Here is a 53,933-nt window from a genome sequence, read left to right as displayed (position 1 = left end):
GACCAGGCGCCAGTACCGGGCCACGAGAGGGTCGTGCCCCACCGCGAGCTGCCGGGCCATCCATTCCCGCAGGTCACCGTCGTCGGACCGGTCGAGTGTGGCGGCGAAGCGCGCCACGACGGCGTCGACCACAGCGACGGCCACGTCACTCTCCGGTTCGGTTCCCGCGTCCACCGAGGCGGTGGCCGCCTGTCGGGCGAAGCGTAGGAGGTCCGCCGCTTCCTCCGGCGCGATACCCGCAAGGGCGGCCTCGTCGGCGGGCGGGAGCGTAGCCTCGGCCAGGAGCGCGCGGAAGGTGTCGTCCGCGATCAGCTCGGTGATCTCCGCCCACGCGTCGAGCTGCGCGTCGGACGGATCGTCGGGAAGGTGGGGCACGGCAGTGCGCAGGGCGGCGACCGCACTCTGGGCGGCGGGTGTGTCGGCCTGGAGGCCGCTCAGGAAGTCGGCCACCAGGCGGCGTCGTTCGTCGGAGGCGAGACGGGTCAGGCGGTGCATTCGAGTGATCTCCTCGGGAGCGGAACCGCGTCCGGCTATGGAACGCAGGAGACCCAGCCGCGTGCGCAGGGCCCGGATCTGGAGTTCGACGGCGCTTGCGTGCGCGGTGGCGACCTCAGTGAGGGGGAGATCGCCGTCGAGAACGCGGCGGATGGTGGGCAGGCCGATGTCCAGCTCCCGCAGCACACTGATCGTCCGCAGCCGGTCGAGGGCCGCGTCGTCGTAGCGGCGGTATCCGGCGCGGGTTCGCCGGGTCGGGGGCGGCAGCCCGGTGTCCGAGTAGAACCGGATCGTGCGGACCGGGATGCCGGTACGGGTCGAGAGGTCGCCGATCGAGTGCGGGGGCGTCATGCCGTTCATGACGGCAACTCTCCGGTCTCCAGCCACTGGAGAGTCAAGCCGCCGGGTCCGGTCCACCTCTGCCGAAACGGCTGAGCCGGGCGGCGGGACGAAGCTGTTCCCGCGCGGCAGTGGACCTGAGCGCTGGAGTTGCCTCCGAGCCGAGATCGTTCACGACGCGTGTGCCGGAACCACTTCACGCGAACGAAGCCGCACGGGGGAGCGCCCTGACGGGCGGAGGACGCCTCGAACTCCGATGGCCAGCGCCCAGAGGAGGAGAGGAAGAGCGGCGACCCGTTCCATACCTCCCATGCCGAGACCGACGTAGCGGTGGGACAGGAACAGTACGAAGGCCGTGACCGCCGTGACTCCCAGCAGGCTGGTGGACCACCTCAAGGGGGTCGGTACGTGTTCCGCCAGGCCGAGCCCCGCCAGAACGAGACCGACGTTGCCCGCTGCCATGATGAGGAGGGCACCCAAGACATGCTGGTTCTCGTTGACGTCCGCGGGCGCCGACCCGGCCAGGACGAATCCCGCGCCGGCACCGGCGAGCAGCAGGCGGGCCATGGCAGCGGCGCGGCCTCTGCGCCACAGGAAGCCACCGGTCAGCGCAGAGCCGAGAACGAGCAGCACTCCCAGAACGACGAACGAACCATTCATCAGGCCGTGCTCGGGGGAACAGACGTACCGGAGCTCAGGCTCTGGCTGCAGGGCGCAGTGAGCGTTGCCCAAGTCGCTGATGTTGTTCCGCACCCAGCTGTACGGTCTGGCCCACGCCGACTCGACGATCCCGTGGAGAACGAAGAACTGCACCACGCCCACGATCCATGCCGAGTACCCGATCCGGACTCTCACCTGTCCACCTTCCGTCACGTGAATCCCGTGCGGACAGCCGATCACGCGGTGCCGGACCGAGGCACTCCGACGAGCCCCCTGGAACGGGGTGGGGCAGACCCCACCGTGGCGGGGGCACGACCCAGGTGACTTGTCGCCTCGCACCTTCCCGCAGGCTGCGGTCCCGCCGTGGACGGCACACCCGACGTCTTCGAACCGCTTCGCTGACAGCACTCTGGACTCGGGGAACCCGATTCCACAGCGGAGCCCTCCGCCCAGGCCACAGCCCGGGCCTGCGGACGGAACCTTCGCCACACCCTTCGATTGCCAGACCCTGTGACGGCCCCTCCGCTCTCCTGGCGGTGGGCCGTCAAACCCTGTTCCAGGGGACATCCGGCGTGAGCATTTCGTGGATGCAGCGGTGCAGTCCGCGGTGGCGGTCGACCGGCCCGAGCCATGGCACCCGCTGGAGCAGGTCGGCCTGCCGGTCGGTGCCGGGATCGACAAGGAGGCTGCGGAGCTCGCCAGGGACGGGGTCGTCGACCAGGCACAGCCAGGCGAGGCCGGCGCCGACGCGGATCTCGGGCGATCGGCCGGAATCCGACCACAGGTTCCGGGCCCAAGAGGGGGCGTGTTCGTCCTGGTGTTCGCGGGCGAGCTGGGCGATCGCCAGGATCAAGCTCACCCGGGCCACCGGATCGTCCTCCACCGCCAGCCTGCGATGCAGGGCCGAGGAGATGTACGGGATCTCGCCGGTCGCCACCGCCAGGACGAAGGCGGCCGCGGATCGGACCTCGGCATCGGGGTCGGAGAGAAGCGGGAACAGGAGGTGCAGGTCGTCCGTGATGGCGTCGCGGGCGGCCTGGATCGTCCAGTTCACCGGGCACATCGTGGTGCCCTCGGTCAGCGACGGCTCCTCGGTGACTTCGAGAAGGCCTTCACGTGACCCGTCCCCGAGGTGCTGGCTTCGTGCGATCTCGGCAACCAGACGAAGGGTGTCCGCACGGAGCCCGGGAAACCCGGAAGCCGCGATCCGGAGCAGGAACGGCACTGCCAGTGCTCCCACCGCGATCGTGCTGCCCTGGTGGTGCAGGTGGTCCCACAGCTGCCGGAGAGCCCGGCCGGCCGCTTCGGCGTCTTCGGAGGCGAGCATCGCCAGGCGGACGGAGACCTCCTCACCCGGGCCGTGGAAGTGCGCAAACCGCTGCCAGGGGATCTCGTCGTACCTGAACCCGTCCTTCACCTCCCGCGGGATCGCCCCCACGACCGTCCGCATGTCAGATTCCGTGCCCACCCACGGCTCCGGCCACCGGTCCCAGGCGTCGTCGTCCATGGTCTGGCCTTCCCGTCCCCCGACACCATCCGAGCCCCGGGAGTCTAGCGGCCGGTGATCAAGAGCGCGGTCCGCTTCGGCCGCACTCCGGTGGCACCGCACCACGGTGACGTCATGTCTCGGGTCCCTGCTCGCTTTCCGAGGAGCGGTCACACACGGTTGCCACGAACGCCCCGATCACACGGATCAATTGGACGCCTCGGCTGTCTGTCTTCAGCAACCGATTGGCGACAGATGACGCCTGCCCTGGAGGCCAAGGCGAGACAGAGCAAATATCCGCCGGTGGTGAACACCCGTCCGAGCGGACTTGCCGGTCGCTACAGTCCAGTCGCATGACTACGGTCACCACGCGTACGGTCGAATACCCGGCCGACAACATGACGATGACCGGGCACCTCGCGCTCCCGGCCGGGGCCGGTCGTCGGCCCGCAGTCCTCATCGGGCCCGAGGGCATGGGGCTCAGCGACGTCGAGCGCCGCCGGGCCGAGGCCCTGGCCGAGCTGGGGTACGTGGCGCTGGCCTTCGACCTGCATGGCGGACGCTATGTGAGCGATCCCGAGGAGATGCTGGCCCGTTGCCTGCCGCTGCTCGCCGACCCCGACCGGATGCGGCGCATCGGCCACGCGGCGCTCGACGTGTTGCGTGCCGAACCGCGGGTCGACCGCGACCGCATTGCGGCTGTCGGCTACGGCACCGGGGGCGCCATCGCGCTGGAACTCGGACGCGACGGCGTCGACCTGCGCGCGATCGGGACGGTCAACGCACTGACCACGGGCCGACCGGACGAGGCGGCACGCATTCGCTGCCCGGTGTGGACCGGAGTCGGTTCGCAAGACCCGATCATGCCGCCGGTGCAACGGGATGCGTTCACAGCCGAGATGCAGGCCGCAGGCGTCGACTGGCGCCTCACGGTCTACGGCGGGGCGCTGCATGCCTTCCACCACCCACCGGTCGACCACCCGGTGCCCCCCGGCGTCGGCTATCACCCGCGGCACGCCCAGCGAGCTTGGCGCGACATCGTCGACCTGCTCGCCGAGTGCCTGCCCCTATCGGACTGATCCGGTCGGCTCCCGACACCCACTCCTGCCCGCCTCCTGATGGCTGGACGAGCCCGCCGCCGTCAGTGCGGACGGCCCTGTGGACACGCGGTTCGGATGCTCAGGACCGGCCTGCCGGGAGGGAGGTGGGAATGGACGGGAGTTCCGGGCCTGGTTTGACCTTGAAGGAGAGCAGGGGGCGGCCGATCACGCTCATGCCGACGCCCAGCGGGGTGGCGTCGGCGGGTGCTCCGCGTAGATGTAGATCGGGTTGGTGTTGGCGTTGTGGACGGACAGGAAGGTGCTTCCCGCGGGGGCGTCGGGGAAGACCTCCTTGACGGTGTAGCAGTGGTCCTCCACGGGGTTCTCGATGACCTTTCGAGGTGCGGTCAGCGCGGACCCGCCTTCGGGTGTGCCGAGCACTACCTGGAGTCTGCCGGCGGCGGCCGACGCCGGACCGGTTACGGTCGTGGCCAGTGCGACGGCGGCCGCAGCTGCCAGGCAGAGTCCGGCTCGGCGGGCGATCGGCGTTCGCATGCGACCTCCAAGACGCAGCAGGAGCATGTGTGCCTTGCCTCTCCAGTGCCGTGCGGTCCGTCCGACCCCGCACCGCCTGGAGTACACGTACGTCGCCCACCTGCGGCTTTCGGTCGGTGGTGCAGGCGCCGGGACCGAGCCGCCCCTGCCTCGCCTGACCAGCGGGTCCCGATCCCGGTGCGGGCCGCCACCATGCGACGACGGCGGATCCCATCCGCCCGGGATCCAGGTGTCCGACGCCGATCACCCGCACCTGTACGGCTGCCCGGCGTTCCCGGGCACGGGCACGGGCCACCCGCACACCGACCTCGTGCGGTGAGCCGTCCGCGGGTTTGGGCCCGGGTGCCGGTCGGGCTCCGGCCACGGTCATGGCCGAGCGCCGGATTCGGGCGCGGCGGATCATCGGCCGGTTGATGGGCGATCACCCGGTCCAGGGCTGCCAGGCCAGGGTGAGGGGTGTCCTTGCAGTTGAGGACTCCTCGTGCTGCCTAGCCGCTCGGTGCGTCGGTGACGATGTCCTCGCACGGCGGCTGTGGGGTGGCTTTCGCGACGGCCCGGGTCCACGCGTCGGGGGTGGTGCGGGTGTTGTCGGCGGAGTCGGCGGCGATCACGTAGCCGCCGCCGTACTCGGGGGCGAGTGATCCGGCGATCACGTACCGGCGGCCCGGTACCAGCACGGCCTGATGCTCGGCGGCCGGGCCGGAGTAGTAGGCGCCGTCGGCGTTCACACCGATGGGCTGCCCGACGGCGAACGAGGCCGGGACGGCCGCCTCGTCGCCCTTCAGCCGGTCTTCGACGGTGAGGGTGGACAGCAGGACGCCGCCGGAGTCGCCGGGCGTCTGGTCGAGGTAGCGGCCGCGTTCGGCGACCTTCGCGACGACCACCCACGCCGCGTGGTGGGTCACGTACTCGCGGCGGCTGGTGTCGAGCGCGCACACCGCCTCGACCGTCACGTCATCGTGGCCCCACATCGTCCACGCCCCGCCGACGGCCCCGGCCGCCACGAGCACCCCGGCCACGCCGACGGCGAGTGTCCTGCGCTTCATCAGCCCCACCGCTTCCGGTAGTTCGCGATGTCCACGTCGGTCGGCTCCGTGACCCACAGCGTCGATCTGGGGGAGGCCCACAGGATCGACGCCACGTCTCGGCTCTTGTGGCAGAGGCCGAGGGCGTGGCCGAGCTCGTGGCCGAGGACGTTCAGCCGGCCGCTGGTGTCCGACTCGACCGCGGGCGGGTCGAGCTTCGACGCGTTCAGGTAGATGTAGTCCGTGGCCCCTGCGTTGCCGTGCCGCTCCCAGTAGGCGGCCCGGTGGTCGGCTTTGGAGTAGTCGCGCCATTCGAGATCGTTCACGGTGGTGGCGGTGTCGGCCATGATCTTCACCTTGCCGAGCGCGTTCCACGACTTCGTGACGGCCGCCCGGGCGGTGTCGTACTTCGTGGACTCCGTCCAGGCGATCTCAGGTCCGTCCAGGTCGACGGAGGAGAACCCCCTCGTCTCCGTCGCGGTGCCCTCACACGGGGCGGCGGGGTCCGCCGCCGCGGCCGCCGCGGTGTACGGGGCCCACACGGCGGCGAGTGCGAACGCGGTGGCGACGGCGAGCGCGGTTCCTGCCCGGTCCGGCATCGTGCCCCTCCTCGGCCGACGGCGTGAAGCCTCGGAGCGTAACGGCGCCGTCCGGGGCGGCGGCCGCGGTGGGCCGGTCCGCCACCCGCCCGGGCGAACACACTGGCCGGGACCGTGCGTGATGGCCGTAACCACTCGCTCCCTCACTCCGCCCTGACGGCCGCCACGCGCAGGCTGCCCGCCGCCCGCCGCCCGCCGCCCGCTGCCCGCTGCCCGCCGCCCGCCGCACGACTGAGCGGGACGCCCGGGACTCCAGCGCACCGGGCGTCGTCACCGCCACGCACGCGGTGGGTGTCCTCCCGTCAGAACACCGGGGGACGTCCCAGCCGCGCCATCCGCCAGGCCGTCCGCCACCGCATGGGCCGCCTGGGCGGGCACGGCACGCGCACCCCTTCGAAGAAGCCGGCCCACCAGGCGGCCAGCCCCGACAGCGGTGGCCGCTGCACCAGGGTGTACGCGGCCCACGTCGCCAGGTAGACCGGCACCAGGACGCCGGGCAGGTGCCGCTTGGCCAGCCAGACCCGGTTCCGGCCGGTGTTGCGGTAGTACACCTTGTGCCGGGAGGCCGCGGTCCGCGGGTGCTGCAGCACCATGTCAGCCCGGTAGTCGATCTCCCATCCGGCATCCAGTGCCCGCCAGGCGAAGTCGGTTTCCTCGTGGGCGTAGAAGAACGGGGCGGGGAAGTCGCCCACCTGGTCGATCACGCTCATGCGGATGGCGTGGCCGCCGCCTAGGAACGTCGTCACCGGCCCGGACACCAGCGGGTTCCTGCCGCCCAGGCGCGGGACGTGTCGGCGCTGGCTCGCCCCGGTCTCGTCCGCGATCCGGAAACCGGCGACGCCCAGACGCGGGTTGGCGGCGAACGCCTCCCGGACCAGCCGGAAGGTGTCCGTACGCGGCAGCAATCCGTCGTCGTCCAGGACCACCACGACGTCGACGTCACCGCCGCCGCGCTCGCGCAGCCGGCGCACACCGGCGTTCCGGCCGCCGGGGATGCCCAGGTTCTCGGGCAGCTCCACCCCGTCCACCCCGTCCGGGAGCGGGGGCAGGGCAACGCCCTGGGCCAGGACCACGACCGTTGCCGGACCGCCTTCCTGGGCGGCAACCGAGTCCAGCAGAGCTCGCAGCTCCGCGGGCCGGTCGCCCATCGTCAGGATCACCACACCGATGTTCGCCATTCCGCCATCTGTTCCTTTCACTCGTTGTGCTGTTCGGCCGCCGGGTGGTCCTTCAGCACGGTCAGGGTCTTGACCATGTGCGACGCGACCGCGGCCGCCACCGGGCCCGGGGCGGCGGCGTAGGCGGGGACCGGGTCAAGCGTGTCCGTCACCGCGTCCTCGGCGGTGAACGCGGCGCCGAGGAAGTCGTGGCGACGTTGCATGACGGATCTCCCCAGATCGGCGATGGCGGCCGGCGGATCGGCTTCCAGGGCCCCACCGATGACGGCGGAGCCTAGACCGATCCCGGCGACGGCCACCTTCCGCTTCGTCCTTCCGGCCCGGTGAGCGGCGCGGCGTACCGGGCCGGCGACCGTCCGTGTGCACGTACTCGGACCAGCGAGTAGCTTTGGTCGTGTGCGTTCCGCCCGCACCGCCGCGGCGGCGCCCAGCGGGGCAGCCGTCGAGCGGCAGAGGATCTCCCATGGCAGAGCACGGCTTCCGTAACAGGGCGGCACCTGCCGGGGCCCTCCTGGCCCTCCTGGCCCTCCTGGCCCTCCTGGCAGCACTCGGCCCGACACCGGCGGGCGCCGCACCGCCGAATGCCGGTACCACCGGTACCACCGGTACCACCGCTACCACCGGCCCCGGCAAGGACGCCGCGTCACGTTTCGTGCCGGGTCCCTGCCCCAGTACGCCTGAGCCGATCGAAGCGCTGGCCACTGCCCGGTGCGGATTCCTGGAGGTCCCGGAGAACCGCGCCCGTGCCGGCGGCCGGAAGATCCGGCTGGCCGTGGCGGTCATCCCGGCCATTTCGGCGAAGCCCGCCGGGGACCCCGTGGTGTTCATGTCGGGCGGCCCCGGTGGCGAGACCTTCGACGACATCCCCTTCCTGGTCTCCTCCGGCCTGAACCGGGACCGCGAACTGATCGTCATGGCCCAGCGCGGCAATCTCTACGACAAACCCGACCTCGCCTGCCCGGAGCTGGACCGCTTCTACGCCAGGTCCGTGGGGCTCCCCTCCTACGCACCGCAGACGCAGAGACTCATGCTCGATGCGGTGGAGCGGTGCCGGGACCGCCTGACGTCCGACGGAACCGACCTGAGTGCCTACAACAGCACGGAGAACGCCGCCGACTTCGCCGACCTGCGCACGGCGCTCGGCATCAGGCAATGGAACGTGTACGGCCATTCCTACGGCAGCAACCTGGCCATGACCTACCTGCGCCTGCACCCCCAGGGGATCCGCGCGGTGGCGCTCGACTCCATCGCCCCTCCGCAGTACGTCTCCCTGCCCTTCGCCTGGGCCGGAGCCCGGGAGGGCCTCGACAACCTCTACAAGGCCTGCGCCGCGGAGCCCCGCTGCAAGAGCCGCTACCCGGACCTCGCACGCACCCTGAACGAGCAGGTGCGCAAGCTGCAGGCCCACCCGCTGACGCTGAACGTCCGGCCGCCGCAGGGCGGAGAGCCGGTCAAGGTCGTCCTCGACGGCGGCGCGCTGGTCAACCTGCTCATAGCCAAGGCGATCCCGCTCAAGGACGTGCCGGCGGCGATCGACGAACTCGGCCGCGGGAATCCGGAGCGCTTCGCCCGCGCCCGCGCCGCCGGCTCGGTCCAGGCCGTCGGCCAGACCGCCCACGGACTGACGAACTCGGTGGTGTGCGGCGAATGGGTGCCGGACCACTCGGCGTCCGATGTGCTGAAGGCGGGCCGCGAGGCATTCCCCGACTGGCCGGACCCGGTCCTGGCCCAGGCGCCCCAACTGGCGTTCCAGGAACAGGTGTGCCGTGTCTGGAACGTGCCGGACCGTACGGCCGCGATGCGGGTGGCCCCCGTCAGCACGGTCCCGACGCTCTTCCTCAACGGGACGTTCGACATGAAGACCGGGGCGAGCTGGGCTGAGAAGACCGCCCGTACGCTGCCCCGCTCGACCACCGTGCGGATCCCCGGGATCGGACACTGGGTGGTCCCGCAGTCGCCCTGTGCCCAGAAGGTCCTGGCGTCCTTCCTGGCCCGTCCGGCCGCGCCCGACACCGGCTGCGTGGCGGGCCTCGGGTGGGAACCGTTCACGATCACCCCGAAGTGACCACCCGAAGTGACCACCGAGCACTGCGCGCTCGTCGGCGTTCAGCGGGCGAGGGCCGATGGAAAGAGGAGCCATCCACCCATTCCGAGGTGGCGGGAACCCCGTCTACCAGGGCAGTGGTTCACCATCCCGGAAGAAGCCCCCGGTGGGGCCGGAGTCGGGCAGGGTGGCGGCCCAGACGACGCCGGCGGCGCCCTGTTCGACGGGTCCGCCGCCCGAGCCGCCCATGTCGGTGGCGATCCAGCCTGGACAGACGGCGTTGACCAGGATCCGCTCGGCGCGTAGTTCGTCAGCGAGCTTGCAGGTGAGGGCGTTGAGAGCGGCCTTCGAGACGCCGTAGGCGGGGGTTCCGCCGGACATGTGTTCCAGGGATCCGGACTCGCTGGAGACGTTCACCAGGCGCGGGTGGGCTGAGCGGCGCAGCAACGGCAGGAACGCCTGCGCGGTCCGCCAGGCGCCGAAGAGGTTGGTCTCCAGGGTGTCGCGGACGTCGTCGAGGTCGGCGGAGACGGCGCGCCGGGTGGTGTCGTAGTTGATGGCGGCGTTGTTGACGAGAACGTCGAGGCGCCCGAACTCCGCCTCCACGCTGCGAGCGAGGGCACGCACACCATCGGCGTCGGTCACGTCCAATGGGTACGGCACGAGCGTGCCGGGTACTCCGGGGGCCAGGTCGGCGACGGCCCTTTCGGCGTCCTGCGGTCGGCGTGCGCAGACCAGGACGGTGTGGCCGAGCGCGGCGAGCTGACGCGCGGTTTCCCGGCCGATTCCGCGGTTGGCGCCCGTGACCAGCGAAATCGGCGTGGCGGTGCTCATGTGCTCTCCTCGGCGCGGACGATCTGGACCCGAGCCCCACGCTATGCCGCCGTCCTGCGTACACGGATCAGGCCCGAGCCGCAGGCGGCCCGAGGCTTCGGACGTAGTCCTCACGGACCATCGCGCCCGGCGACCACCCGGCACCCCGAGAACCCGCTCCATATGTGAGCAGAGCAGGTTGAGCAGGCCTCTCGGAGGCGGACTCCCCACCCCGTCGGCTCTGCGCCCGCATTCGGCATGCTCGTGGATGGCTGCCCCGGCACCACGCCGGAGGCGCTGACCGCCTTCCGGCGAAATACCTGGCCTTCCCCCATTTCCTTGCCGGGAAAAGGAGGGACCACCGCCTAATTTGTGAGCGGACCAGAGGTCGTCGACCATCGGAGCTCACCTGTGAAAGAAGCCGGCAAGCCGAACGACATGCCTCGGCGTCAATTCGTGGTGCTCTCGGGCGCCCTGGGCGCGGGAGCGCTGCTGACCGGTGCGGGGGGCAGCGCGTCCGCGGCGACAAGTCGGGGCTCCGCCGCCGGAGAGCCGTCGTGTTGCCCCTGTCCCACGGACCCGAATCCACCTGGAGCCGGACAGAGTCCCTGCCCTCCGGCCCAGATGCAACCAGTCTGCGGCAGCCCCGCCGATACCGACCCTCTGTGGCAGGACGTGCAGTACTGCACGCAGGGGATCGTCCCGCCGTCGGGGAAGCCGGAATGCCTGAAGACCACGCCCAACTACGTGGTGCTGCACGGCAAACCCGAGACGCAGCACAATTACCTCCTCCTGCCGAGTTGCCGGATCACGGGCATCGAATGCCCGTTCCTCTTGACGGCCAATGTCGCGAACTACTGGCACGAGGCATGGGAGAACGCCCGCCAAGGAGGAGACGTCCCCGTCCAGTACCCCAACATCGGGCTGGGCATCAATTCACAGTCCGCCCGACGCTACAACCAGCTGCACATCCACATGGCGGGCGTCCGGGAGAGCACGCAACGGCGGCTGCAGGCCCTTGAGGCATCGGGGCGTATCGCCCCTCAGCCGTCGCAGTGGGGGGGACGCCCAGTACCAGGCGGCCGTGACCGGAGCGGATGGATCGGGTGACCGCACGTACCGGATCCTCCGGCTCAACGTGCTCACGCAGAACCTCTTCGACCTGCTGAACCGCTACGTGGTGCGGAGGTTCGGGCTGGACATGGCGGGCCAGACCCTGATCGTCGTGCCGAAGATGACGGCGACGGGGTTCGCGGGAACCTTCTACGTCCTCAACAGCGACTCCTCCCTCCACGACGGGACAAACACCTGCGACCACCTGCTCGTGTACAGCTGAAGCCCGCTCCTTGACGGTGGCGAAGCCGGGGTCGCCGGGCGCGCGGGGGCGGTGGTGCGATGCGCGCCGACCTGTCGCGGGGCTGTGGTCAGGGGGTCGGGTGGCCGAACCGGCGGGTGGCGGCGTACTGGAACGTCTCGGGGCCGCCGCCGCCCCCGTGCTCGCGCCCTTTACCGGCCCGTGCCTGATGAAGCGGCCACGACGGGCGGGTTCACGGCAGCTTGGCGGCCAGGATGTCGATCTTCTGGATGTCCGGGGTACCGGCGAGCAAGGTGGGGGTGATGTTCATCAGGGCGGCCGCGATCTTGCCGTTCAGATGGGCTTGGCGCCCTGCTTCGTCGTTGAAGGTGTCGAAGACCCCGAAGCTCGTGGGGCCGAGCCTGAAGGAGTACCAGGTCACGGTCTGGGTTTCCTGACGGGCGAGTTCGAGGGCGTTCTCCAGGAGTTCCTGGACTTGTGCCGCGTGCTCGGGCTTGGCCTCGATGCGGGCCAGAAGACCGGTGTGGGTCATGGGCTGCGTACCTTTCGATCCGAGTTGGTTCTTCTCGCCGGTGGAGCATTGCCGCGGCCGGACGGTGTGCGGCTGAGGGGTCGACATGCTGCGCCTCGGCTCTGGCTCAGCGGCAGGGCGAGGGCCGTCCCGGCGTTGGCGGGGGAGTGCAGGGACACCCGGTCGGCCATGGTGTCGATGTCGATCCCACGGTGCTCGCGCAGCTCGACGAACGGGATTGGAAGCCAATGCCGCGGCGCCGGCGCGCGGTGGAGGAGGGAGCGTTCGCCTGCGACCGGACCGGTAGGGCCAGGGTGGTGACCGACGTGGTGGGAGCGAGGGCCGTCATGACGGATGTCTTCACTGGGCACCCTCGGGCAAGGACGGAACCCGGAGCAGCCGCACGACAGGCCGCACCGGACACGGGAGTGCAGATCGTCACACGTATCTGACACTCCGTCACGGAAGCTCGGCGGCACGGGCACCATCGTTCCGCCATCTCTCACCTGGCTGGACGCACAGAGCCGAGCGCCCTTGGCCATCGACCCCGTCGGCCACTGACGCGCTGCCGGAGAGGTTCGTGCCGTACCCGCCCGGTCTCCGTACCGCGGGCATCTTCTCCGGTCCGCCTGCCAGTCCACGGAAGGTGCCTGGTGTCAGCTGTCGTGGACCGGTACTCCCGGTGTCAGAGGCCGCTGGCAGCATCGCCGTCATGACCTTCATCCGTACCACTCCGCCGCGGCCGGTCGACGTGACCGCGGTCTTCCCCCGACTGGCCGCGCTGGCGCGCCCGGCGACCCGGTTGCACCCCCGTCCGGGGACTCCGACGCCGCATGACAGTTCGATCGGCGGGCCGCTGCTGTGGCCCGCCGACGAGCCGTGGCCGCACTGCGACGCCCCGCACGAGGGGGGCGGTCACCTGCTGGCCGTGGTGCGGATGGATCAGCGCGTGCGGGCGAGAGCGGCGGCGCACCCGGAAGGGACTCCCGGCGGATCTTGGCGCACGCCGCAGGAGGAAGCGTTTTTGGAGCAGATCGACTGGGACCAGGAGCGACCCGATGGCCCGATCCCCCTGCTGCCCGTGGCCCAGTTGTACGTGCGTGACGTTCCCGTGCTGCGCCCGCCCGGACGGGCCGACCTCCTCCAGGTGCTGTGGTGCCCCTTCGACCACCCGGATTCGTACATGCCGCGGACCGCTGTGTTTGGGCGACTGGGCCAGGTGGGAGGCGGCCGGCGCCGGTGTGGACGGCTCCTACGCTCCCTACCCGGATTCCTACTACCGGGGCCATCTGTCCGTCGCCCCCGGCTGGAAGGCCGGCGGCTGGCCCCAGTGGGGCTACACCGACCCCGCCCCGCGGCAGTGCCCCGCCTGCGACACCACGATGGACCCGCTGCTGGCCATCGACACGTTCGAATGGGACGGCGCGGACAGCAGCTGGATACCGTACGAAGACCAGGCCGCCGCGTCCTCCAGCGGTGACCACCACCGCGACACGCTGCAACCGACCCGTGTCCAGATCGGCAGCGGCCACAAGCAGCAGCTCTACGTCTGCCCGGCGGCGCCGGAGCATCCCCACATCGAGCTGATGCAGTAACGGGCCGGACGGCAACCGCCCGCAGTTCCTCGAAGCGCCGAGGCGATGTCGGACACGGCTGGCAAGATGCCCCGCATGGATCTTGTACGCCCGCTCGCCGGCATGGACGCCCATCCCTGGCACTCCTTCACCCATGCGTACGGCAGCGCCGAAGACATGCCGGATCTGCTGCGGGCCCTGACCGGAACCGACGGGGATGCGGCGGACGAGGCGCTGTCGGAGCTGTACGGGTGTGTGCTGCATCAGGGGACGGTCTACGCCGCCAGCGCGGAAGCGGTGCCGTTCCTTGCCAGGATCGCGGCGGCCGGCCACCGCACGGCAGACGTCCTGGAGCTGCTCGGTGGCATGGCCGAGAGCGAGGACGAGTACGGCCTGGTGCCGGGCGCGGTACGGGCGGCAGACGGCAACGAACCGTGGCAGCTGACCAACCTGCTGGCGGGATGGGGCGCCGACGCTGCGCCGGCGCTGCCCGAGCTGTGCGCGGCGCTCCCGCACCGTCCGAGCCAGGCAGCCCGGGCCATCGCCTCCGTTGCCGAAGCCTGCGCTCTGCCGGATCGCACGCGGGCCGTCGGCTCCTTGCGGGCAGCCGAACAAGGAGTCCTGCACGCGGCGAAGGCCCTGTACACCCTCGTCGGCGAGCCCGCACTGCTGTTGAGCTGTCTCGAACAGGAACTGCGCGGCGGCCGAGACCTTCGAGGGGCCGCCGCGGCCGTCGGCCCACTCGGTTCCCGGGGAGCGGCGCTGGCCCCGGTCCTGCGCGAGGCACTCGGCCGCTCCGAGGGGGACACCACGCCCGCGCTGGACACGGACACGGCGCTCGCCGAAGCCCTCTGGCGCGTCACCGCGGACGCCGACGGGGCCGTTGCCGTTCCCGACTCGGTACTCGCCCGCGCCGAACACAGCCCCTGGTCCCGGTGGTCGGTGGTGCGGGCAGCCCGTGCGGCGGCGCTGCTCGGCCCGGCGGGCCGACCGCTCGCCGCCCGTCTGGAAGCCGCTCTCGGTGATCCGGTCCAGGCACCGGCCGCCGTGGTGGCCCTCATGGCCGTCGCAGACCCGGCCTCGCTCGACCGCACCGCGCTTGCCGAGCTGGCCCTGCGCTCCGCCGAACAGGACGCCGATCCCTCAGGGGCGTGCGACGCGCTGGAAGCCCTCGGCTTCACCGCGTTGACCGCAGACCACCTGCGCCGAGTGGACGGGCTCGCCGACGGCGACACCCGGGTCGTCCGCTCGGGAGTCGAAGACCGCATCGTCCACCAGGACGAAGCCCTCCGAATCCGCGCCCGCCGGCTGGCGCTCACGTTCCACGCAGGCGGCTCTGCCCTGCGGGCGGTGTGACTGTCGCCGGTCGGGGAAACCGAGCAGTCGTCAAGGTCCTGGCCCGGGGCCGTGCAGGTCGGCCGAGCGAGTCACGGCCGGGCCGGCCCGCGTGGCCCGCGTGGTCGTCGGTGCCGGCGGGCTTCCACGGCGGTGGCGGGGCGGATGCGGGCCGGCCGGAGGGTGGTGTGCCGGGTCCGGGGTCAGCGGGTGATCGAGACCGCGAAGGGGACGAATCCGCTGGAGCGGATCACGTCGGGTACGAAGAGGATCGCGGCCTCCGTCGCGCGGGCGGTCCGGATCCCGCCGAGGTCGGTGATCCATTCGTTGTGCCAGCCGAGGTCGGTGAGGAGTTCGCGGACGGTCTGCTTGGCCCGGGGGTCCTCGCCGGAGAGGAACACGGTGGGTGTCTGGGTGAGCATGGCCGGGGCGGTCATCACCGGGAAGAGCATGGTGTTGAGTGTCTTGACGACGTGTGTCTCGGGGAGTGCTTCCTGGAGTTGCTCGGCGAGGCTCGATCCGGGGTAGAGCAGGTCGGCGGGCAGGCCGTCCGGTCCGTCGGTGGTCGCGTTGGAGACGTCGACGAGGAGGGTGCCGCGCAGTTCGTCGCGCAGGGCGGCGAGCCGTTCCAGGGAGCCGGCGCCCGGGGTGGCGTTGATGACGATCCGGGCGCGTCGGGCGGCGTCGGCGGCGGCGCCCGGCGTGCGGTCCGCGACGGTCACCTCGTGCCCTGCACGGGTGAGGGCGGCGGCGAGGTTGCCGCCGACGCGGCCCTTTCCGAGTACTGCGATCGTGGTCATGAGGGTGTGCTCCCTTGTCGTGCGTGCGGGTGGGGTGGTGTTCGGTCAGCGTGAGAGGGTGGCGACGGCCTGGGCGTGGACACCGGGCGCGGCGGCCAGGAATCCGGCGCTCTGCGGGGTCCAGGGGCGGCCCTCGGCGTCGGAGATCCGTCCGCCGGCCTCGGTGACGAGGAGCGCCCCGGGCAGCAGGTCCGCGCGGGCGCCGGCGAACTGCCAGAAGGCGTCGAGCCGCCCGGCGGCCACGTTCAGCAGGTGCAGGGTCGCGGGCACGGCGACGCGGACGACGAGTGCGTCCAAAAGCATCGCGGTGATCGAGGAGCCGACGCGCCGCACGACGTCCTCGTCCTCGTCGGGCCGGGCCTGACTGGTGGCCACGACGCTCAGGCCGAGGTCCGCGGTCCGGGAGACGTGCAGCGGGCGTCCGTCGAGGTGGGCGCCCCCGCCGGTGAGCGCGGTGTAGGTTTCGCCGGTCAGCGGCAGGTGGACCACGGTGAGCACCGGCTGGTTGTCGCGTACGAGGGTGGCGGTCACCGCCCATTCGGGCAGGGCGTGCAGGTGGTTGACGTTGCCCTCGGCCGGATCCACGACCCACCACTCGCCCGACGGCAGCGCCCCGCCGTCCAGCTCGTCCTCCACCCAGCCGGCGTCCGGGCGCAGGGCCGTGAGGCGGGGCCGCAGGATGTCGAGTGCTGTGTCGTCGTTGGCGGCGAGCGCGCTCATCAGCTCTTCGCGGGTCCGGTACGGGACCACCTCGCCGAACCGCTCACGCAGTGCCGAACCGGCCTCACGCACAGCGTCCGCGGTCTGGTCGAGCAGATCGGCGTCGGAAACGGTGGTGTCAGTGTTCTGAAGGGTTTCGGACATGGTGGTACTCCCGTCTGAGCAAGGGGTGTTGACGAAGGCTTCGGGCCGGGCCGTGCGTTCCGTCCTGCGCCGTGGTGACGACGCTACGCACCCCCTCCGTTAACATCAAATGCATGTCAAGCACGTCTGGGATTACTCCCATGCAATTGGATTTGAACCTGCTCACCGCGCTCGACGCGTTGCTGGAGGAAGGCAGCGTGGCCGGGGCGGCCGCACGCCTGCATGTCACCGCCCCCGCGATGAGCCGGAGTCTGGGCCGGATCCGGCGCACGACCGGCGACCAGATCCTGGTGCGCACCGGCCGGACCATGACCCCGACGCCCTACGCGATCGCCGTCCGGGAACAGGTGCACGAGCTGCTGCACCAGGTCCGGGGCGTGCTGGCACCGAGCCGTGAACTCGATCCGGCAACGCTGGAACGCACCTTCACGCTCCGCTGGCACGATTCCCTGGTCGCCCTCGGCGGCCCCGCGCTGCTCGCGGCCGTACGCGGACAGGCGCCGGGCGTGCGACTGCGCTTCGTCGCGGAATCGAGCACCGACACCCCCGAACTGCGACGCGGCGAGGTCGACCTGGAGGCGAACGCCAACCGCCCGAGCGCACCCGACATCCGCGCCGAGCGCGTGGGCGAGACCCGCCTCGTTGCCGTCGTGAGGCAGGGACACCCCCTCACCCGCGCCCGAGCCTTCACCGCACAGCAGTACGCCGCCGCCGAACACGTCACCGTCTCGCGACGCGGAAACCTCAGCAACGCCCTCGACGATGCCCTCACTCGGCTCGGCCTCACCCGCCGCGTCGTGGCGGCCGCCCCCACGGAAGCAGCCGCGCTGGAGTTCGCGCGCGGCACCGACCTCCTGGTCAGCGTCCCCGAAATCACCACACGCACCGCTGCCGCCGACCTCGGCCTGGCCGTACTCCCCCTGCCGCTCGAACTCCCCTCGGCACCGGTGTACCTGTCATGGCACCAGCGCTACGACACCGACCACGCCCACACCTGGCTGCGCGCACTGGCGCGAACCGCCCTGGCCACACGCGGAGCGTCGTAGCCGCCGCCGCACGGCCCCTTCGCCGGGACACGTCCACACTCCGGGGTCACCTCACAGCACGGCCGGATCGCCCGCCCGTTCGACCAGGTGTTCCCGTACGCAAATCTTGACACGCTTCTGGTCCGCATCGCCGACCCCGATCCGCACCTCCGACTCGCGTCTTGACGGACAGAAATTCCGGCCGCGTGTACTAGGATCCGCCGCTAGCGTCACTCGGTCGACCCTTGCTCACCCCATCGACAGGAGGCCCGATGATCGGCGTGCTCGTGACTTTCACGCAGACCGACAAGTTTGACCGTGTAACTCTCGCAAAGATTGCCGGCGAACTCCGAGGACCGTTCGAAGGCATGGCCGGCCTTCGCTTCAAGAGCTTCATGCTCGACGAAGACGGCGTTCACGCAAGGAACTTCTACGTGTGGGAGGACGAGGAGAAGGCCCGTGCCTTCTTCACGGAGGGGCTCATCGACAAGGTGACGGGGATTTACGGAGTCCCGCCCAAAATCGAATACCTCGACATCGTGGGATTCGTCGACAACTCTGGCGCCTGATTCCCCGGGAGCCTGCCGCACAAACCCCTGCCCTCCGCGCCGTCCTGGGCAGGCGCGGCATGCCACAGAACTGCCCCACACGCGATCGGGACCAACCGCTGCTGCAGCCCCTTGACCTGCGCGACCGGCTGCCCGAGGACCATCTCCCCGAACGGCTGCCCACCCGGGAGGGCCGCCGGTGGCGGGGATCACCGGCCTCGCGGACTGCCTGCGCGCCTGCTCGCGCTCGGCTGCACACCGCCCATGGCGGCGCGGATCCTCTTCGACGGCGGCGGCCAGGCGGGGAAGTGGCGCGGCAAGGCCCAACCCGAACCCGCGCCGCCGCCGTAGGCAGTGCTGCCGGCGAGCGCGGCACGAGGCGAGGCCTTCAGGACGGCGTGGTGCTCGTGACCTTTGGCGCTCGCCCGGAATCCGCTGTTCAGCCCTTGCGGGTCAACGGCCGCCCGGCGAAGCTCACCCCGTCCAGGCCATGGGCGATGAGGTTGCGAATGTTGCCGTGGTCAGTGTCGTCCGGCGTCGCCAGCACACTGCGGTAGTGCTCACCGAATGCCAGCAGCGCCTCTTGGTCGCTCAGCCCTTCCAGCAGGGCCAGTCCCAGCGTCTTGCAGGAGCCCTCGTTCGTACCCGCGGCATTTTCCAGTTCCCCATTGCGGAACGCCTGCGGCTGATACTCGTAATGCGCGGCGACGAAGGCCAGGGTGTCGGCGAACTCGTGCTCACCTGACGCAAGGCTTGCCCGCAGCGAGTTCAGATCAGTCATGTCGGTTCCCTCGGCTTGAACGGACGACCGATTGCCGTCCGTGACCGGACGACGATATCCCCCTCAAGGCCAGCCGGTAACGAGCGGCATCTCCGCAGGTCACGAAGTGCGTCTGTACGATCCGCTGAGAGCCGGTCTCGGTCCGGGCGATCGGCCGCGAGGGCGGTGCTGATCAGCAGGCCGTCGCGGTTCCCGACCTGAGCCGCAGGCGGGTCGGCCGCGTACTACGGCGACGGGACCACCCCGCTCGGTGACGACGAGTACGACGGGCTGCGGCCCACCATCGCGGCCTACGAGGAGGCCCACCAGTTCGAGGGAGGCCAACCGGTCCGGGTCGCCCACGTCTGTGTGGCGAAGCCGGCCCCGAAGCGTTCCGGTCGCGGCAAGGTGGCGTGGCAGCGGACCTACCCCGGGACGGGCATGTCGCAATCCCGTCTGTCCACGGAGGGCACGCTGTGGGTCGCCTACCCGGATGGCGACGGCCGGCTCCTGGAAGGTGTTCTGCCGGATGGATCCACCGGGCCCACCGCCCGCCCGGAGTGCCACCCCGATGAAGCGATCGGGGCGCAGGAGGCGGCCTTGTGACGCATACCGATCCGGCAGAACCGCAGTCCCGACCGGGCCGCGTACGCACGCGGGGGAAAAGCAGATGCCGCCCCAGCCGCCGGGAGGACCGGAGAGGCGACGGCCGCACCGACGGTCACGGCGAGCCGGACTGCCTGGATCCTGGCCACACTCTCTGTCGTCACGGTTCCAGTCTGTCGATCCGACAAGACCGGTGCACCGCGCTCACGGAGTATGGGGTGCCGGTAAGAACGCTGTCACCAGCGTTCTTACCGGCACCCTAGTATGTGCCAGAACCGACAGGGAGTCGCTGACGGAAGGATCGGCGGTCTGGGGAGTCAGCTCTCTGCGAGGGCCCCGAACCTTCCGGGATGTGGCCCGGGGGCCCCACGGGGTGCTCGCGACGGTTGCCGGGGAGGCCAGTCCCAGTGCCTTGTTGTCCTTGCCGTCCAGCATGTGGTTGAGCCAACGTTCATACCAGCTGAGGAAGTTGTGTGCCGAGGAGACGTTCGGAAGCAAGAAGCCGGCCGAGTTGCCCGTGACCACACGGCCGGCGAGGGGACCGGTCACTCCGATGAGGCACAGATCTCTCGTCTCCGAGACCCTACCGATCTGCTGGGCAAAGACACATCCGGGGGCCTGGACGGGACCTGCCCGGTGCCGATGGCCGGCGTGGTGGCGCTCATCCTGCCCGGCCCGCACGCCACCCGTGCCCCGGGCGGCGACCGCGCTGCGCGCGATGGCCCGCCCCGCCACGCACGCCGGCATCCCCTCCACCTTGATCGCCGACCCCGCGTCGCCGGCCGTACCCGCAGCTTCGGCAGGACCGGCCGCCGCTCCGCCGCCCGGCGCCGGAAGGCCCCGGGCGGCGTGCTGACCAGCTCGGTGAAAAGGGTGATGAACGTGCCGCTGCCGGTGCGGCTCCCGCGAACACGCCCTCGCCGGTGGCCGGACCTCCCGCTTTCTCTCGTCGTCTACCGCATCGTGCGCCGCAGCCTCCGTCGGCTCACGGGGCGGGAGGAACGCGCGCAGGCCAGGCGGCTTACGTGGAGCCGGGCGTTCTTCAGCCGACGGTCGCTGCTGCGCACCGCCATCCGCAAGAACCGCAGGTACTGCAACAACCGTCCGCGCTACGTCCTGCAGGTGCAGGAGACAGCCACGCCGGGGGCCCGGGTCGTCCGGTTGCGCGGGCCCCCGGAGCTGGAACGCTGAGACGGTCAGCGGGTGTCGGTGCGCTTTTCGAGGCGGGTGCCCTGGCGAAGAGTGATCGACATGAGGTCGCTCGGGGTGTCCAGTTCCAGGCGGTGCCAGCGGCCGCGGGGAACGATCACGGCGGTACCTGCTTGCAGTTGCACTGCCGCAGCCGATTCGTCGAATCCGGTGGGACGGAAGTAGAGGCGAGCCGAGCCGGCGAGGCAGCAGACCGCCTCCTCTGCCTCGGGGTGCATTTCCCAGTGGTCGGCGTGCACGTCGGCGTCGGTCTCGACATGGAACGCCGCGATCTGCCAGGCGTCGGAGTCGCTGGTCGTCATCTGCCGTTCGGAGGCCCGGACCTTCCCGTCGGGGTAAAAGCGCAGTGCCGAGCCGAACAGGTCGATGGGTGTTGTCATGCTGACGGTGTTCCCTTCAGTTGGGTCTGTGCGGGTTTGGCGGCTCGCGGAGTGGGCGGCGCGGGGCAGTGGCGGGGCAGCACGGCGATTGCCACGGCTGCCGCGAGCAGGAAGAGCGCGGCGGTGACGGCCAGGCCCAGGGCGTAGCCGGCGTTGAGTGCGGCGGGGCTGGTGGCCGCGCCGGTGTGGTGTGCCGCGAGGGTCGCGAGGACGGCCAGGCCGACGCAACCGCCCAGTTGGCGGGAGCTGTTGAAGACGCCGGAGGCCATGCCGGCTTCGCGGGGGGTGACGCCGGTGGTCGCGGCGGCGGCGACCGGGGCCAGGACCAGTCCGGTACCGACGCTGGTGAGGACGGACGGTCCGAGTACGTCGGCGAGGAAGCTTCCGTCCGCTCGGACGGAAGCGAACCAGGCCAGTCCCGCTGCCGCCAGCAGAGCTCCGGGCACCAGGGATACGCGCGGGGAGCGGGAGGAAGTGATCCGTGTCGCGGCGATGGTGCCCGCGACCAGGCCGGCGGAGAAGGGCAGGAAGGCGGCGCCGGTAGCGGCGGCGCCCAGGCCCAGGACCTGCTGCATGTACAGGGACACGAAGTAGAAGGCGGTGAACTGCCCGGCCGCCGCGAGGAACACCAGCACATTGGCACCGGCGATCCAACGGCTGCGCAGGAGCCCGAGGCGCAGGAGCGGCGCGGGGGTCCTTGATTCGGTGACGGCGAAGGCGGCCAGCAGGACGGCCGCGGCGGCGAGGGTCACCAGCGTCGCCGGGGAGGCCCATCCCGGGGAGTCGCCGCGTACGACGGCGAACACCAGCAGCCCGATTCCGCCGGTCGCGAGGACGGCGCCGAGCACATCCGGCTTCTCGCGCCGGGCGGGGGGCGGATCGGCGGGCACGCCCAGGGGGACCAGCGCGAGAGCGGCCGCGACGATCGGCAGGTTGACGAGCATGACCCACCGCCAGCCCGCGTACTGCGTCAGGATCCCTCCCGCCAGCACCCCCAGTGCGCCGCCCGCGGCGTTCACCGCGCTCCACACCCCGAGCGCGCGGGTGCGCTGAGGGCCCTCGGGGAAGGTGGTGGTCAGCATGGCCAGGGCGGCCGGAGCGGCTGCGGCGGCACCCAGTCCCTGGCCGGCACGGGCGGCGATCAGTTGCCAGGGCGTCTGGGCGAGCCCGCCGGCCAGTGAGCACAGCCCGAAGATCACCAGGCCCAGTACGAAGAGCCGACGCCGGCCGTACAGGTCGCAGGCGCGGCCGCCCAGCAGCAGAAGCCCGCCGAACGTCAGCGCGTAGACGTGCACTACCCAGGACAGATCGAGCGGGGCAAATCCCAGTGCGGTGCGGATCGCGGGCAGCGCCACGTTGACCACCGACATGTCGAGGGCCACGACGAACTGTGCGACGGCGACCGCGGCCAGCACAGCGCCTGGGCGCCCTCCTAAATTTCTATACATGTAAGAAAAGTAGCGGTGGATGTGCCTCGGTGTCGATCCCCCGGGCGATGGCGGGCGCGCCACAACCACCCCACCGCGCAAGCTCCTCGGCCGACCTGCCCGTATCTCGCGTGAGCGTTCGGGCCGCCGGCGTGATCCTCCTGCTGTCCGGCCGCTCCGCCGCCCCCCGGAGGTGCCGAGCCCCGTGTCGCTGCCGAAAGCGGGCAGATCTGTGCGCATTTGATGCAGGTGTGCGGAGAAAAGTGACGAACAGTCGTTACGGAATATGTTGCTCCGCTTGAGTGGTGGGTCTCGCGCGTGCGCCGGGTGGTGCGCCGGTGCGCAGGCGTCGCCGTGCCGCCGAGTTGGGCGGGTGGGTGTAGGGGGCACCGGTTGTCAGGGCCGCGGTGGCTGGATTTGTGTGTGGTGTGCAGGCGACCGTGACAGAAATGTCTGCTTCCGGTAACCGGGTTCGGCGGGGGCTGCAGTGGAGCGGGTGCCGGGCCGAGAGTGGGGCCCTCGGCTCATTCCGGGCCGGGAAAACGCACCACTGCTCCTCCCTGTTTCGGCCGGTGGGGCAGTGTTCTTGAGGGAGTGTCACCCATGTCGTCTGCTTCTTCCTCCGTCCGCCGTATCGCCGCGACCGTCCTGGCCGCCGGGGCCGTGGTCGGTGCGGCCGCGCTGCCGGCCGCCGCGCAGGACCACGCTCCCCGCCAGCACCCGCGGGTGGAGATCAGCCGGGTCCAGGCCGACAGCCCCGGACGCGACGACCACTCCAACCGCTCCCTGAACAACGAGTGGGTGGAAATCACCAACACCACCCGCGACGCCATCAACCTCCGCGGCTGGACCCTGCGCGACGCCGACGGCAACCGCTACCGCTTCGACAACATCCGCATCAACAGCCACGCCACCATCCGCATCCACACCGGAAGCGGGCACAACAACCGCACCGACCTCTACCAGGGCAGCCGTGAATACATCTGGGGCAACAAGGGCGACACCGCCACCCTGCGCGACGACCACAACCGCGTCGTCGACACCGAGACCTGGGGCCGCCGCCACTGACCCCGCCACGGCGCATCGTGCGCGGGCCTGCCTGCGGTGATCCACGGACAGGCTCGCGCAGCAGAAGCCGCTGACCGTTTCACAGACGGGGGCCGCCACCCTCACCGGGTGGCGGCCCGCACTGCTGTGCTTCGGGCTCTGCCGGCCTCCGGGGTCCACACGGCGGGTCCGTCAGCGTGCCACCCGATGAGGCGATCAAGGGGGCTTCATGCCCCCCACACCGGCCGGCCGTCGGTGCGCCACCCTCCACCAGAGCCCACCGTCGCGGGCGGCTCTTGCCGGTCGGTGGAATTGGCCGAATTCGGGGGCTGGCGCGAACCGCCGTGCCTCAGGAGGATTCTCTCCGGCCGCACGGGCCGGTCTGGAGGGCGGGGAGCTGATGAGAGTACTTCGGAGAGGCTTACGGGACAGGTGGGTCGGGGCGTTGGCGCGCGGCGCGGTCGCGGTGTCGCTGACGTGTACCGGGGTCGCGATGGCCCCCACGGCGGTGGCGCACGCCACATCGGCCGCGTGCTCGACGGACACCGGGGCCACGGGCCTGGCGAGTTCGCCGGTGGCAGGCACTCTGGTGTCCGTGGAGCGTGCAGATGGCCGGATCGCGCAGCTCCAGCTCTTCTACGACGCCACTGCGACCGGAGGCCTGCCCTTCGTCTGGCATCGCGAGCAGAACGGACCGGGCGGCGCGTACGGGGGGTGGCAGCGGGTGAGCGCGGCGACCGTGGGCCCGAAGAGCTACGCCATGACGGCGATCGAGAACTCTGCGGGCAAGCTGGAGCTGCTGTTCTCCACCTACGGTTCGTTCTGCCACACGGTGGAGGGTGGTGGTGGTGGTGCGGGCGGCTGGAGCGCGGCGGACGATTTCGGCCTCGCGCCGACGCCGTACCACGGCGGAGTCGTGCTGTTCAAGGAGCAGGACGGCAGCATCGACGCCTTCGCCTCCGGGGCGTACGGCGGCGGCTCGATGGAGCGGCGCCATCAGCAGAACGCGGGCGCCGGCTGGGGCCCGAAGCAGTCGATGGGCCAGGTGCCGGACGCCGGCGTGGGCCTGAGCCAGCCGAGCAGCGTGCAACAACTGCCCGATGGCAGGCTGCACGTGGCGGCACGCGAGTGGAACAGGGACCGCACGTGGGAGACCTGGCAGTCGGCGCCGGGCGGTGGCTGGGGGCCCTGGCAGCCGGCGGCCCCGGGCGCCGCACCACCCCTGCGGGCCGCCGCTGCCACAGCCGAGGCCACCACGGCAGACAGCGCCGCCGCCGGCCCGCGGCCGAAGGCGGACGCAGCTCCTGCCTCCCGGACGGCGTCATAGGCACGTTCGCGATCGCAGGCGGGCCGGCCGAGGACCCGTCCGGGTGCGGCAGCGCGGCCGGAACCGCCACGTTCCACTTGACCGGGGCACGCAAGGCCACAACCAGGGCGAGGGGGCGCTTTCCGGCCATCGCGCCGCCCTACCGCCGCCCGCGCCCGGCCTCGCGCCACATGGGCCAGAGGTTCGGTCCGCCGTCGGGCAGCCGGATCTCCCCGGTGACGCGGAAGCCGAGACCCTCGTAGAACGGGATGTTCGAGGCCATGCTGGACTCCAGGTAGGCCGGCTGCCCGAGCCGGTCGCACCGGGCCAGCTGCTCCCGCACCAGCGCCGAGCCGACTCCCGTTCCCTGGAACGCCGGATCGGTCCCCAAGGTCGGCAGATACCAGTGCGGGGTGTCCGGGTGGGCCTCCTCCAGCGCGTTCTGGACGCCCGCCGCCCGCGACAGCCCCCGCGCGCCGAACACGTACGCGTAGCGCGGCACCGTCGCCAGCTCCCGCGCGGCGCCGGGCTGGCGGCGTCCGGGCCCCGACCAGAGCGCTGCCGCCAGCAGCTGTCCGCCACCGGTCGCGGCCACCCGTACGGCGCCCGCCCGCGGCCGCTGCCGGCGCTGGAGCAGCTCGAAGAAGCGGGCCGTCCTGCGGGCCCGGCTGCCGCGATCGGGGAACATCCAGGCCATGACCGCGTCGTCCGCGAAGGCCAGGGCGAGGAGGGCGGACACCGCCCCCGACTCGGCCCGCCGCGCACACCGGATGCCGTAGACGGCGGCGGGTCGTTCTGTCCCCGCGTTCATGACGCCACCGTAGGCAGCGGGCCCCCGGCCTTCCCGGGCCGTCCGGCGGACACGCCGCGCGGATCCCCCGGCCGTCCGGAACACGGCGGCGGGGGCGGCTCCCGTCCCGGACACCGAGGAGGGGGAGGAGGACGTCAGGCGAGGCCCGAGGCGATGGCGCGGCGGACGGCATCCGGACGGTCACGGATCCCGGCCTTGGCGAACAGGTTGTTGATGTGCGTCTTGACCGTGGCCTCGCTGATGAAGAGCCGCTCGGCGATGCCCCGGTTGGGCAGGCCCTGCCCGATCAGGGCGAGTACCTCGCGTTCGCGGGGGGTGAGGTCCTCGGGCAGCGGCTGGGCCGGCGCGGGCGTCTTGATCCTGACGGTGGCGAGCAGGCGGTCCTGGACCTCGCGGTCGAGTACGGACTGGCCGGCGGCCGCGGCCCTGATCGCGCGGGTGATGTCCTGGCGTCCGGCGTTCTTGGTCAGATAGCCGCGGGCTCCCGCGCCCAGCGCGCCCAGGATCGAGTCGTCGTCGGCGAAGGTGGTCAGGACGACCACCGCGACCTCCGGGTGCTCCCCGGCCAGTCGGCGGGTCGTCTCGATGCCGTCCATGACGGGCATCCTCAGGTCCATCAGCACCACGTCCACCGGGCCGTCGGCGACGGCCGCCAGCACCTCGGTGCCGTTCGCGGCGGCTGCGACGACCTCGATGCCCTCGGCCAGGGCGAGGACCGCGGCGAGGGGTTCGCGGACGGCGGCCTGATCGTCGGCGACCACCACCCTCAACCGCTCCTGCTCCTGCCCCTGCTGCTGCTCTGCTGCTCGTCCGGTCATTGCGGGATCACTGCCTCCACTTGCCAGTCGCCCTGGTGCGGGCCTTCGGTGACCGGGCCCGCGGTGAGCGTTCCCCCCAGGAGGGCGACGCGTTCGCGCATGCCGATCAGTCCCATCCCGCTGCCCGCACCCGGGGCCGCCCGACGGGTGGCGGGGCGGTTGCGGATCCTCAGTACGGTCGACGCCGGGGTGAACGCCAGCTCCATGGCGACGGCTCCCCCGGGAGCGTGCCGGGCCGCGTTGGTCAGGGCCTCCTGGGCGATCCTCAGCAGGTTCCGGACCGCCCGGGCGGGCACCTCGCGCACTGTCCCGGTGACGGTGACGGTGAGGGCGTCGCGGTGGCCCGAGGACGCGAGCATCGCGGTGAGCGTCTCGCGCAGCGGCAGCGCGTCCTCACGCAGGGCGTGCACGGTCCACTGTGCCTGCCTCAGGCTCTCCTTGACCAGGCTGTGGGCCTTGCTGTGGGCCTCGCGGACCTTGTCGAGGTCGCCCGTGTCGATCAGCGCGTCCGCCAGTTCCAGCTGCATGTTGATCCCGGCGAGCGAGTGGGCCAGGACGTCGTGCACGTCCCGGGCGATCCGGCCGCGCTCGGTCAGCACGGCGGTGCGCGCCTCGGCCCGCGCGGCGCGTTCGGCCGACTCCGCCGCGTCGATCGCCGCCCGTACGGCCTGCCGCTGGCTGCGGTTGACGATGCCGATCAGGACCGGGGCGCCGGCGGCGAGGCCGAACATCCACGGCAGCAGCTCGTGCCCCGGCCCGAGGCGCAGGTACAGCACGGCGCCGCAGAGCAGGCTGCAGAACCCGGCCAGGACGAGGGCGGGTCGGGTCTCCAGCCGGTATCCGATGTGACCGGCGAGGAAGAACGCGAAGAGGTAGCCCGTCCCGCTGCTGCTCAGGCCGATCAGGGCGGCCGCCGCGACGACCCCGAACGTGAGCCAGACGAGGGCCAGGCGCGGGGAGACCCTGTGCTCGGGAAGCCGCCGGGCCAGCAGCGCCGCGGAGTTGACCACGAGGAGGAGGGCCACCGCCAGACCCCGGCCGCTGAGGCCCAGGGGCCGGATCGTCAGGATTCCCGCGACGACGACCGCGAGGGACACCACCCACTGCACGCGCGGGTCGTGCCCGGGGACGGGGCGCGCGCCCGCACCCCGGCCGGTGTCCTCGCCGGGGGACGGGGCGCTCTCGTCTGCGGGCACAGCCCGAAGATACGGCACGCTCAGGCCGTGCGGCCGAGTACGGGCAGGGCAGTGGCAGCCCGCACCGTCCGGCTGCGTACGAAGATCGTGGCCACCCGGGTGACGACCTCGGTGAGCGCCATCAGGACGAAGGCCGTGACCCATGCCTGCTGGCTGGTGATGTGGTGCGCGAGGCTGAACCGGGCCACGTCGTCGGCGCCGCCGCCGTGCTCCACCCACGTCTGGAACCCCATCCGCGCCCCCATGCCCACGATCCACAGGACCGCCGACACGGCACCCGCCTTGATCAGGAGGTTTCCGTGGAGGGCGCGGATCCGGGTGTAGATCCCCCCGGCGATGCCCAGTGCGGCGCCCACCGCCGTCAGGGCCGCGATCAGGACGAGGTCGTTGCCGTCGGTGGGGACGGAGTCCAGGTACGAGTACCCCACGAAGGCCACGATCCCCAGCGGCAGCAGGAAGGTCTTGCGGTCGAGACGGCCTTCCCGCAGTTGCCGGAAGACGATCAGGACGAGGGCGATATCGGTGATCCACTCGGTTGCTGTCATGCCCTCCAGACTGCTGCGAGACCGCTCGCCGCACCTGGACCCGGGGGTGGAGAAGCGGGTGGAGATCCGCCGGGACCTTCGCGCGACGCGGAAAAAGAAGCGCGCTCCTCAGTCCGGGTCTGGCTCCCATGATGCCGCCCGGCTTGAGGGTGGGCAGGGAACGCGGACCGTAGTCGTTGCTGACGGTGTCCAGCACCGCGTCGATGCCGCGCAGAGCCGAGAAGTCCTCCACCGTGTAGTCGATCAGCTCGTCGGCCCCGGGTCCGCGCAGGTAGTCGTGCTTGGCGGCGCGGGCCGTGCCGATGACGTACGCGCCCCGGGCCTTGGCGATCTGCACGGCGAGGTGGCCGACGCCGCCGGCCGCGCCGTGGATCAGTACCCGCTGGCCGGAGCGCACGTCGGAGAGGGTGACCATGGCCTGGTAGGCGGTGAAGCCGGAGATCGGCAGCGCGGCCGAGCCGACGTGGTCGAGGGTGCGCGGCTTGGGCGCGATCCGGTCTTCGGCCACCACCACGTGGTCGGCGTGGCTGCCCTGCGGCGGGACGGTCCAGCCGTAGACCTCCTCGCCCACCGCGAAGCGGGCCACGCCCTCGCCGACGACCTCCACCGTGCCGCTGAACTCGTGGCCGAGCACGAACGGCGGCGGGCCGAAGAAGTCCACCTTGCCGATCCGGACCTTCCAGTCCGCGGGGTTCATACCGGTGGCCCGTACGCGCACCAGGACCTCGCCGGGGCCCGGGGAAGGAAGGGGTACCTCGACGATTTCCAGCACGTCGGAGCCGCCGATGGTCTGCTGTGTGATCACCCGTGTCGTCGTCGTGCGGAACATTCTGCGCTTGATGATCATGAGAGGGAAACAGGGTTTGATCTCCGGCCTGACACGAAACGCACCGTCCGGTACGGCGATGTCCGCGCGCAACCGCCACCTTCAACGACCGTGCAGGGACCACGGCCCAGAACGCCGACACCGACACCGTCGTGTCCCCGCTGAACAACCCACTGGTAAACAACGCCGCGGGAAAGGACGGATGATCCCGCGTCAGTCGACGAGGGTCTGGCGGGCCAGCAGTTCGGAACGGACGAGTTCCAGGAGGCGGCCCGTCCAGTTGCGGCCCCGGCCCCCGTTCTCGCCCCAGAAGCCCGAGTCGGCGTCGTCGTAGAGCACGGTCGCGTCACCCGTGGCCAGCAGGATCGCCGCGAGGCCGGGGTGCTGCTCGTACTTGGCGCGCAGCAGGCGGGCCATGACCGCCGTCCGGACCTGCTCCCAGCCCTCGCGCCGCGGCCCCGCGGCCGCGAGCGTACGGGCCTTCGCGCCCGACTCCGCCGCCACGACCGCGCTCCGGGCCTCCGGTTCGGCGACGGAACGGGCCCAGTAGGCGTGCGCCACCGACGGGTAGGTGACGTCGCCGACGGTGATCGGGGCGGGGTAGTCGTTGCGCAGGGCCTTCTTGCCCGGGTCTTCGAGCGCGCGCCGGGGATACGAGTGGTAGATCTTGACCGCGGGGGCGAAGGACTCGGCCGGCCCGTCGGCCGGCACCCGCGAAGGGGCCTTCGCGAGCCACTGTTCGCGTTCCTCGAAGTAGGCGACGGCCTCGTCGTACTCCTCCTGCGTGACCGTTTCCCCGGGCTCGTCCGCGGTCCGGCCGCCGGGCCCGGCCACCAGCACCCGGAGGGGGTGGTCCTTGCGGTCCATGTCGCCGAGCGCGTAGAGCCGTACGGTTTCGGGGACGGCCAGGTAGGCGGTGCGGGCGGCGGCCCGGTTGGCCTCCGTACGGTCCGCCATGAAGACGTCCACCGCGGCGAGGCAGCGGGCGGTCGAGTCGGGGCGGCCGTTCAGCTCGTCGACGGTGTCGCGGACTTCGGCGAGCAGCAGGTCCGGAGTCAGCCAGGTGCTCGGTTCGCCGAAGGTCCACGAGGCCAGGTGGTGCGCGGAGGCGCGTCCGCCGTCCGGAAGGCTGGTGGCCACCCATCCGCAGCGGAGCTTCTGCTCGAACTCTTCGAGGGTGACCAGCTCCCAGCAGTCGACGAGACCGTCCGCGTAGATGAAGAGGTCGGTGAGGAAGTAGGAGCCGCCGTTGCATATGAAGGCGTGCCGCCAGGTGCCGGGAATGCGGACGCCGTCCGCCGTGCGATGGGTGATCCGATTGCCGATCATGGCGTGATGATGCCGGACGAACCGGCCGGGAAGCACCTCGATTGCGCGTCGAGGGCGGCGTGTGATGATGTGCGTCCACTCCGGGGAGGCGATGGTGCTGAGAAGGGGCGCGCGGTGGGCCGCGGGCGCGATGGCCGCGCTCTGCATGGTGCTGCTCCTGGGCCCCAGCGCACCGACCCGTGGCCTGCCCCTCGCCAGGCCGCTGCCGTCCGATGCGCCCGGGGAGGTCGTACCGGACCGGGTCGGCACGTGGAACATCTGCAATCCGTGCGGTGGGAGCGGGCTGAACTTCGGCCGCGCGAGGGAGATCGCCACGGCCGCGCCGCAGGTCATCGGCCTGCAGGAGGCGTGTGTACGGGACGTCGAGGAGATCCGCAGCTACCTGGCGGAGGTCTACGGGCTGCTCTACCGGGTCGAGTACGGGTCGGTCCTGCGGAACTGGAACCGCTGCGGGGGGCTGCCGTGGCGGCCGGGCGGTTTCGGCCAGGCGATCCTCTCGGCGGCGCCGATGACGGACCGGGTGAGCGCCGAATACCCCGACGGCGGCTCCGAGGAACGCGGTTACCTGGCCGTCACCACGCTGGTGGGCGGCCGGCCCGTCCGCGTCTTCGACACCCACCTCGCCGAACGCCGGCAGGGGGAGGTGCGGACGGGCCAGGTGGAGGTGCTGGCCACGGCAGTCGCCCGTCACGACCGTGCGATCGTCCTCGGCGACTTCAACGCCGTGCCGGACGCGCCCGAGCTCGGCCCGATGTGGGCCCTGGCCCGGGACACGGACCCCGGCTGCCGCCCCTCGACCGCAGGCGCCGGCGCCGATGCCTGCACGGCGACCACCGACTGGAACAGCAAGTTCGACTACGTGTTCCTGCGCGGCATCACCCCGCGCACGCACCGCGTCCGCCCCAGCCCGTACTCGGACCACCACCTGCTGCACACCGACCTGAACGGGGGCCGGGCCGTGGCTGCCGGCCGCGACGTGCCTACCGGTCCTTGACGAAGGCCGCGGCCGCCGTGCTCAGGGTGAGGCTGGTGCCCAGGACCACGACGAGGGTGATCGTGGCGAGGACGCCGCCGGGGGCGCCGGGGCGGGGCCCCAGGCGGATCGGCACGTCGCCCCGCGGGTCCCGGGTGACTTGCACCGTCGACCCGACGGCCGGTGCGTGGGCGCCCTTGAGTTCGAGGCGGGGCCTGCCGCCGCCGGGGAGCTCCAGGCCGATCGACGTGACCTGGTCGTAGACGCCGCTCATGGGGTCGGAGGTACGGATCCACTCCGTCACCACAGCCTGCTCGGTCACGCCCTGATCGTGCATCCGCTGGTCCTCGCTCATGTCGGAGCGCAGGATGAACAGCAGGAGCCACGAGATGTTCAGGAACATCAGCACCAATGCGAGCGGAGCGGCTTCCTTGACCAGGAGCGGGAAGAGCGCCCAGTGGGTGGCGCCGATGACCAGGAACAACAGGCCCGCCCACGGGCTGGGGCCTCCCTCCCACATGGCCCACCCGACGTAGTACATCCCCGCGGGGATCCCCACCAGGACCACCGCCGCTCCGCCGAGCCTGGTCACTTCGGCCATCGCGGGCCCCCTCCGGCTGCCGATACCGCACGGCCCCGACCACCCCCGTGGGACCGCACCCGTGGACGTACCCCGTACGGGCGGGAGGGACGCCGGGTGGGGTCCTGTCCCTGCGCCCCCTGGCGCATTGCGCCGACACGGCCGGACCCCGAAGCCGCCGCCGGACCGGCTGGCGCACCGGCGCACCCGCTGGTCGAATCCGCGAACCGGACCACCCGGGCCGGCACCCACCGGATCGGCGCCGCGATGCGCGGCAAAGCCGCGACGCCGGAGGGGCTCCGCGTCGACCGGTGGCTCGAAGACGAGGAGACGGAGAACCTGGCGGTGACCCGCAAGACGCTTCTCGCCCCACCGCCAACTACCCCGGAGCCGACCGATCCGCCGCCAACCCTGCCGGACCACCCGGCCTGCCAACAGATCCTCACCGTCTTCGCCGACGCCGCCGGGTCGATGCGCGGCCCGCGACCTGTGCGAGCACCCCGCCCACGGGCGTCACCGTGCTGCCCCGGATACCCCGGACCTCGCCGACGCCCGGCCCCAGTCCCGAGCGCAAGCCCCTCCGGCTGACGTCAGGGCTGGCCCGAAACCCCTTGGACGGCACGGGGACCGGCTTGCTGAAATGGGAGACGGCCGCTGTCGGAGTCGAAGGGATGCGGCGATGACCGAGATCAGGCTGCACCTGTCGGTGCGCGGCCTCACTGACGCGGACCTGCCGTTCTGCGGCTGGGCCGGCTCCCCCCAGCACGTGCGCGAGCTCGTCCACCTGATCCGCCGCGCCGAGGCGGGCGAGATCGACTACCTGGCGGTGTGCACGCCGGTCGGGCTCCCGGTGGCGGTCGGCGGCATCGACTACACACTCACGCCCGGCGCCGGCACGCTCTGGCAACTCAGCGTCCACCCGGCCCTGCAGTCCTGCGGGATCGGCACGCTGCTGATCCGCTCCGCCGAGCAGCGGATCGGCGCCCGCGGCCTGACCCGCGCCGAACTCGGCGTCGAGGAGAGCAACCCGCGCGCCCGCACCCTCTACGAACGCCTGGGCTACCGGGCCTTCGGCCGCGAACTCGACTCCTGGGACGTGGAGGCCGAGGACGGCTCGCGCCAGCGGTACGAGACGATGTGCACGCTGATGCGCAAGGACCTGGCGTGACGCTGGATTTCGCGGCGTTCGTCGCCGATGCGACGGCCGACCCGGCCGTCGTCGGGCTGGTCCTCAAGGGCTCCCGGGCCCATGACGGCATGACCACCCGTCACTCCGACCACGACCTCTACGTCATCCTCGCCGACGCCGACGCCGACGCCGACGCCGACGCCGACGCCGACGCCGACGCCGACGCCGACGCCGACGCCGACGCCGACGCCGACGCGGCGAGCGAGCTGGCTGCGCTCGACGGCTACCGCTCCGCGCGGCTCGACCTGGTCGTCACCACCCTCGATCGGTTCCGACGGCCCGCCGACTGGGAGCGGTACGCCATCGCCCGCTCCCGAGTGCTGCTCGACCGCCGCGACGGAGAGGTCGCCCGGATCGTCGCCGCGATGGGACGGCTCGGCGCCGAGGAGGCCTTCCGGTCCGGCGCCGCCCTGCTGGACGCCTACGCCAACTCGCTCTACCGCTCGGTCAAGAACCACCGCGATGGCAACCCGCTCGCCGGCCACCTCGACGCGGCCGCCAGTGTCGGATTCCTGCTCGACCTGCTCTTCGCCCTGGACCGCAGACCGCGCCCCTACAACAAGTACCTGGCCTGGGAGCTGGACCGGTTCCCGCTGTCCGGCTGGGAGAGCGCCGCGCTGCTGGACACCGTCGCCCGGATCACCGCGACCGGCGAAGTGGCGTCGCAGCAGCGGCTCTTCGCCCGGGTCGAGGCGGCTGCCCGGGCCGCCGGCCACGCGGCGGTACTGGACGCCTGGGGCGAGGACCTGCTATTGATGCGGCCCCACCCGGACTCCCCGGCCCGCCCGTCCTCCTGCCCCGGGCCGACAGCCGAACCAGGTAAAGCGGCTCGGAATATCATCAAATGATCATTTGGGGCGCCAAGAGGTTGGTGCGACTGGACTACTGCGCCCAGCGTCCCATGGCCGGCGCGGTGCCGATCAGGCACTCGATGTCGGTCGGGAAGCCAACGAGGGCGTGGGCGGTCAGGCGCAGGTGGCCCTCAAGACAGACCAGGTTGTCCTGACTCTCGCCGACGAGAATGAGCGGAGGAAACCGCTCGCCCATGATGAGCGCGCGGGCCGCGTCGACGAACGGTTCGTTGGGCACGTCGAACGCCCGTAGCCCCGCCTTGATGCGTACGGCCGCGTCGGCCGGCCGGCGGCTGCCACCCGACAGTTCGACCCAGAAGGAATAGTCGATGTAGCGCACGCCGGCCGCCTCGTCGGCGGACAGGAGTGCCCTGGTCCACGTGACGTGAGTGGGGAAGTTCTCGAACAGGTCGCGGTTCTCGCCGTAGCCGCGCGTCACAGCGAGCAGAGTACGACGTGCGGAGTTCGCTCCAGCGTCGGAGAGGTCCGGATACGTCAGCAACTGCTCGGCCTGCCCGGCTGCCGCCAGGTGAGACCGGAGGTTCCGGCCGAACCTCCGGCTGGACAGCTCGGCGCTCAAGAAGCAGGCGACCATCTCGTCCTCACTGCTCGTACCCAGTACCTGCACGACCGTCAGCATAGGATCGACTTCATTCGCCCGGCACCGCCCGGGCAACTCCGTCACTCCGCGCCACCGGCCCACCTGGCCCAAGCCGGGGGTCGAATCGGGTAGAGCGGTTCAGAACGTCCTCTGGCGGGCCGACCGCGACAACCCCGTTGGCCAGGCACACACGGCGGGCGGCGTAGCAGTCGGGTACCGACGCCCTGCCCCGGTTCCGATCTCGATGACGCGGGCCGGTGACGCGGCGACGGCGGATGTTGCGGTGTCCGGCGGTGTGGTCCACGTCACCGGCGGTGTGGTTCACGACTCCCGTGTGAACGGTGGGTCCGCGGTGCACTCTGGACCCGACCCCGCCGGTTCAGGGTGTGTCGCCTTCCCAGCGGAAGGGTCCTTCCGGGTCGGCTTCGGAAGGGCTGTACAGGGCTCGGCCGCCGGGCCCGTACAGCCCGCGGTCGGTGATCAGGAGTACGCCCTCCGCCCACTCCCGCAGGGAAAGGCTGGTCACGTCGAGGAGCTGACCGTCCAGGGGGCCACCCGCCAGCCTCACGTACACCCGGCCCGGGGCGGGCCGGACCACGTGGCCCTCGTCGCCGCAGTACACCCGGTCATCAGTCGTGCTCATCCCGCCGCCTGCCCTTTCCTGTCCCGGGTCCACTGCCCGAGCATGAATCCCCGCACTCCACTTCCGGTGGACGGCCGACAGGGGAACGCCAGACCACTTCGGGCCATCATCGCCTACCCGGGCGGGTGGGTGTGTTCGGGCCGCGTAATGGCGGAGGCGGGGGTCCGGCCTGCCGCGGGCTGGGGCCAGTACCGTTCCGCGCACACCACGAGCGAGGCCGTCCACACCTTCGACACCACCAATCCGGCCCTCGTGGCCCCCGAAGCCACCGCCGTGTTCACCGGGACGGGTCGTGGAGGACCTCGGCCGGCGCACCGTGGAGGGCCTGCCCTCCGACGCCTGCCGTGTCCGCGTCGACCGCGTCCTCAAGGGCAACGCCTCGGGGGAGATGCTGGTCAGCCAGAGCGACGAGACCGAGCACAAGTACCTTGTGGGCCAGAGCTACATGTGGGCCACCAACCCCGCCACCCGCCCCGAGGAAGGGGTGGCCCAGCTCTACGACGCCGACCCCCGCCCAGCCGGCGAGGCGGACATTGCCACCTGGACATCCGCCCTGGATCACGCCCGGTAGACCGTACGCCCCAGCCTGGTACCTCCGCACGGGCCGGCCTAATGCGGCACCGAGCACCCGCTGGTCTTGAGCAGGGGTTGTTGCTGCCGAACACATGGACGGGGTACCGAACTCGTCGACTACGTCGGTCCACACGCGGTCCCCGTCTGCCCCTGAGTTCGGGCTACGGATCCTCCGGATGCCCTGCACCCAGGGAAGACCGGGATCGAGTGCGCCTGCTGGCGGCCGGGTATTGAGGGCGCCGGCGGTCACCGCTCTGGAGTACCCCGACTCCGGCTGAACTCGCGGGGCCGACCGGAGCGTGTTCTGGAAGGAGCAAGGCAGCAGGGCACGTAAGGGTCTCTAGGCCGGCTCGTGGGTTTCTACTCCCTGGTGCTTGAGCCCGCAGAGGTGGACTTGGCGTTCGTGTCCGACGAGGCGCAGGGGACGGGGGTGGGGGGACTGCTCATGGAGCACATGCTCGATCAGGCGCAGAGTGAGGGCCTGACCGGTGTGCGTGTCGTGTCGCCCCCCCGGCGGACCGGTTCTACCTGCGCATGGGCGCTGAGCGGGTCGGTGTGGTCGCCCCCACGTCGCCGAAGGCCAGGTGGGAACGTCCGGAGCTGCGATTCGCCGTGTACCGCCAACGTGTCACCGGCGCCGTGCCCACAGCCGTTCGTTACCGAGGCCGTTGGGAAAGCTCCCACATGGACCGGCACCCCGTCATCCATCGTCTCCCGCACCCACATCCGACCCGCGTGTCAAGGGAATCGGGACCGTGCGGCCACCTCCACCACGGTGACGCGGTGGCAGCCGGCGTTCGACGGAATTGCCCGGGCACCTGGCTGCGCAGTCCCGGCACCGCCGCCTCGGTGACCGCCGCCACGCGCCGAACTCGCTCTACCGGACGAGGAACCTGGTGACCTGCCGCGCCACGCTCTCCGGGTCGGCATCCGCCGGGAGCGGGAGCGTGCCGCTGATCTGTAGTGCCGTGAACCCGTGAACCCGTGAACCAGTGACCAGGCAGCCAGCGTGGCGATCTGCTGGTCCCCGTCTTCAGCGCGGGCGGCCAGGAGGGCTGCGCCGCTGCGCAGTGCCTCGGCCGCGCGGGCCCGGGCGGCGGTCAGGTCGGCGGAGTCCGTGCGGCACAGGGCGGGCTGGAACATCACCTCGAAGTGCCCGCGATGGGTCAGTCCGAACCGTACGTAGGCGACACCGACCTCGGTGAAGTCGCCGGTCCGTTCCCACGTGGCGTTGAGCGCGTCGGCGAACAGGTCGAACCCCTCGACGGCCACAGCGGTGAGCAGGCCCGCCTTGTCGCCGAAGTGGTGGGCGGGTGCGGCATGGGAGACCCCGGCTCGTCGGGCAAGGTCGCGCAGGCTCAGTGCGGTGGCACCGGATTCCTCGATGGCCTCGACAGTTGCGGCCAGGAGCGCGCGGGCCCCTCGGACGGACGGATGAGGCGGCGCAGCGGAACCGCCCGCCGCTCACCACAGGCCGCATCGCCGCAGACGGGTGCGGGAGGCGTTCCCTGCGGCTCCCCGCTCGTGGATTCAGGGCGAAAGCATGTCCATCATGACAGGTCAGCGCCGTTTTTCGTAGGACGGAACGCACAGTTCGCGAGGGTTGTCCGATCCGTTCCCCGCCTCTCAGAATCTCCTTCGTGCGTCATCCGGAGACAGGGGGAATGGTGACGATCGATCACGACGCGGTGCTTCGGGCCCGTGTGCTGCTGCTGGGGTCCGGCCGGCCGAGTCGGGCCGAGCTGGTCGGTGCCTACCGGGTTCTGGCCGAGGTGAGTCCGAAGGCGTACGTGCCGAAGTTGGTCGAAGCCCTGCTCGCGCTGCGCCACGAGAGCCGCGATCCGAAGGTGGACGTCGCGCTGACCGCCGAGGCTTCCCGGGCCGCTCGCAGGATGGAGGCCGGGGCGCCGAACCGGGCGGAGCGGTTGCGCTGGGCCCTGGACGCCCACCAGGCATCCTTGTTCGCCCTCGGGCGCAGAGCGGAAGGACGCGCGATCTGTGAGGAGCTGGCCGCGGCCGGCCGGAGCGAGCCTCTGGCGAGCGTTCTGGCCGAGGAGGGGCGCTTCAGGGAGGCCGCGGAGCTCGACGAAGAGGCCGCCCGGAACGGGATTCCGGAGCACTCCTTCTGGAGCATGGTCCGGTGGGCGGCGAACCTGGAGGGCGCCGGGCTCCACGACGCCGCAACGACCGTCTTCAGCGAACTCCTTGAGGAGACCCGGCGCGAGGCAGCCGAACAGCGCACCGCTCTGGCGATACTCACCTGGGAGTTGGTTCACTTCTCCCGGATGCGGGACACCGTCGGGGACGGGGCGGATGCTGCGGCCGCCCGCCGAGAGGCCCTGAGCGTCCTGGAGGAGCTCGCGACCACGGGCGAGCCGAAGAACTGGAGTTGCATCCTCAGGTGGTGGAGAACGCTCTTCGTCCTGTCGGGGCGGGCAGCCGAGCCCGCCGCGAGCCCCGAGTCCCCGATGCCGCCGTTCGGCACGGAGCTCCGATGGTCGCACGACGTGCGGGACGGTTTTCTCGGCATGCTGCCGGGCCTCGAAGCGGAGGCGGCGAGACTGCGCGAGGCCGACCGGCTGCCCGAGCTGGTCGACGTCCAGCGCAGGATCGGCATCCGCGCGGCCGTCCGCGAAGGCGACCACCCCTACCTGTTCGAGGAGCGGTTCACGCCGTACTTCGACGAGGCTGTGACGCTCGCGCGCCGCCTGCCCGACAACCCCGCACGCCTCGCCCGCGCCCTCACCGACCGGTCGATGTTCCTCGTCGCGGCACGATCCTTCGAACCCGCTCATGCCGACTTCGCCGAGGCGGTCGCCCTCCTCCACGACCGCTGATCGCGCCGCCCGGTCGCCGCGTCCCCGTGCCGGGCACGAGGATGCGGGCCAGGCCGTCGCGGTGCCACCGGTACCGCGCCCCGGGCCAATGGCAGCCGATCCCAGCCCTGCTGAAGGCTGGGATCGGCTGCTTCACCTCCGAGTCCGCGTGCCCCGACTCGGCACGATCCGAAGCAGGACCCGGAGGCTGCCGACGGCGGTCGTGGCGATGCCCGCTGAGCACTCCGGCTGGCACAACCCGGCAGGTCGCACGCTCAGCTCGACGCACCCTCCAGACGGCGGCGACTTTGTCGCCGACATCGTCGGCGGTCTTCGCCCAGACGAATGGTCGGGGATGCTCGTTCCGGTCGGTGAGCCAGTCCCGGACATCGCGTTCGAGGGCCTGGTCGGAGCGGTGGACGCCACGCTTGAGCTTCTTCCGAGTGAGCTCGGCGAACCACCGCTCGACCAGGTTCAGTCAGGTCGCGCCGGTCGGCGTGGAGTTGGAGGTGGAACCGTGGGTGGGCAGGCAGCCACCGGGCGTCCCGTGGGTCGCGTAGTCGTCCAGGATGAAATGGACCTGCGGGTCATCCGGAACGGCCCGCCGCATCCCCGCGCGTACAGTCCCGGCATGACGATGTTCCTCCTCGACGGCGGGCCGGTCGCCCCGGACGCCCCGGTCACCCGCACCGGCGGCACACCCCTGGCCCCCGCCGGCACCCCGTGGCCGGCCTGCGCCGCGTGTGCCGCACCCCTGCAGTTCCTCGCCCAGATCCGCCTCGGCGACCTCCCCGGGCACACCACCCCCGCCCCCGGGGTACTGGCCCTGTTCATGTGCGCGAACCGCCCCGGACGGTGCACACAGTGGAGCCCCACCGCGGGCGGCAACCTCGCCCTGCTGCTCCCCGACGGCGGCCTGGAGCCCGTACCGGCCCCCGACGGTGTGGATCGGGAACTCCTCGGACTCGGAGCCGTCCGCGCCGCCGTACCCGCCCGCACGGCACCCGGCACCGCGACGATCCTGGGCCGGTCCGGCGGCAGCCCCGACTGGCTCCAGGACGATGAGACACCCTCCTGTCCCACCTGCGCGCAGCCCATGGCCTTTACCGTTGAACTCACCGAAGGCCCCGACCCCGTCACCGCGATGAACTTCGGCTCCGGCCGCGCCTACGCGCACACCTGCACCCCCTGCGGCCGCGCGGCACTCCTGTGGCAGTGCTGACCGCCCCCGACTCCCCACGGCCGGCCTCCACTGCACAGTCCTGCCCGCTCATCCGGGACCCGCAGCCCCAGGACGCCTGTCTACCGGGCTGAACGACCGGTAGCCCGAGGTGGCGTGGGCGATGCCCGCCCTGCCCACGGCCTCGCCAGGGAGGGTCCCGGCTCGACGTCACCGTCCTGAACACGAACCGGACCCGCCCACCGTCTCCCCGCCCACCGGCACGGCTGGCGAGCAGAGCAGCGCGGCGGCGCGTCCCGAACTCCTGCACACCGCCCTCGTCCGGCCCCGCAGACCGTGATGTCGAACCACTGGTAGGAAACTTTCCTATCGGCTACGCTCCCCGACGGCGGCCCGGCACGGTGCCTGATGGCATGGGCATGACGTGCTCAGCGAGAGCTCTGACCCGGCCGCCGTGACGCCGTCCCCTGCTCGCCCCGGGGTTCGGAGGGCGGCGTTCCCCGCACCGGTGTCCAGCTCTCGCCGTTCCCAGGTCAAGGAGTCAGGCATGCACCTGCGCGCCTCCACCCCACCACCCACATCCGGCAGTCGGCTTCGGCCCGCCCTCCTCGTCTTAACCGCGGCGCTCGCCCTCGTCGCCGGGCTCCTCCTGGCCTGGCCCGGCCGGGCGGGAGCCGCGGCCGACCCGCTCATCTCGCGCGGCAGGCCGGCCACCGCCTCGTCCACCGAGAGCTCCTCGCTCGGCGCCGCGAACGCCTTCGACGGCGCCGCCTCGACCCGCTGGGCCAGCGTCGAGGGCAAGGACCCGCAGTGGATCCGCGTCGACCTCGGGGCCGGCGCCACCGTCTCCCGGGTCAAGCTGACCTGGGAGTCCGCCTACGCCAAGGCCTATCGCGTCGAGGTCTCCGCCGACGGCGCGACCTGGACCAAGATCGCCGAAGAGAAGGCCGGCAACGGCGGCACCGACGACCTCGCCGGCCTCTCCGGCAAGGGCAGGTACCTGCGCGTGTACGGCACCGCGCGCGGCACGGCGTACGGCTACTCCCTCTTCGAGGCCGAGGTGTACGGCACCGTCGACGGCGGCCCGCCCCCCGGCGGCGGCGCCTTCACCGTCGTCGCGGCCGGTGACATCGCCGCCCAGTGCACGGCCTCCGACAGCGGCTGCGCGCACCCGAAGACCGCCGCCCTGGCCCGGCAGATCGACCCGAAGTTCTACCTGACGATGGGCGACAACCAGTACGACGACGCCCGGATCGCCGACTTCCGCGCCTACTACGACAAGAGCTGGGGCACCTTCAAGGACAAGACCCACCCCGTGCCCGGCAACCACGAGACGTACGACCCGGCCGGCTCCCTCGCCGGATACAAGGCGTACTTCGGGAACATCGCCTACCCGCAGGGCAAGAGCTACTACAGCTTCGACGAGGGCAACTGGCACTTCATCGCCCTCGACTCCAACGCCTTCGACCAGACGGCCCAGATCGACTGGCTCAAGGCCGACCTCGCCGCCAACGGCAAGCAGTGCATCGCCGCCTACTGGCACCACCCGCTGTACTCCTCGGGCGGACACGGCAACGACCCCGTCTCCAAGCCCGTCTGGAAGATCCTCTACGGAGCCAAGGCCGACCTCGTCCTGAACGGACACGACCACCACTACGAGCGGTTCGCCCCGCAGAACCCCGACGGCAAGGCGGCCGCCGACGGGATCGTGGAGATCGTCGGCGGCATGGGCGGCGCCGAGCCCTACCCGATCGAGCAGGTGCAGCCCAACAGCCAGAAGCGCATCAGCGGCCAGTACGGGGTCCTGAAGCTCGACTTCACGGACTCCGGCTACGGCTGGACCTACGTCGCCGCCGACGGGTCGGTCAAGGACACCAGCCCCAAGTACAGCTGCCACTGATGTACCTGGCCAACACCGGCCGCCCGGACGCGCCGCCCCGCCCCGCCGGGGCCCGGCGGCGCGTCCCCGCCACCGTCGTCGCGCTGGGCGCGGTCAGCCTCGTCACCGACGTCTCCTCCGAGATGGTCACGGCCGTGCTGCCGCTCTACCTCGTCCTCGGCCTCGGCCTCTCACCCCTCCAATTCGGCTTCCTGGACGGCATGTTCAACGGGGCCACCGCCCTCGTCCGGCTCCTCGGTGGCCGCCTCGCCGACCGCGGCGGCCACCACAAACGCGTCGCCGGCGCCGGCTACCTCCTCTCCGCCCTCTCCCGGCTCGGGCTGCTCCTCGCCGGCGGCGCCACCGCGGGGATCGCCGCCTCACTCGCCGCCGACCGACTCGGCAAGGGCGTGCGCACCGCCCCGCGCGACGCGCTGATCTCGCTCAGCGGCCCGCCGGAGACACTGGGCCGGGCCTTCGGAGTGCACCGCGCCATGGACACCACCGGTGCACTCCTCGGTCCGCTCGCAGCCTTCGCCGTGCTGTGGGCCACCGCCGACGCCTACGACGCGGTGTTCGCCGTCAGCTTCTGCACGGGCCTGCTCGGTGTGCTCCTCCTCGTCCTGTACGTCCCCTCCGCCGCCCCCGCACCACCGATCCGGTCAACACCCCTCCACCGTCGTGCACTTCGGGACCCCGCCTTCCGCCGGATCCTGTACGCCGCCTCCCTGCTCGGAGCCGCCACCATCGGCGACTCCTTCCTCTACCTGCTCATCCAGCGCGGCCTCGACCTGCCGCCCGCCCTCTTCCCCCTGCTGCCGCTCGGCGCCGCCACCGGATACCTCGTGCTCGCCGTCCCGGCCGGCCGGATCGCCGACCGCGTCGGGCGCCGGCTGCCGTTCCTGGCCGGACACCTCGCGCTGCTCGGCGCGTACGCCGTCCTGCTGTTGCCCGTTGCCTGGCCCACCGCGATCGCGGTACTGGCGCTCCTCGGCGTCTTCTACGCCTCCACCGACGGGGTCCTGATGGCCTTGGCCGGCCCCGTGCTGCACGCGCACCGCCGGGCCGGCGGGCTGGCGGTGCTCCAGACCGGCCAGGCACTGGCCCGGCTGCTGGGCGCGGCGGGCTTCGGGGCCGCCTGGACCTTCTGGGGGCAGGGGCCCGCCCTGTGGACGGCGGCGCTCGCGCTCGCGGGCGCGCTCGCGGCCGCCTGGCACATCCTGCCCGCTCCCGTATCCGCTCCCGCTTCCGCCCACGACGCCCCGGAGGCACCGTGAACCGCCGACCGCCACAGCTCCGCCGCCTCGCCCTCGTCGTACTCTCCGTCCTGGTGCTGGGGGGCGGCTCCCTGGGCTACGTACTGCACGCCAGACACCGCGGCCTGCCGACTGCGACCCTGGACGGATCGTTCAGCCTGGCCGAACCCGGGCTCTACTACCGGGACTCGGCCACCGGACAGGTCGCCCGCCGGAGCGGCACAGGGGGGCCGCCCGCCACGGGAGGCCCCGCCTGCGAGCGCTTCTACGCCGCGGGGGAACGCGCCCTGTGCCTGCGCAAGCTGCCCGGAATCCCGGCCCGTACCCAGGCCCTCGTACTGGACCGGCGGCTGCGCGAGATCAAGCGCGTGACCGTACCCGGCATCCCCAACCGGGCCCGCGTCTCGGCCTCGGGAAACGTACTGTCCTGGACGACCTTCGCGACCGGCGACTCCTACGCCACGACCGCCTTCTCCACCCGGACCTCCATCCTCGACCTGCGCACCGGCTACCTGATCAAATCCATGGAGGAGATCCCGCTGACCATCGACGGGACCCGCTACCACGCCGGCGACGTCAACTACTGGGGAGTGACCTTCGCACGCGACGACAACCGCTTCTACGCCACGGTGTCGACCAAGGGCCGCACCCACCTCGTCGAGGGGGACCTGCGCAACTGGTCCGCGAAGGCCCTGCGCGAAAACGTCGAATGTCCGTCCCTCTCCCCGGACGACACCCGCATCGCCTTCAAGAAGAAGGTCTCCGACGACCCCGCCGCACCCTGGCGGCTCTATGTCCTGGACCTGGCGGACATGCGCGAACACCCGCTCGCGGAAACGCGCAGCGTCGACGACCAGGCGGCCTGGCTGGACGACAAGACCGTCGGCTACGCCCTCCCCGGACGGGACGGACGCGCCGCCGACACCTGGTCGGCCCCGGCGGACGGCACGTCCGAACCCCGCCTCCTGATTCCCGGCGGCTCCTCCCCGTCCGCCGTGTCCTGACCTGCCGGGAAGCGTTCGACGGCCCCGCCGAATCCCTTCTGCCGTCGGTGACATCGAATCCACACCGAACCGGAAGGCGCTCACTCGTTCATGAGGCCTCGGCCGAGACCTGAACCATCCGTCCACAACCTCCCGGGGCAATACGGAGGCAGTGCACCGGAGCGCGGCTCGGCGGGTTCGTCATGGCTTCAGCTTGTCGGCCTCCCGGATTTCGTGGAGGTGGATGAGGAGATCGAAGGACTTGGCGATCGCGACGTCGCGGGGCTTCTCGGGGAACTGCGTGCCGATGTTGAGGGTGGGTCGGGCGACGTTCAGCCAGGCGCGCGCGGCGGCCGGGGCCTTGCGGACGTCGAGGTAGAAATCCTGGTAGCGGACCTGGTCAAGGGTGTGCTCGTTCCTCCCGGGCTCGGCGGCGCCCACGGTGAATTTCTTCCAGTCGCCGCCGAGGGCGGCGTCCTTCGACAGGAACGAGCCCTGGTTGAAGGTGAAGCCGATGGGCAGGTAGTTCTTGCCCATGGTCTCCCGCAGGAACGACCCCTGCGTCTTCGAGTACAGCTCGGGGTCGTCGGAGACGTAGCCGACGTGGTTGTTCTGCGCCGACACCAGGATCTTGTCGCCGGTGCGCTTCTGCCACCATGCGACGTTTTGCGCCATCACCTCGTCGCGGAAGCGCTGAAGGCTGTTCAGGGACTCCTGGTCGGCGGGGTTCAAGGTGAGGAACCTGGCGGTCTGGGCGATCGAGCGGGCGTTCTGCTCGGCCCAGTCGAAGGCGTCTGTGCCGGAGCCCTTCTGACTGCTGACCAGTTCCAGACCCTGCTGCGCCTTGGCGGCGAGCTGCTGCCGCTCCGCGAGCGGCTTGGCCAGGTAGGCGAAAACGTCGTCGATGGGCCGCAGGCCGGCGTAGAGCTCGTTCAGCCGCGGGAGGGCCTCGGGGTGGTTCTTTTCCACGTAGCCGGTCACGCGTGCGAAGAACGCGTCATTCAACGAGGGGGCGCCGATGTCGTCGCCCATGAAGTGCACGGGGCGGTCGGGGTGGTCGCGGTTGTGGTTGCGCATCCACTCGATGAGACTCACGAATTCCTCGCGTTCCCAGGGAGAGCCGGCCAGCGTCTGTGCGGCGATCTTGCGGGCATCGCCCTTGCCGGTCTGGAGGTAGTCGTCGATCTGGAGTCCCGCGGACCAGCTCAGCTCCAGGGCGAAGGTGGTGAAGCCCTTCTCCTCGACGAGGTGGCGGAAGACCCGCTCTTTCATGGTGAAGAACTCGTGGGAGCCGTGGGTGGCTTCGCCGAGGCCGACCACCTTGGCGTCGCCGATCATCCCGGACAGGGCGCGCAGGTCGGCCGTGTTCCCGCCGGGCTCGGTCGCACGCAGCGGGTGGGCCGCCTGCTCCAGTACGCGTACCGGGTTCTGCTTCCCACCGGCCGTGGGGACCTCATCGATGGTGACCGCATGGACCGCCACCGGAGTAAGGGCCGCCCCCGCCGCGATCACCACCGTCGCCATCAGCCACCGGCGGCTGATGCGCATGCGCTTCGTGTGAATAGCCATGTGTTCTTGCCCTTCGATCAACTTGCGTGTGAATCTTTGAGAAAAATCAATGCCCGCGATCCCGTTGCCGCCCGCCGAGGCAGCCGCAGTCCCTTCCGGGGCCGGCCCCTCTCCGGGCGGTTTCTCTCGAAGGAAGTCACCGAGCCGGCTTTCGGTGAATCGGTTCATCGGCGCCTGGCCCACCGACACCCGTCCGGTTCCCGGCAGCACCCAGAGGGAGGGATCTCCATGGATGGATGTCTCGTGGAGCATCCGGTCCGGGCGTGAATCACGGGGACTTCCGTTCGGCTCGATCTCGGACAGTGCCCTTACAGCGAATCACCGGATTTCACGGAGATCGTCCGAGTGCGGGATGAGAAGTCGCCCGGGGCCATGGGACTGTTCGTCTGTCGGACCGGGACCTGGGTCCTGGTCCTGTCTCGGCTGTAGGGCGGATTCAGGGGCCGCCCGCGACCGGGCCCTGACCTCGGATTCCGGACACCGGAGAGACTTGGATCTTGACGGTCCAGGAGACCGGAGTCCCTCTGGGAGTGAATACCGAGACACTCCGGAACTGGATCCGGGCCGCCGACGCACAGCGCTCCGGCTCCCACTCCGCGCCGGGGACCGCAGCGAAGTCACGTGGCGACCACGTTCCGGCGGAGCCGGCCGCAGCCCGGAAGAGGATCCGTGAGCTGGAGCAGGCGCGCGACATCCTCCACAAGGCGGCCCGGCATTTCGCGACGGAGACGAGCAGCCGCCACGTCGTCCCGGTGAGCCGGCAGCCGGCCGGGACCTGCGACGCCCCGTCCACTGCGCGACGGGCCGGCCACTCTGGCCCAGGCCGACGACACCGTGCGCGTCGTGGAGACGGAGGTGACCATTCCCGTCTCCTCCGGCGGATACCCCGGCAGAGCCTCGGCCGCAGCCGACTGCCCGACCGGCGAAATCCGGACCGGCGGCGGCGCCGACGTGGAAGCCGGCAACGCGCACGCCCAGAGGTACCTGCTGCAGTCGAGCAAGCCGATCGGCGGAGAACGGTGGTGGGCCTTCGCAACGAACATGGACACCGTCAACCCGGGCAGGCTCCGCGTCTACGCCATCTCCGCGAGGGTGGTCAAAACCCCGACCCTCACCACCCCCATCAGTTCCTGACACACCTCCGAAACCAGCGGGCCCTCGCCAGACCGGCACATGACCGGACAACGAGACCGCTCACATCAGACGGCTGATCACCGAAGGCGGGACGCGGCCACCGCGAAAGGGGCGGTGCCCCGCCTTCGGCGGCTTGCCGGAGCTCATCAGGTCAGGCCTGTCCCTCACCACCTGCCTGTATTCCGCACCTCCAGGAAACATCGGCACGCTCCTTGATGAGGTGAATGCTGGCTTTGTTCACCAGAACGGAGAACGGACAGCCTGTGTTCACCACTTCGGGAGGCAGCTCCGAGGGGTTCACGAGACGGCGCGCACCACTGGGCCCTCGCGCGGCGTGCCGCCGTTCCAGTACGACTGCCAGACGGGGTCGGTGCCCTGCGGGAACCGGAACCAGCGGCGGTCGCTCAGCTCGGCCAGATGCAGCCGGTCGCGGCGGGCCGGCGGATCGTCGGCGCGCAGGACTACACCGACCGGATCGGTTCGCAGCGCACGCACCGTCAGGGCGGTCTCGTCGAAGGGCGCCCGGGCCAGGGCGACGTCGACCAGTCCGGTGCGCAGCCCGCACGTCGGGTCGGTCAGATCGGTGTCGCGGATGCGGATGCCGATGCCGGGGTGGGTTCGACGGTAGGCGGCGGCCGGCCTGGACACTCCCGGGTCGGTGCCGTCGCCCAGGATGCCGACGGTGATGGTCGCGGCGCCGGCTGCCGCGCTCACGCGTACACGGACGCGGTCGGCATGGCCGAGCAGGGCCCGCGCCTCGTCGAGGGCGTTGTCCCAGTACTGACCGGTGGGTCCGACCGGCAGCCGGATACCGAACTCCGCTGTCAGGGTGGTGAGTTCGCTACTGGTGTATTGGCAGCCGCGGTCGGAATGGATCACCGGGCCGGCGTCGAGCCGGTCACGGCGCTGCCGCTGGTTGGCCGGCCACATCCCCGTGCGGTGGGCGGACCCTGTCCGGGCAGGCGCCTGGAGGGCCCGCACGGACCGCGCCGGGGTGACGCTCAGCCTGCCGGCCTGGCCTGCTGCTCCTCGTTGAGCCGGGCCCAGACCCGGGCCGGCTCCACTGGGCGAAGCGCTGGTAGACCGTCTGCCCGCCTTGGCCGAACACCGGCGGCAGCTGCACTCGGCGGCAGCTGCCGCCGGGTGCAGCCCGAAGTCGTCACGAAGATGATCGCGGCTTCGCGGTCACCCGCCCGACCCGGCCGTCCTGATGATCAGAGGTGGAAGAGAAAGAGCTCCCGCCCGCGCGACATCCTGACGTCTCGCGTAGTCAAGAGGGGTATGCACGTAGATCACGAAGCAAGAGAACAGGCGGGGACCGAGTGAAATCAGCACAGGAGGATGAGTACCTGGAGTTCGTGGCCACAAGGGCAAGGGCGCTCTACCGCTCGGCTTACGCACTCGCGGCCGGCGACACGCATCTTGCCGAGGACCTGGTCCAGGAGACCCTCAGCCGGGTGTACGTGCACTGGAACCGGGTGGCCGGTGCGGACAGGCCAGCGGCCTACGCCCAGACGGTTCTGGTCCGTACCTTCCTCAGCATGCGGCGTCGGCGCAGCACCGGCGAGCGCCCGATCGGAAGTGTGCCCGACACCCCGGAGTCCTGCCCCGACGCCGCACTGCGGATCACTCTGCTGGACGCGCTCGGCCAACTGCCGCCCCGCGACCGGGCGGTGCTGCTGCTGCGCTACTGGGAGGGCCACAGCATCGAGGAGACCGCCCGGATGCTCAGGCTGAGCAGCAGCGCGGTCCGCTCGCAGGGCACCCGGGCACTCGCCAGGCTGCGTGCCCTGCTCGGTGACAGCCTGTCCGATCTGGTTCCGCATTGAGCGCTGGTGCACGCAGGTTCATGCCGCCGCAACACCCCCATCAGCAAGAGAGAAGTGATGACACCATGCCGTTCGAATCAGACCTTGCACATGCCCTGGACCGCACGACGAACTCCCTCGAACCCGATCTCACCGCGCTCCTGAGCGGAGCCGTCCAGCGCGGGCGGAGCCGTCGGCGTCGGCGCAGCGCCGGCGTCACCGCCGGGATCGGCGCCTGTGCCGTGATCGCGGGAGCCGCCCTGGTGATTCCCGGCGTGCTCGCACGGATCCACTCCGCAGGCTCCGACATGGAGACGGTGGCGCTGGCGACGCCTCGTTCTGCGATTACCGGCGATCAGATGATCCAGGCCCTGGAACAGACGCTCCCCGGGGGGCGATTCAGTCAGGTGACCGGACAGAGCAACAACCCCTTGGATCCGCACGGTGGGTACGTCGCCAACGGTGAACTGGTCGTCGACGACGGGCACGGCGCTGCCTTCGTCGGCGTCTCGGCCGTGCGGCTCAAGCTGCCGCTCAAGGACGGCGACGGGCTGAGCTGCGAGCGGACGCCCGCGCGTGCCGCAGGCGACACCTGCACGCTGAGCGAGCTGCCGGGCAGTGCCGCGATTCCGGGCGGGGCTGTGGTGATGTCGGAGCAGAACGCGGCCGAACACCCGGCCCGGGCGGACACCGCCCGCCGGTGGACGGTGACGGTGACCCTGAAGTCGACCGGCGCGCAGCTGCAGCTGGTGCAGTGGAACAGCACCGGCGGCGGCAGCGGCTCCGACACACCGAAGCCGACCCGTGCCGCGCCCCCGCTGTCCGAACAGCAGGTGGTGGCCGCACTCACCGGTGCCGCCTGGGCGCCGATCCTCGGCGCTGTCGGCTGAGCCGTTGCGACGCCGAAGGGGGTTGTGCCTACCGCAGGCTCCTGGGCCCAGTCCGAGGGTTTGGACACCACTGAGCCTGACCCTCATTGCGGGGCCCGATCATCCGCACTCAAGGGGTCGCTCGTGCGGCCGATCACCCCAGGGCGGCCGCCGTGATCGGCCCCGCCGTCACGAGCGGGCCCACTCCATCCCGAGCTGGGCGAGGGCGGCGAGCTGTCCGGCATCGAGTCGGTTGCGGCGCTGTTTCTGGTTGGCGATCCATACCCCGGTCCGCTGCTCACTTCCGTCGGGGAGGATCTCCACGTGGGACCTGCCTGGAGTGCCGCGGCCTTCGCGCTCCATATACTGCGTGAGACCCTGAACCCCCTTCTGAAACGCCTCGGCGCCCCGCCCGGACCCACCTTTCCCCGCAGCCGCCCGCCGGGCCGGTACGACCCGCGCCGGGGTGACGCCGAGCGTGCCGAGCCGGGTCTGCTGCTCGGCGTTGAGCCGGTTCCAGTCCCGGCGTTGGGCGGTGAGCCGGCGTCCTACGTCTTCGCCGCCGCTGACCGCTTGACCGGGTTCAGCCGATTGCAGTGGGGCCGGGCGGCCGGGCCCTGTCGTCAGCGGGCTCCGGCACCTTCCGGATCCGGGGTGGGCGGCGGGTTGTGGCAGGTCACGTCCTTCGCGGGCAGCTGTCCCGTCGAGAGGTACGCGTTGACGGGTATGTTGGCGCAGGCCGTGGGGCTGGAGAGATACACACCATGCCCCTCACCCCCCAGCGCCAGCACCATCCGCGACCCCTTGAGCGCCTGGTGCAGCCCCTGGCCGGTGCCGAGCGGGGTCATCGGATCCCACTCGTTCTGTACGGTCAGGACGTCGGCCCGGGTCTTCATGGGCGTGGTGGGCTCCAGCGGCCGCTGCCAGAAGGCGCACGGTTTGATGTTCGACGCGAAGTCCCCGTACAGCGGGTGCTCCACCTTGTCCCGCGCCGCGTCCCGCGCGTACTGCTCCGGATCGCGGGGCCAGCTGTCCGTGTCCCCGCACACCACGGCCCAGTACACGGCGGTGACGTTGCTGGCGGGAACGGCGTCAGGACCTTCCGGCTCCCCTCCCGCGTCGACACCCGGGCCGGCGGCCCGGACGTCGCCGAGCGGTGAGTGCGCGCCGGGCCCCTTCCTGTCGGCACCCTTCCCGCTCGCGCCCGGATCGGTGCCACCGGGCGGCTGGGGCGCCTTGTCGGCCGATGCCTTGATGGACTTGATGACGGCCGAGGCACCGTGGGGATCGAAGAAGAGCGACGGGTCGGCCCTGATGTCGTCACCCGTCATCTTCTCCCCGTAGTGGATGATCGGGTCCCGGTCGGCCCGCGCCACCAGCGCCCAGAAGGTGGCCGAGACCGCCTCGGGCGTGGCGCCGAGCCCATAAGTGTCCGAGCGCTCCGCCGCCCACCGCGTCCACCGCTCGAAGGCGGGCTCGGCTCCGGTCCCCCACGCCTGGATCATGCCGCGCCAGACGCGCCCCGGGTCCACGCCGCTGTCCAGGACGAACCGGTCGGTGCGCTCCGGGAACATCTGGGAGTACACCGCGCCGAGGTACGTCCCGTACGAGTAGCCCAGGTACGAGACCGTCCGCTCGCCCAGTGCGGCGCGGATGACGTCCATGTCGCGCGCCGCGTTGCGGGTGGTGATGTAGGGAATCACATCGCCCGACTTCTCACGGCACTTGTCGGCGATGCCGCGCGCCCAGGACACGTCCGAGGCGAAGGTCTCGGGCCGGTACGCCCCGCCGACGCCCACCTCCGCTTCGCTCAGATCACCACAGCCGATCGGGCTGCTCTCGCCGACGCCGCGCGGGTCGAAGCCGACGAGGTCGTAGCGGTCGCGGACGTCCTTGGGCATCTCGGCATTCGTCCGTATCGGCCGGTAGAGCCCCGAGGTCCCGGGGCCGCCGGGGTTGAGGAGGAGGACGCCACGCCGTTTGGCGGGATTCTCGCTCTTCATCCGGGATATGGCGAGGTTCAGGGTGCGCCCTTCGGGTCGCTGGTAGTCGAGCGGCACCTTGAGGGTGGCGCACTCGTACGCCGCCGGCCGATCGGGGCTGCAACGGTGCCAGGCCGGCGTCTGTCGCAGGTACGCGGGGGCCGGGGCGGCGGAGGCCGATGGCGCCGCCAGCCCGGGAAGGGCGGCGGCTAAGAGTCCGGAGGTGGCGAGCAGCCGTGCGAGACGTTTCATGCGCGTGGTCCCGTTCCTTCGTCGGGTGAAATCGCTTGCGTCTCGACTGTGTTGGACGAGCGGGTCAGACCGGATCATTCCCAAGATTGATCTTCCATCCCCCGCACGTACTACCTTAAATCCGGACACGTGGCCGAGACTCATCCCCAAGATCCGCGTATCCGCCGGAGCTTTTGGGACGGTCCCGCCCGTCCACTCGTAGTCCCCTCCCCCTTAGAACTCCTGACAGAATGACTCTGTGGGGTCGGCTCCTCGTCGCGGGGTGCTGTCGGGCAACATGGGGCGATGGACTTCGATCAACCGCTGCCTCGCGAGCTGAAGGCCGTTGATTCGTCGTCCCTGTTCAAGCTGGAGGAGCGGGGGTGTGACCTCGGCCTGAGCCAGCGGTTGGACCCGGCTTGGGTGCAAGCGAATGCGGCGCCTGATGGCACCCACTACTTGTGGCCGGCCTTGTGGCACAGCCTGCCCCACCGCCCGGACGTTCCACATCAGCTGCGGTGCGAGCTGTTGATCACTCTGCGCGCGGGAGACCGCGTGAAGAGCCTGCTGGACGTGCTTCCCGATGACTTCACCCCGCTGCCCCAAGTGACCTCACGCGACGAAGGCATGCAGGTCAGCCAGCTCTTTGACCATGCTCCTTCGGTCAGGGAATGGCTACTGCGGGAGGGCGAGGGCTCGGGGGAGCTGTGACAGGCGCCGCCAGCAGATAAGCGGGCATCCCAGGGTGAGGAAGGCTTCGTGGATGTCGTCGCGGATTTCCCAGCGGATCCGCAGGCGGCGGAACCAGTGCAGGTGGGCGAAGGTGCGCTCGACAACCCAGTCCGGAGCCGTGTGCGGTGCCGCGTCGCGCGATCAGTGGCTTCACGCCGAGCGCGCGGACGAGGCGGCGGTACTTGTCGTGATCGTAGCCACGGTCACCGAGCACGACGTCGGGGCGGCGCCGAGGGCGGCCTCGCTTGCCCCGCACGGGCGGCACTGCCTGGAGCAGTGGAATGAGCTGGGTGACGTCGTTGCGGTCGATGCCCGCGGACTTGCCCGCGTGGGACCGCGTCTACGCCTTCTTCCGACGCTGGCGCGACAAGGGCTGGACGGCCGAGTTCCACGACCGGCTGCGGGACCGGATCCGTGAATCGGCCGGCCGCGTCCGGGAGCCGACCGCGGGCGTCATCGACGCCCAGTCGGTGAAGGCAGCCGCGTCGGTGCCGGCTGCGACCCGTGGCTTCGACGGCGGCAAGAAGGTCAACGGCCGCAAGCGCCACATCGTGGTGGACACCCTCGGCCTGCTACTGACCGTCGTTGTCACGGCGGCGTCCGTCACTGACCGGGACGCGGGACAGACACTGCTGGCCCGACTGCGCGAGCGGCACTGGCGCATCACGCTGGTCTGGGCCGACGGCGGCTACACCGGCCAACTCGTCGCCTTCGCCCACAACGTGCTGCGGATCGCGCTGACGGTAGTCAAACGCAGCGACAACAACATCGGCTTCGTCGTCCTGCCGAAAAAATGGCTTGTCGAGCGCACGTTCGCACGGCTGATGCGCTCACGCCGCCTGGCCCGCGACTACGAAACCCGCACCGACAGCGCCGCGGCGATGATCAGATGGTCGATGAGCATGGTCATGAGCCTCGCCCGGCGATGACACTGAACACTCCGGGACGCTCCTCTGCCACCCAGCCCCGCGCAGCCAGGCGCTTCACCTTCGACCGCACGCCCTCCACCTTCGCGGGCACCGGCTCCAGCCCTACCGCCACCGCGAGTTCCCGACAGTCCATCGCCACGGCATCCGACCCACTCCCACCCGCCAGAGCGTTCATGAGCTGCTGGTGATCCGGCGCCAGCACCGCAATGGTGAGTCCTTCCCGCCACACCGGCACCACCGAACCCGGCATCGCACCCACAATCCGCGTCGGCTGCCCGTCGGCGATCACGGCCAGTGCCCCTTTCTCGGCTCCGCGAGGTTCCGCCAGGACCTCAGCCACCGCCTCACGGGCGATCACGAATCGCTCCCACACGGCCTCTGCCTCCCGCAACTCGGCCTGAAGGGCATCCACCCGCTGCCGAGCGGCGCGTTCACGCTCCTCCAGCAGCCCCATCACCGACGGCATCCGGCACCTCCACCGCAGAGACGACACGACATCTCGTCCCTGCCACTGAACGCCCGGACACATACCTGACCAGCGGAAACGCACCCATCACTCTCGGAAAGACAACGGCTTCTAAGCTTGATCTTTAACCTCGCCTGTCATCCGACCTGCTGAGATCTATGGTTTTCGGGGGCACGTGAGGCGGCCGCCCTCCACGCTTCGAGATGTCGAGTAACGAAGTGTC

Annotated in this window: 55 protein-coding genes and 3 pseudogenes (1 of these 58 running past the window's edge); 26 read left to right on the top strand and 32 right to left on the bottom strand. The window is 71.1% G+C overall.

Features of this window, described 5'->3' with window-relative positions; translation table 11 throughout:
• The 3 genes from ACEPPI_RS10265 to ACEPPI_RS10255 all read right to left on the bottom strand — a co-directional run.
• Positions 1–855, bottom strand: partial view of a MerR family transcriptional regulator gene (locus ACEPPI_RS10265; protein WP_373914918.1) — the 5' portion only. 84 nt of this gene lie to the left of the window's left edge; only the first 855 of its 939 coding nucleotides appear in the window; its start codon is at positions 853–855; its stop codon lies off the left edge, out of view.
• A gap of 150 nt (positions 856–1,005) precedes the next feature.
• Positions 1,006–1,650 (bottom strand): DUF998 domain-containing protein, encoded by a 645-nt coding sequence (locus ACEPPI_RS10260; protein WP_373914917.1) that lies wholly within the window; start codon positions 1,648–1,650, stop codon positions 1,006–1,008.
• A 388-nt stretch (positions 1,651–2,038) separates the two neighbouring features.
• Entirely contained in the window at positions 2,039–3,001 is a 963-nt protein-coding gene (locus ACEPPI_RS10255; protein WP_373914916.1) for a hypothetical protein, read from the bottom strand.
• A 332-nt stretch (positions 3,002–3,333) separates the two neighbouring features.
• Here ACEPPI_RS10255 and ACEPPI_RS10250 point away from each other — a divergent pair, with 332 nt between their 5' ends.
• On the top strand, positions 3,334–4,059 hold the full coding sequence (locus ACEPPI_RS10250; RefSeq protein ID WP_373914915.1) for a dienelactone hydrolase family protein: 726 nt from the start codon (positions 3,334–3,336) through the stop codon (positions 4,057–4,059).
• 192 nt (positions 4,060–4,251) lie between these two features.
• Here ACEPPI_RS10250 and ACEPPI_RS10245 read toward each other — a convergent pair whose 3' ends face one another.
• The 5 genes from ACEPPI_RS10245 to ACEPPI_RS10225 form a co-directional block, all read right to left on the bottom strand.
• Positions 4,252–4,575 carry a hypothetical protein gene (locus tag ACEPPI_RS10245; protein WP_373914914.1) on the bottom strand — a complete coding sequence of 108 codons (324 nt, stop codon included), beginning with the start codon at positions 4,573–4,575 and terminating at the stop codon, positions 4,252–4,254.
• Between the two features lie 488 nt (positions 4,576–5,063).
• Positions 5,064–5,621: a hypothetical protein gene (locus ACEPPI_RS10240; RefSeq protein ID WP_373914913.1), complete on the bottom strand. Its 558-nt coding sequence runs from the start codon at positions 5,619–5,621 to the stop codon at positions 5,064–5,066.
• The gene (locus ACEPPI_RS10235; RefSeq protein WP_373914912.1) at positions 5,621–6,199 is read right to left on the bottom strand and encodes a hypothetical protein; all 579 of its coding nucleotides are present in this window, start codon (positions 6,197–6,199) and stop codon (positions 5,621–5,623) included. The genes ACEPPI_RS10240 and ACEPPI_RS10235 overlap by 1 nt, the downstream gene beginning before the upstream one ends.
• Positions 6,200–6,501: 302 nt before the next feature.
• A complete protein-coding gene (locus ACEPPI_RS10230) occupies positions 6,502–7,377 on the bottom strand; it encodes a glycosyltransferase family 2 protein (RefSeq protein ID WP_373914911.1) in 876 nt (291 codons plus the stop codon).
• 17 nt (positions 7,378–7,394) lie between these two features.
• Positions 7,395–7,580: a hypothetical protein gene (locus tag ACEPPI_RS10225; protein ID WP_373914910.1), complete on the bottom strand. Its 186-nt coding sequence runs from the start codon at positions 7,578–7,580 to the stop codon at positions 7,395–7,397.
• 260 nt (positions 7,581–7,840) lie between these two features.
• On the opposite strand from ACEPPI_RS10225, the gene ACEPPI_RS10220 reads away from it, so the two are divergent.
• Positions 7,841–9,442 (top strand): alpha/beta fold hydrolase, encoded by a 1,602-nt coding sequence (locus ACEPPI_RS10220; protein ID WP_373914909.1) that lies wholly within the window; start codon positions 7,841–7,843, stop codon positions 9,440–9,442.
• A 105-nt stretch (positions 9,443–9,547) separates the two neighbouring features.
• On the opposite strand, the gene ACEPPI_RS10215 is transcribed toward ACEPPI_RS10220, so the two are convergent.
• The gene (locus tag ACEPPI_RS10215) at positions 9,548–10,255 is read right to left on the bottom strand and encodes an SDR family oxidoreductase (protein ID WP_373914908.1); all 708 of its coding nucleotides are present in this window, start codon (positions 10,253–10,255) and stop codon (positions 9,548–9,550) included.
• A gap of 603 nt (positions 10,256–10,858) precedes the next feature.
• On the opposite strand from ACEPPI_RS10215, the gene ACEPPI_RS10210 reads away from it, so the two are divergent.
• Positions 10,859–11,344 carry a CDP-diacylglycerol diphosphatase gene (locus ACEPPI_RS10210; RefSeq protein ID WP_373914907.1) on the top strand — a complete coding sequence of 162 codons (486 nt, stop codon included), beginning with the start codon at positions 10,859–10,861 and terminating at the stop codon, positions 11,342–11,344.
• Positions 11,319–11,570 (top strand): hypothetical protein, encoded by a 252-nt coding sequence (locus ACEPPI_RS10205; protein WP_373914906.1) that lies wholly within the window; start codon positions 11,319–11,321, stop codon positions 11,568–11,570. The genes ACEPPI_RS10210 and ACEPPI_RS10205 overlap by 26 nt, the downstream gene beginning before the upstream one ends.
• A gap of 211 nt (positions 11,571–11,781) precedes the next feature.
• Here the strand turns inward: ACEPPI_RS10205 and ACEPPI_RS10200 are convergent, their stop codons facing one another.
• Positions 11,782–12,081, bottom strand: a complete 300-nt coding sequence (locus ACEPPI_RS10200) for a putative quinol monooxygenase (RefSeq protein ID WP_373914905.1) — start codon at positions 12,079–12,081, stop codon at positions 11,782–11,784.
• Between the two features lie 1,181 nt (positions 12,082–13,262).
• Here ACEPPI_RS10200 and ACEPPI_RS10195 point away from each other — a divergent pair.
• Both ACEPPI_RS10195 and ACEPPI_RS10190 read left to right on the top strand, forming a co-directional pair.
• Positions 13,263–13,655, top strand: a complete 393-nt coding sequence (locus ACEPPI_RS10195; protein ID WP_373914904.1) for a hypothetical protein — start codon at positions 13,263–13,265, stop codon at positions 13,653–13,655.
• 75 nt (positions 13,656–13,730) lie between these two features.
• Positions 13,731–14,990 (top strand): hypothetical protein, encoded by a 1,260-nt coding sequence (locus tag ACEPPI_RS10190; RefSeq protein ID WP_373914903.1) that lies wholly within the window; start codon positions 13,731–13,733, stop codon positions 14,988–14,990.
• Between the two features lie 182 nt (positions 14,991–15,172).
• Here ACEPPI_RS10190 and ACEPPI_RS10185 read toward each other — a convergent pair whose 3' ends face one another.
• A complete protein-coding gene (locus ACEPPI_RS10185) occupies positions 15,173–15,769 on the bottom strand; it encodes an NADPH-dependent F420 reductase (protein WP_373914902.1) in 597 nt (198 codons plus the stop codon).
• Between the two features lie 45 nt (positions 15,770–15,814).
• Complete coding sequence (locus tag ACEPPI_RS10180) at positions 15,815–16,633, bottom strand: 3'(2'),5'-bisphosphate nucleotidase CysQ (protein WP_373914901.1); 819 nt, start codon at positions 16,631–16,633, stop codon at positions 15,815–15,817.
• 140 nt (positions 16,634–16,773) lie between these two features.
• Between ACEPPI_RS10180 and ACEPPI_RS10175 the strand changes: the two genes are divergently transcribed.
• Positions 16,774–17,679, top strand: a complete 906-nt coding sequence (locus ACEPPI_RS10175; RefSeq protein WP_373914900.1) for a LysR family transcriptional regulator — start codon at positions 16,774–16,776, stop codon at positions 17,677–17,679.
• 251 nt (positions 17,680–17,930) lie between these two features.
• Entirely contained in the window at positions 17,931–18,227 is a 297-nt protein-coding gene (locus ACEPPI_RS10170) for a hypothetical protein (RefSeq protein WP_373914899.1), read from the top strand.
• A gap of 418 nt (positions 18,228–18,645) precedes the next feature.
• Here ACEPPI_RS10170 and ACEPPI_RS10165 read toward each other — a convergent pair whose 3' ends face one another.
• Positions 18,646–18,987: a HopJ type III effector protein gene (locus ACEPPI_RS10165; protein WP_373914898.1), complete on the bottom strand. Its 342-nt coding sequence runs from the start codon at positions 18,985–18,987 to the stop codon at positions 18,646–18,648.
• 1,548 nt (positions 18,988–20,535) lie between these two features.
• Between ACEPPI_RS10165 and ACEPPI_RS10160 the strand changes: the two genes are divergently transcribed.
• Positions 20,536–20,763, top strand: coding sequence for a hypothetical protein (locus ACEPPI_RS10160; protein WP_373914897.1), 228 nt, complete (start codon positions 20,536–20,538; stop codon positions 20,761–20,763).
• A 5-nt stretch (positions 20,764–20,768) separates the two neighbouring features.
• Here the strand turns inward: ACEPPI_RS10160 and ACEPPI_RS10155 are convergent, their stop codons facing one another.
• Positions 20,769–21,161 (bottom strand): cupin domain-containing protein, encoded by a 393-nt coding sequence (locus tag ACEPPI_RS10155; protein WP_373914896.1) that lies wholly within the window; start codon positions 21,159–21,161, stop codon positions 20,769–20,771.
• Positions 21,158–22,609 (bottom strand): MFS transporter, encoded by a 1,452-nt coding sequence (locus tag ACEPPI_RS10150; protein WP_373914895.1) that lies wholly within the window; start codon positions 22,607–22,609, stop codon positions 21,158–21,160. Before ACEPPI_RS10150 ends, ACEPPI_RS10155 begins: the two co-directional genes overlap by 4 nt.
• Before the next feature lie 582 nt (positions 22,610–23,191).
• Between ACEPPI_RS10150 and ACEPPI_RS10145 the strand changes: the two genes are divergently transcribed.
• Positions 23,192–23,656, top strand: coding sequence for a lamin tail domain-containing protein (locus ACEPPI_RS10145; RefSeq protein WP_373914894.1), 465 nt, complete (start codon positions 23,192–23,194; stop codon positions 23,654–23,656).
• Positions 23,657–24,230: 574 nt separating this feature from the next.
• Complete coding sequence (locus ACEPPI_RS10140; RefSeq protein WP_373914893.1) at positions 24,231–24,962, top strand: hypothetical protein; 732 nt, start codon at positions 24,231–24,233, stop codon at positions 24,960–24,962.
• A 139-nt stretch (positions 24,963–25,101) separates the two neighbouring features.
• Here the strand turns inward: ACEPPI_RS10140 and ACEPPI_RS10135 are convergent, their stop codons facing one another.
• The 6 genes and pseudogenes from ACEPPI_RS10135 to ACEPPI_RS10110 all read right to left on the bottom strand — a co-directional run bounded on the left by ACEPPI_RS10135 (position 25,102) and on the right by ACEPPI_RS10110 (position 30,466).
• Positions 25,102–25,752 carry a GNAT family N-acetyltransferase gene (locus ACEPPI_RS10135; RefSeq protein WP_373914892.1) on the bottom strand — a complete coding sequence of 217 codons (651 nt, stop codon included), beginning with the start codon at positions 25,750–25,752 and terminating at the stop codon, positions 25,102–25,104.
• 134 nt (positions 25,753–25,886) lie between these two features.
• Entirely contained in the window at positions 25,887–26,570 is a 684-nt protein-coding gene (locus ACEPPI_RS10130; protein WP_373914891.1) for a response regulator, read from the bottom strand.
• Positions 26,567–27,784 (bottom strand): sensor histidine kinase, encoded by a 1,218-nt coding sequence (locus ACEPPI_RS10125; RefSeq protein ID WP_373914953.1) that lies wholly within the window; start codon positions 27,782–27,784, stop codon positions 26,567–26,569. Before ACEPPI_RS10125 ends, ACEPPI_RS10130 begins: the two co-directional genes overlap by 4 nt.
• Positions 27,785–27,786: 2 nt before the next feature.
• A complete protein-coding gene (locus tag ACEPPI_RS10120; protein WP_373914952.1) occupies positions 27,787–28,311 on the bottom strand; it encodes a hypothetical protein in 525 nt (174 codons plus the stop codon).
• A 193-nt stretch (positions 28,312–28,504) separates the two neighbouring features.
• Positions 28,505–29,008: pseudogene (locus ACEPPI_RS10115) on the bottom strand (NADP-dependent oxidoreductase); the annotation flags it as partial.
• Positions 29,009–29,350: 342 nt separating this feature from the next.
• Complete coding sequence (locus ACEPPI_RS10110) at positions 29,351–30,466, bottom strand: NADAR family protein (RefSeq protein WP_373914890.1); 1,116 nt, start codon at positions 30,464–30,466, stop codon at positions 29,351–29,353.
• A 91-nt stretch (positions 30,467–30,557) separates the two neighbouring features.
• Between ACEPPI_RS10110 and ACEPPI_RS10105 the strand changes: the two genes are divergently transcribed.
• Positions 30,558–31,460 (top strand): endonuclease/exonuclease/phosphatase family protein, encoded by a 903-nt coding sequence (locus ACEPPI_RS10105; protein ID WP_373914889.1) that lies wholly within the window; start codon positions 30,558–30,560, stop codon positions 31,458–31,460.
• Here ACEPPI_RS10105 and ACEPPI_RS10100 read toward each other — a convergent pair.
• Positions 31,447–32,040 (bottom strand): hypothetical protein, encoded by a 594-nt coding sequence (locus ACEPPI_RS10100; RefSeq protein ID WP_373914888.1) that lies wholly within the window; start codon positions 32,038–32,040, stop codon positions 31,447–31,449. The two genes, ACEPPI_RS10105 and ACEPPI_RS10100, sit on opposite strands and share 14 nt — an antisense overlap.
• A gap of 658 nt (positions 32,041–32,698) precedes the next feature.
• On the opposite strand from ACEPPI_RS10100, the gene ACEPPI_RS10095 reads away from it, so the two are divergent.
• Positions 32,699–33,187: a GNAT family N-acetyltransferase gene (locus ACEPPI_RS10095; protein WP_373914887.1), complete on the top strand. Its 489-nt coding sequence runs from the start codon at positions 32,699–32,701 to the stop codon at positions 33,185–33,187.
• A complete protein-coding gene (locus ACEPPI_RS10090; RefSeq protein ID WP_373914886.1) occupies positions 33,184–34,056 on the top strand; it encodes a hypothetical protein in 873 nt (290 codons plus the stop codon). The genes ACEPPI_RS10095 and ACEPPI_RS10090 overlap by 4 nt, the downstream gene beginning before the upstream one ends.
• A gap of 34 nt (positions 34,057–34,090) precedes the next feature.
• Here ACEPPI_RS10090 and ACEPPI_RS10085 read toward each other — a convergent pair whose 3' ends face one another.
• Positions 34,091–34,699: a hypothetical protein gene (locus ACEPPI_RS10085; RefSeq protein WP_373914885.1), complete on the bottom strand. Its 609-nt coding sequence runs from the start codon at positions 34,697–34,699 to the stop codon at positions 34,091–34,093.
• A 340-nt stretch (positions 34,700–35,039) separates the two neighbouring features.
• A complete protein-coding gene (locus ACEPPI_RS10080) occupies positions 35,040–35,303 on the bottom strand; it encodes a hypothetical protein (RefSeq protein WP_373914884.1) in 264 nt (87 codons plus the stop codon).
• Between the two features lie 292 nt (positions 35,304–35,595).
• Between ACEPPI_RS10080 and ACEPPI_RS10075 the strand changes: the two genes are divergently transcribed.
• Both ACEPPI_RS10075 and ACEPPI_RS10070 read left to right on the top strand, forming a co-directional pair.
• Complete coding sequence (locus tag ACEPPI_RS10075; RefSeq protein ID WP_373914883.1) at positions 35,596–35,874, top strand: hypothetical protein; 279 nt, start codon at positions 35,596–35,598, stop codon at positions 35,872–35,874.
• 354 nt (positions 35,875–36,228) lie between these two features.
• Entirely contained in the window at positions 36,229–36,729 is a 501-nt protein-coding gene (locus ACEPPI_RS10070) for a hypothetical protein (RefSeq protein WP_373914882.1), read from the top strand.
• Here the strand turns inward: ACEPPI_RS10070 and ACEPPI_RS10065 are convergent.
• The gene (locus ACEPPI_RS10065; protein WP_373914951.1) at positions 36,615–37,232 is read right to left on the bottom strand and encodes a TetR/AcrR family transcriptional regulator; all 618 of its coding nucleotides are present in this window, start codon (positions 37,230–37,232) and stop codon (positions 36,615–36,617) included. The two genes, ACEPPI_RS10070 and ACEPPI_RS10065, sit on opposite strands and share 115 nt — an antisense overlap.
• 308 nt (positions 37,233–37,540) lie before the next feature.
• On the opposite strand from ACEPPI_RS10065, the gene ACEPPI_RS10060 reads away from it, so the two are divergent.
• Complete coding sequence (locus ACEPPI_RS10060) at positions 37,541–38,713, top strand: hypothetical protein (RefSeq protein WP_373914881.1); 1,173 nt, start codon at positions 37,541–37,543, stop codon at positions 38,711–38,713.
• A 457-nt stretch (positions 38,714–39,170) separates the two neighbouring features.
• Here ACEPPI_RS10060 and ACEPPI_RS10055 read toward each other — a convergent pair whose 3' ends face one another.
• Positions 39,171–39,302, bottom strand: coding sequence for a hypothetical protein (locus tag ACEPPI_RS10055; RefSeq protein WP_373914880.1), 132 nt, complete (start codon positions 39,300–39,302; stop codon positions 39,171–39,173).
• Between the two features lie 21 nt (positions 39,303–39,323).
• Between ACEPPI_RS10055 and ACEPPI_RS10050 the strand changes: the two genes are divergently transcribed.
• The 4 genes from ACEPPI_RS10050 (at position 39,324) to ACEPPI_RS10035 (ending at position 44,011) form a co-directional block, all read left to right on the top strand.
• Positions 39,324–39,914, top strand: coding sequence for a DUF1963 domain-containing protein (locus ACEPPI_RS10050; protein ID WP_373914879.1), 591 nt, complete (start codon positions 39,324–39,326; stop codon positions 39,912–39,914).
• A gap of 505 nt (positions 39,915–40,419) precedes the next feature.
• Positions 40,420–41,772 carry a discoidin domain-containing protein gene (locus tag ACEPPI_RS10045; RefSeq protein WP_373914878.1) on the top strand — a complete coding sequence of 451 codons (1,353 nt, stop codon included), beginning with the start codon at positions 40,420–40,422 and terminating at the stop codon, positions 41,770–41,772.
• Positions 41,772–43,028, top strand: coding sequence for an MFS transporter (locus ACEPPI_RS10040; protein ID WP_373914877.1), 1,257 nt, complete (start codon positions 41,772–41,774; stop codon positions 43,026–43,028). The genes ACEPPI_RS10045 and ACEPPI_RS10040 overlap by 1 nt, the downstream gene beginning before the upstream one ends.
• A complete protein-coding gene (locus ACEPPI_RS10035) occupies positions 43,025–44,011 on the top strand; it encodes a hypothetical protein (protein WP_373914876.1) in 987 nt (328 codons plus the stop codon). Before ACEPPI_RS10040 ends, ACEPPI_RS10035 begins: the two co-directional genes overlap by 4 nt.
• Before the next feature lie 180 nt (positions 44,012–44,191).
• Here ACEPPI_RS10035 and ACEPPI_RS10030 read toward each other — a convergent pair whose 3' ends face one another.
• Positions 44,192–45,559: an erythromycin esterase family protein gene (locus tag ACEPPI_RS10030; protein WP_373914875.1), complete on the bottom strand. Its 1,368-nt coding sequence runs from the start codon at positions 45,557–45,559 to the stop codon at positions 44,192–44,194.
• 843 nt (positions 45,560–46,402) lie between these two features.
• Between ACEPPI_RS10030 and ACEPPI_RS10025 the strand changes: the two genes are divergently transcribed.
• Positions 46,403–46,693 (top strand): hypothetical protein, encoded by a 291-nt coding sequence (locus ACEPPI_RS10025; RefSeq protein WP_373914874.1) that lies wholly within the window; start codon positions 46,403–46,405, stop codon positions 46,691–46,693.
• Between the two features lie 303 nt (positions 46,694–46,996).
• Here the strand turns inward: ACEPPI_RS10025 and ACEPPI_RS10020 are convergent.
• A pseudogene (locus tag ACEPPI_RS10020) lies at positions 46,997–47,503 on the bottom strand (LysR substrate-binding domain-containing protein); the annotation flags it as partial.
• A 512-nt stretch (positions 47,504–48,015) separates the two neighbouring features.
• On the opposite strand from ACEPPI_RS10020, the gene ACEPPI_RS10015 reads away from it, so the two are divergent.
• Together ACEPPI_RS10015 and ACEPPI_RS10010 are read left to right on the top strand one after the other, a co-directional pair.
• Positions 48,016–48,522 carry a SigE family RNA polymerase sigma factor gene (locus ACEPPI_RS10015; protein WP_373914873.1) on the top strand — a complete coding sequence of 169 codons (507 nt, stop codon included), beginning with the start codon at positions 48,016–48,018 and terminating at the stop codon, positions 48,520–48,522.
• Positions 48,523–48,542: 20 nt separating this feature from the next.
• Complete coding sequence (locus tag ACEPPI_RS10010; RefSeq protein WP_373914872.1) at positions 48,543–49,391, top strand: hypothetical protein; 849 nt, start codon at positions 48,543–48,545, stop codon at positions 49,389–49,391.
• 168 nt (positions 49,392–49,559) lie between these two features.
• On the opposite strand, the gene ACEPPI_RS10005 is transcribed toward ACEPPI_RS10010, so the two are convergent.
• Together ACEPPI_RS10005 and ACEPPI_RS10000 are read right to left on the bottom strand one after the other, a co-directional pair.
• Positions 49,560–49,694, bottom strand: a complete 135-nt coding sequence (locus ACEPPI_RS10005) for a helicase (protein ID WP_373914871.1) — start codon at positions 49,692–49,694, stop codon at positions 49,560–49,562.
• A gap of 299 nt (positions 49,695–49,993) precedes the next feature.
• Positions 49,994–51,604, bottom strand: a complete 1,611-nt coding sequence (locus ACEPPI_RS10000; protein WP_373914870.1) for an alpha/beta hydrolase — start codon at positions 51,602–51,604, stop codon at positions 49,994–49,996.
• Between the two features lie 285 nt (positions 51,605–51,889).
• Between ACEPPI_RS10000 and ACEPPI_RS09995 the strand changes: the two genes are divergently transcribed.
• Positions 51,890–52,294 carry a hypothetical protein gene (locus tag ACEPPI_RS09995; RefSeq protein ID WP_373914869.1) on the top strand — a complete coding sequence of 135 codons (405 nt, stop codon included), beginning with the start codon at positions 51,890–51,892 and terminating at the stop codon, positions 52,292–52,294.
• On the opposite strand, the pseudogene ACEPPI_RS09990 reads toward ACEPPI_RS09995, so the two are convergent.
• Positions 52,259–52,628, bottom strand: a pseudogene (locus ACEPPI_RS09990) (transposase); the annotation flags it as partial. The gene ACEPPI_RS09995 and the pseudogene ACEPPI_RS09990 overlap by 36 nt on opposite strands.
• Between ACEPPI_RS09990 and ACEPPI_RS09985 the strand changes: the two are divergent.
• Entirely contained in the window at positions 52,597–53,244 is a 648-nt protein-coding gene (locus ACEPPI_RS09985; RefSeq protein ID WP_373914868.1) for an IS5 family transposase, read from the top strand. The pseudogene ACEPPI_RS09990 and the gene ACEPPI_RS09985 sit on opposite strands and share 32 nt — an antisense overlap.
• On the opposite strand, the gene ACEPPI_RS09980 is transcribed toward ACEPPI_RS09985, so the two are convergent.
• A complete protein-coding gene (locus tag ACEPPI_RS09980; RefSeq protein ID WP_373914867.1) occupies positions 53,222–53,710 on the bottom strand; it encodes a hypothetical protein in 489 nt (162 codons plus the stop codon). The two genes, ACEPPI_RS09985 and ACEPPI_RS09980, sit on opposite strands and share 23 nt — an antisense overlap.
• Positions 53,711–53,933: the final 223 nt, after the last annotated feature.

The organism is Streptomyces sp. AB3(2024) (genome assembly GCF_041862025.1).
Lineage (GTDB): Bacteria > Actinomycetota > Actinomycetes > Streptomycetales > Streptomycetaceae > Streptomyces.
The sequence above is the reverse complement of the archived record's forward strand: the minus strand, read 5'-3'. Positions and strand labels throughout refer to the sequence as shown.

Excerpts from the sequence above, each read along its gene's own strand:
- ACEPPI_RS10255 (WP_373914916.1), bottom strand. The coding sequence starts at position 3,001 with ATGGACGACGACGCCTGGGACCGGTGGCCGGAGCCGTGGGTGGGCACG.
- ACEPPI_RS10250 (WP_373914915.1), top strand. The coding sequence starts at position 3,334 with ATGACTACGGTCACCACGCGTACGGTCGAATACCCGGCCGACAACATG.
- ACEPPI_RS10245 (WP_373914914.1), bottom strand. The coding sequence starts at position 4,575 with ATGCGAACGCCGATCGCCCGCCGAGCCGGACTCTGCCTGGCAGCTGCG.
- ACEPPI_RS10240 (WP_373914913.1), bottom strand. The coding sequence starts at position 5,621 with ATGAAGCGCAGGACACTCGCCGTCGGCGTGGCCGGGGTGCTCGTGGCG.
- ACEPPI_RS10235 (WP_373914912.1), bottom strand. The coding sequence starts at position 6,199 with ATGCCGGACCGGGCAGGAACCGCGCTCGCCGTCGCCACCGCGTTCGCA.
- ACEPPI_RS10230 (WP_373914911.1), bottom strand. The coding sequence starts at position 7,377 with ATGGCGAACATCGGTGTGGTGATCCTGACGATGGGCGACCGGCCCGCG.
- ACEPPI_RS10225 (WP_373914910.1), bottom strand. The coding sequence starts at position 7,580 with ATGCAACGTCGCCACGACTTCCTCGGCGCCGCGTTCACCGCCGAGGAC.
- ACEPPI_RS10220 (WP_373914909.1), top strand. The coding sequence starts at position 7,841 with ATGGCAGAGCACGGCTTCCGTAACAGGGCGGCACCTGCCGGGGCCCTC.
- ACEPPI_RS10215 (WP_373914908.1), bottom strand. The coding sequence starts at position 10,255 with ATGAGCACCGCCACGCCGATTTCGCTGGTCACGGGCGCCAACCGCGGA.
- ACEPPI_RS10210 (WP_373914907.1), top strand. The coding sequence starts at position 10,859 with ATGCAACCAGTCTGCGGCAGCCCCGCCGATACCGACCCTCTGTGGCAG.
- ACEPPI_RS10200 (WP_373914905.1), bottom strand. The coding sequence starts at position 12,081 with ATGACCCACACCGGTCTTCTGGCCCGCATCGAGGCCAAGCCCGAGCAC.
- ACEPPI_RS10190 (WP_373914903.1), top strand. The coding sequence starts at position 13,731 with ATGGATCTTGTACGCCCGCTCGCCGGCATGGACGCCCATCCCTGGCAC.
- ACEPPI_RS10185 (WP_373914902.1), bottom strand. The coding sequence starts at position 15,769 with ATGACCACGATCGCAGTACTCGGAAAGGGCCGCGTCGGCGGCAACCTC.
- ACEPPI_RS10180 (WP_373914901.1), bottom strand. The coding sequence starts at position 16,633 with ATGTCCGAAACCCTTCAGAACACTGACACCACCGTTTCCGACGCCGAT.
- ACEPPI_RS10175 (WP_373914900.1), top strand. The coding sequence starts at position 16,774 with ATGCAATTGGATTTGAACCTGCTCACCGCGCTCGACGCGTTGCTGGAG.
- ACEPPI_RS10170 (WP_373914899.1), top strand. The coding sequence starts at position 17,931 with ATGATCGGCGTGCTCGTGACTTTCACGCAGACCGACAAGTTTGACCGT.
- ACEPPI_RS10165 (WP_373914898.1), bottom strand. The coding sequence starts at position 18,987 with ATGACTGATCTGAACTCGCTGCGGGCAAGCCTTGCGTCAGGTGAGCAC.
- ACEPPI_RS10155 (WP_373914896.1), bottom strand. The coding sequence starts at position 21,161 with ATGACAACACCCATCGACCTGTTCGGCTCGGCACTGCGCTTTTACCCC.
- ACEPPI_RS10150 (WP_373914895.1), bottom strand. The coding sequence starts at position 22,609 with ATGTATAGAAATTTAGGAGGGCGCCCAGGCGCTGTGCTGGCCGCGGTC.
- ACEPPI_RS10145 (WP_373914894.1), top strand. The coding sequence starts at position 23,192 with ATGTCGTCTGCTTCTTCCTCCGTCCGCCGTATCGCCGCGACCGTCCTG.
- ACEPPI_RS10135 (WP_373914892.1), bottom strand. The coding sequence starts at position 25,752 with ATGAACGCGGGGACAGAACGACCCGCCGCCGTCTACGGCATCCGGTGT.
- ACEPPI_RS10130 (WP_373914891.1), bottom strand. The coding sequence starts at position 26,570 with ATGACCGGACGAGCAGCAGAGCAGCAGCAGGGGCAGGAGCAGGAGCGG.
- ACEPPI_RS10120 (WP_373914952.1), bottom strand. The coding sequence starts at position 28,311 with ATGACAGCAACCGAGTGGATCACCGATATCGCCCTCGTCCTGATCGTC.
- ACEPPI_RS10110 (WP_373914890.1), bottom strand. The coding sequence starts at position 30,466 with ATGATCGGCAATCGGATCACCCATCGCACGGCGGACGGCGTCCGCATT.
- ACEPPI_RS10105 (WP_373914889.1), top strand. The coding sequence starts at position 30,558 with ATGGTGCTGAGAAGGGGCGCGCGGTGGGCCGCGGGCGCGATGGCCGCG.
- ACEPPI_RS10100 (WP_373914888.1), bottom strand. The coding sequence starts at position 32,040 with ATGGCCGAAGTGACCAGGCTCGGCGGAGCGGCGGTGGTCCTGGTGGGG.
- ACEPPI_RS10095 (WP_373914887.1), top strand. The coding sequence starts at position 32,699 with ATGACCGAGATCAGGCTGCACCTGTCGGTGCGCGGCCTCACTGACGCG.
- ACEPPI_RS10085 (WP_373914885.1), bottom strand. The coding sequence starts at position 34,699 with ATGCTGACGGTCGTGCAGGTACTGGGTACGAGCAGTGAGGACGAGATG.
- ACEPPI_RS10080 (WP_373914884.1), bottom strand. The coding sequence starts at position 35,303 with ATGAGCACGACTGATGACCGGGTGTACTGCGGCGACGAGGGCCACGTG.
- ACEPPI_RS10060 (WP_373914881.1), top strand. The coding sequence starts at position 37,541 with ATGGTGACGATCGATCACGACGCGGTGCTTCGGGCCCGTGTGCTGCTG.
- ACEPPI_RS10055 (WP_373914880.1), bottom strand. The coding sequence starts at position 39,302 with ATGCGGCGGGCCGTTCCGGATGACCCGCAGGTCCATTTCATCCTGGAC.
- ACEPPI_RS10050 (WP_373914879.1), top strand. The coding sequence starts at position 39,324 with ATGACGATGTTCCTCCTCGACGGCGGGCCGGTCGCCCCGGACGCCCCG.
- ACEPPI_RS10045 (WP_373914878.1), top strand. The coding sequence starts at position 40,420 with ATGCACCTGCGCGCCTCCACCCCACCACCCACATCCGGCAGTCGGCTT.
- ACEPPI_RS10040 (WP_373914877.1), top strand. The coding sequence starts at position 41,772 with ATGTACCTGGCCAACACCGGCCGCCCGGACGCGCCGCCCCGCCCCGCC.
- ACEPPI_RS10030 (WP_373914875.1), bottom strand. The coding sequence starts at position 45,559 with ATGGCTATTCACACGAAGCGCATGCGCATCAGCCGCCGGTGGCTGATG.
- ACEPPI_RS10010 (WP_373914872.1), top strand. The coding sequence starts at position 48,543 with ATGCCGCCGCAACACCCCCATCAGCAAGAGAGAAGTGATGACACCATG.
- ACEPPI_RS10000 (WP_373914870.1), bottom strand. The coding sequence starts at position 51,604 with ATGAAACGTCTCGCACGGCTGCTCGCCACCTCCGGACTCTTAGCCGCC.
- ACEPPI_RS09995 (WP_373914869.1), top strand. The coding sequence starts at position 51,890 with ATGGACTTCGATCAACCGCTGCCTCGCGAGCTGAAGGCCGTTGATTCG.
- ACEPPI_RS09985 (WP_373914868.1), top strand. The coding sequence starts at position 52,597 with ATGAGCTGGGTGACGTCGTTGCGGTCGATGCCCGCGGACTTGCCCGCG.
- ACEPPI_RS09980 (WP_373914867.1), bottom strand. The coding sequence starts at position 53,710 with ATGCCGTCGGTGATGGGGCTGCTGGAGGAGCGTGAACGCGCCGCTCGG.